39 protein-coding genes and 1 pseudogene are annotated in these 57671 nt (G+C 62.1%); 21 read left to right on the top strand and 19 right to left on the bottom strand.

Annotated elements, in window-relative coordinates; all coding sequences use genetic code 11:
• Nucleotides 1-310 precede the first annotated feature (310 nt).
• The 5 genes and pseudogenes from BV106_RS39220 to BV106_RS03240 all read right to left on the bottom strand — a co-directional run.
• A pseudogene (locus BV106_RS39220) lies at nucleotides 311-430 on the bottom strand (phosphopantetheine-binding protein); the annotation flags it as partial.
• 540 nt (nucleotides 431-970) lie between these two features.
• Nucleotides 971-2392: a DUF1501 domain-containing protein gene (locus BV106_RS03255; RefSeq protein WP_038160420.1), complete on the bottom strand. Its 1422-nt coding sequence runs from the start codon at nucleotides 2390-2392 to the stop codon at nucleotides 971-973.
• Nucleotides 2389-5196 (bottom strand): PSD1 and planctomycete cytochrome C domain-containing protein, encoded by a 2808-nt coding sequence (locus BV106_RS03250; protein WP_265595292.1) that lies wholly within the window; start codon nucleotides 5194-5196, stop codon nucleotides 2389-2391. The genes BV106_RS03255 and BV106_RS03250 overlap by 4 nt, the downstream gene beginning before the upstream one ends.
• A 53-nt stretch (nucleotides 5197-5249) precedes the next feature.
• Complete coding sequence (locus tag BV106_RS03245) at nucleotides 5250-6872, bottom strand: LamG-like jellyroll fold domain-containing protein (RefSeq protein ID WP_038160414.1); 1623 nt, start codon at nucleotides 6870-6872, stop codon at nucleotides 5250-5252.
• Between the two features lie 10 nt (nucleotides 6873-6882).
• Complete coding sequence (locus tag BV106_RS03240) at nucleotides 6883-7425, bottom strand: sigma-70 family RNA polymerase sigma factor (protein WP_038160412.1); 543 nt, start codon at nucleotides 7423-7425, stop codon at nucleotides 6883-6885.
• Between the two features lie 149 nt (nucleotides 7426-7574).
• Here BV106_RS03240 and BV106_RS03235 point away from each other — a divergent pair, with 149 nt between their 5' ends.
• Nucleotides 7575-8720: a M20 family metallopeptidase gene (locus tag BV106_RS03235; RefSeq protein WP_038160410.1), complete on the top strand. Its 1146-nt coding sequence runs from the start codon at nucleotides 7575-7577 to the stop codon at nucleotides 8718-8720.
• Between the two features lie 44 nt (nucleotides 8721-8764).
• A complete protein-coding gene (locus BV106_RS03230) occupies nucleotides 8765-9706 on the top strand; it encodes an amidohydrolase family protein (protein ID WP_051944913.1) in 942 nt (313 codons plus the stop codon).
• Nucleotides 9707-10305: 599 nt separating this feature from the next.
• Here BV106_RS03230 and BV106_RS03225 read toward each other — a convergent pair.
• The gene (locus tag BV106_RS03225) at nucleotides 10306-11439 is read right to left on the bottom strand and encodes an aminotransferase class V-fold PLP-dependent enzyme (RefSeq protein WP_038160408.1); all 1134 of its coding nucleotides are present in this window, start codon (nucleotides 11437-11439) and stop codon (nucleotides 10306-10308) included.
• Nucleotides 11440-11445: 6 nt separating this feature from the next.
• Nucleotides 11446-12693 carry an MFS transporter gene (locus BV106_RS03220; protein WP_038160404.1) on the bottom strand — a complete coding sequence of 416 codons (1248 nt, stop codon included), beginning with the start codon at nucleotides 12691-12693 and terminating at the stop codon, nucleotides 11446-11448.
• Between the two features lie 234 nt (nucleotides 12694-12927).
• Here BV106_RS03220 and BV106_RS03215 point away from each other — a divergent pair, with 234 nt between their 5' ends.
• The 4 genes from BV106_RS03215 (at nucleotide 12928) to BV106_RS03200 (ending at nucleotide 22489) form a co-directional block, all read left to right on the top strand.
• Complete coding sequence (locus BV106_RS03215; RefSeq protein WP_038160402.1) at nucleotides 12928-17496, top strand: hypothetical protein; 4569 nt, start codon at nucleotides 12928-12930, stop codon at nucleotides 17494-17496.
• A 101-nt stretch (nucleotides 17497-17597) separates the two neighbouring features.
• Nucleotides 17598-18878, top strand: coding sequence for a Gfo/Idh/MocA family oxidoreductase (locus tag BV106_RS03210; RefSeq protein ID WP_038160481.1), 1281 nt, complete (start codon nucleotides 17598-17600; stop codon nucleotides 18876-18878).
• Nucleotides 18866-19999 carry a GDSL-type esterase/lipase family protein gene (locus tag BV106_RS03205; RefSeq protein ID WP_038160399.1) on the top strand — a complete coding sequence of 378 codons (1134 nt, stop codon included), beginning with the start codon at nucleotides 18866-18868 and terminating at the stop codon, nucleotides 19997-19999. Before BV106_RS03210 ends, BV106_RS03205 begins: the two co-directional genes overlap by 13 nt.
• Before the next feature lie 60 nt (nucleotides 20000-20059).
• A complete protein-coding gene (locus BV106_RS03200; protein ID WP_038160396.1) occupies nucleotides 20060-22489 on the top strand; it encodes a nucleoside hydrolase-like domain-containing protein in 2430 nt (809 codons plus the stop codon).
• A gap of 225 nt (nucleotides 22490-22714) precedes the next feature.
• Here BV106_RS03200 and BV106_RS38065 read toward each other — a convergent pair whose 3' ends face one another.
• Nucleotides 22715-24388, bottom strand: coding sequence for an SMP-30/gluconolactonase/LRE family protein (locus tag BV106_RS38065; protein ID WP_265595291.1), 1674 nt, complete (start codon nucleotides 24386-24388; stop codon nucleotides 22715-22717).
• A 326-nt stretch (nucleotides 24389-24714) separates the two neighbouring features.
• Here BV106_RS38065 and BV106_RS34985 point away from each other — a divergent pair, with 326 nt between their 5' ends.
• From BV106_RS34985 to BV106_RS03175, 4 genes are all read left to right on the top strand, one after another.
• Nucleotides 24715-25233: a hypothetical protein gene (locus tag BV106_RS34985; protein WP_051944905.1), complete on the top strand. Its 519-nt coding sequence runs from the start codon at nucleotides 24715-24717 to the stop codon at nucleotides 25231-25233.
• The gene (locus BV106_RS03185) at nucleotides 25169-27025 is read left to right on the top strand and encodes a redoxin domain-containing protein (protein WP_265595290.1); all 1857 of its coding nucleotides are present in this window, start codon (nucleotides 25169-25171) and stop codon (nucleotides 27023-27025) included. Before BV106_RS34985 ends, BV106_RS03185 begins: the two co-directional genes overlap by 65 nt.
• 58 nt (nucleotides 27026-27083) lie before the next feature.
• Entirely contained in the window at nucleotides 27084-28640 is a 1557-nt protein-coding gene (locus BV106_RS03180; RefSeq protein WP_038160393.1) for a tyrosinase family protein, read from the top strand.
• A gap of 142 nt (nucleotides 28641-28782) precedes the next feature.
• Complete coding sequence (locus BV106_RS03175; protein WP_038160472.1) at nucleotides 28783-29139, top strand: hypothetical protein; 357 nt, start codon at nucleotides 28783-28785, stop codon at nucleotides 29137-29139.
• Between the two features lie 470 nt (nucleotides 29140-29609).
• Here the strand turns inward: BV106_RS03175 and BV106_RS03170 are convergent, their stop codons facing one another.
• Nucleotides 29610-30251: a response regulator transcription factor gene (locus tag BV106_RS03170; RefSeq protein ID WP_038160390.1), complete on the bottom strand. Its 642-nt coding sequence runs from the start codon at nucleotides 30249-30251 to the stop codon at nucleotides 29610-29612.
• 16 nt (nucleotides 30252-30267) lie between these two features.
• Entirely contained in the window at nucleotides 30268-32391 is a 2124-nt protein-coding gene (locus tag BV106_RS03165) for a histidine kinase (protein WP_265595289.1), read from the bottom strand.
• Nucleotides 32392-32530: 139 nt separating this feature from the next.
• Here BV106_RS03165 and BV106_RS03160 point away from each other — a divergent pair, with 139 nt between their 5' ends.
• The 6 genes from BV106_RS03160 to BV106_RS03135 all read left to right on the top strand — a co-directional run bounded on the left by BV106_RS03160 (nucleotide 32531) and on the right by BV106_RS03135 (nucleotide 42468).
• Nucleotides 32531-33430 carry a glycoside hydrolase family 16 protein gene (locus tag BV106_RS03160; protein WP_038160386.1) on the top strand — a complete coding sequence of 300 codons (900 nt, stop codon included), beginning with the start codon at nucleotides 32531-32533 and terminating at the stop codon, nucleotides 33428-33430.
• A 37-nt stretch (nucleotides 33431-33467) separates the two neighbouring features.
• Complete coding sequence (gene vccA, locus BV106_RS03155; protein ID WP_265595288.1) at nucleotides 33468-37286, top strand: Verru_Chthon cassette protein A; 3819 nt, start codon at nucleotides 33468-33470, stop codon at nucleotides 37284-37286.
• Nucleotides 37283-37882 (top strand): Verru_Chthon cassette protein B, encoded by a 600-nt coding sequence (gene vccB, locus BV106_RS03150; protein WP_038160380.1) that lies wholly within the window; start codon nucleotides 37283-37285, stop codon nucleotides 37880-37882. Before vccA ends, vccB begins: the two co-directional genes overlap by 4 nt.
• 9 nt (nucleotides 37883-37891) lie before the next feature.
• Nucleotides 37892-38989, top strand: coding sequence for a Verru_Chthon cassette protein C (vccC, locus tag BV106_RS03145; RefSeq protein ID WP_038160377.1), 1098 nt, complete (start codon nucleotides 37892-37894; stop codon nucleotides 38987-38989).
• A 2-nt stretch (nucleotides 38990-38991) separates the two neighbouring features.
• Nucleotides 38992-39639, top strand: coding sequence for a Verru_Chthon cassette protein D (gene vccD, locus BV106_RS34980; protein ID WP_265595287.1), 648 nt, complete (start codon nucleotides 38992-38994; stop codon nucleotides 39637-39639).
• 204 nt (nucleotides 39640-39843) lie between these two features.
• On the top strand, nucleotides 39844-42468 hold the full coding sequence (locus BV106_RS03135; RefSeq protein WP_081891487.1) for an autotransporter-associated beta strand repeat-containing protein: 2625 nt from the start codon (nucleotides 39844-39846) through the stop codon (nucleotides 42466-42468).
• A 65-nt stretch (nucleotides 42469-42533) separates the two neighbouring features.
• On the opposite strand, the gene BV106_RS03130 is transcribed toward BV106_RS03135, so the two are convergent.
• From BV106_RS03130 to BV106_RS03115, 4 genes are all read right to left on the bottom strand, one after another.
• Entirely contained in the window at nucleotides 42534-44906 is a 2373-nt protein-coding gene (locus tag BV106_RS03130; RefSeq protein WP_038160371.1) for a VCBS domain-containing protein, read from the bottom strand.
• Between the two features lie 125 nt (nucleotides 44907-45031).
• Nucleotides 45032-46510, bottom strand: coding sequence for a hypothetical protein (locus tag BV106_RS03125; protein WP_038160369.1), 1479 nt, complete (start codon nucleotides 46508-46510; stop codon nucleotides 45032-45034).
• Nucleotides 46511-46531: 21 nt separating this feature from the next.
• On the bottom strand, nucleotides 46532-47725 hold the full coding sequence (locus tag BV106_RS03120) for a sialidase family protein (protein WP_265595286.1): 1194 nt from the start codon (nucleotides 47723-47725) through the stop codon (nucleotides 46532-46534).
• A 38-nt stretch (nucleotides 47726-47763) separates the two neighbouring features.
• Nucleotides 47764-48909, bottom strand: coding sequence for a sialidase family protein (locus BV106_RS03115; RefSeq protein WP_038160367.1), 1146 nt, complete (start codon nucleotides 48907-48909; stop codon nucleotides 47764-47766).
• A 203-nt stretch (nucleotides 48910-49112) separates the two neighbouring features.
• Between BV106_RS03115 and BV106_RS03110 the strand changes: the two genes are divergently transcribed.
• The 4 genes from BV106_RS03110 to BV106_RS03095 are packed head-to-tail and all read left to right on the top strand — an operon-like array spanning nucleotide 49113 to nucleotide 52698.
• Nucleotides 49113-50111, top strand: coding sequence for a Gfo/Idh/MocA family oxidoreductase (locus BV106_RS03110; RefSeq protein WP_038160364.1), 999 nt, complete (start codon nucleotides 49113-49115; stop codon nucleotides 50109-50111).
• Nucleotides 50108-51070 (top strand): Gfo/Idh/MocA family oxidoreductase, encoded by a 963-nt coding sequence (locus tag BV106_RS03105; RefSeq protein ID WP_038160361.1) that lies wholly within the window; start codon nucleotides 50108-50110, stop codon nucleotides 51068-51070. The genes BV106_RS03110 and BV106_RS03105 overlap by 4 nt, the downstream gene beginning before the upstream one ends.
• Nucleotides 51071-51097: 27 nt before the next feature.
• Nucleotides 51098-51910, top strand: a complete 813-nt coding sequence (locus tag BV106_RS03100; RefSeq protein WP_038160358.1) for an aldolase/citrate lyase family protein — start codon at nucleotides 51098-51100, stop codon at nucleotides 51908-51910.
• 8 nt (nucleotides 51911-51918) lie between these two features.
• Nucleotides 51919-52698, top strand: a complete 780-nt coding sequence (locus BV106_RS03095; protein ID WP_038160461.1) for an SDR family oxidoreductase — start codon at nucleotides 51919-51921, stop codon at nucleotides 52696-52698.
• Between the two features lie 324 nt (nucleotides 52699-53022).
• On the opposite strand, the gene BV106_RS03090 is transcribed toward BV106_RS03095, so the two are convergent.
• From BV106_RS03090 to BV106_RS03075, 4 genes are read right to left on the bottom strand one after another with little or no spacing between them, the layout of a single operon-like run.
• Entirely contained in the window at nucleotides 53023-54015 is a 993-nt protein-coding gene (locus tag BV106_RS03090; RefSeq protein ID WP_038160355.1) for a kelch repeat-containing protein, read from the bottom strand.
• The gene (locus tag BV106_RS03085; protein WP_038160352.1) at nucleotides 54012-54584 is read right to left on the bottom strand and encodes a hypothetical protein; all 573 of its coding nucleotides are present in this window, start codon (nucleotides 54582-54584) and stop codon (nucleotides 54012-54014) included. Before BV106_RS03085 ends, BV106_RS03090 begins: the two co-directional genes overlap by 4 nt.
• Complete coding sequence (locus tag BV106_RS03080) at nucleotides 54581-55096, bottom strand: hypothetical protein (RefSeq protein WP_038160349.1); 516 nt, start codon at nucleotides 55094-55096, stop codon at nucleotides 54581-54583. The genes BV106_RS03085 and BV106_RS03080 overlap by 4 nt, the downstream gene beginning before the upstream one ends.
• The gene (locus BV106_RS03075) at nucleotides 55093-55884 is read right to left on the bottom strand and encodes an aldolase/citrate lyase family protein (RefSeq protein WP_038160347.1); all 792 of its coding nucleotides are present in this window, start codon (nucleotides 55882-55884) and stop codon (nucleotides 55093-55095) included. The genes BV106_RS03080 and BV106_RS03075 overlap by 4 nt, the downstream gene beginning before the upstream one ends.
• Nucleotides 55885-55996: 112 nt before the next feature.
• On the opposite strand from BV106_RS03075, the gene BV106_RS03070 reads away from it, so the two are divergent.
• Nucleotides 55997-57475, top strand: coding sequence for a sodium/solute symporter (locus BV106_RS03070; protein ID WP_038160343.1), 1479 nt, complete (start codon nucleotides 55997-55999; stop codon nucleotides 57473-57475).
• Here BV106_RS03070 and BV106_RS03065 read toward each other — a convergent pair.
• A partial coding sequence (locus BV106_RS03065; RefSeq protein WP_038160340.1) for an SDR family oxidoreductase occupies nucleotides 57447-57671 on the bottom strand: 225 nt, incomplete at its 5' end. The two genes, BV106_RS03070 and BV106_RS03065, sit on opposite strands and share 29 nt — an antisense overlap.

Below are 57671 nucleotides of genomic sequence, written 5' to 3'. Positions count from 1 at the left end.
AGCGATTCGGCCTCGATCCGCCGTCCCTCCGGGACGGGAGCATTTGTCACCCTGTTCCGGTGGTTCTCGGCCTGATGACAGGCCTTCACCACCGGCTACGGTCCAGCGTCCCTCCGGGACGAGCGGGGGATGTCAACGGGGCTGCCTTGTGGAATGCACGTTGCCTGTTGCCGATCTACACTGGCTCAAGGAATATCTCCGTCGCGTCAGCGTCTTGGAGTACGGTGGCTCGACACCGTTTTCTGGCCGTGATGCGATGCGGTGATGAGGTAGCAGTGAAGCGAAGCGGTGGCTTGTGTGGCGGTCGTCAATCGACGCCCAAGTCCCGGATGAAGTCGGTTTCAGGTGTGACTTGGTGCGGGGAGACGCCAAGTTGATCCACAATGATGTCCTTTAGTTTCAGCCAGACTTGGTCCGCATCCGTCTGGATGCCTTGATCCCGCAGGGCCCGGAGTACGAGATCACGGAGATCTCCCGCTGTCTTCGCGGTAGAGGCGTCCTGATCAGAAATGGCGATGCCGAACGCTTCCTCCACCGCCATGACGAGCTCAACGGATTCCATGCCCATGGTATGGAGTGGTGCAACGGCGTCCGGCAGTCAAGGCCGATCCGCCGTCCCTCCGGGACGGGGAGCATTTGTCGCTGCCTGTTCCGGTGGTTCCCGGTCTGATGGCAGGCCTTCACCACCGGCTACAATCCATCGTCCCTCCGGGACGAGCGGGAACTGTTAGCAGAGCTGCCTGATGGCAGGCACGTTGCCTGTTGCCGATCTACACCGTCTCGAGGGATGTCTCCAGTCGCGTCAGCGTCTTGGAGTACGGTGGCTCGACACCGTTTTCTGGCCGCGATGCGATGCGGAGATGAGGTAGCAGTGAAGCGAAGCAGTGGTTTGAGTGGCGCTCGTCAATCGACGCCCAAGCCCCGGATGAAGTCGGTTTCAGGTGTGATTTGGTACTGCAAGGGTGCGTCACTATGCAAACACCTCTTTCACCACATGGCCAAAGACGTCCGTGAGGCGGAAGTCGCGGCCGGCGTATTTGTAGGTGAGCTTCTCGTGGTCCATGCCCATGAGGGCGAGGATGGTGGCGTGGAAGTCGTGGATGTGGACTTTGTTCTCCTGGGCGAAGTAGCCGTAGTCATCGGTGGCGCCATAGGTGGAGCCGGCCTTCACGCCGCCACCGGCGAGCCACATGGTGAAACCTTCGGGGTTGTGATCGCGGCCATCGGTGCCCTGGGCGGTGGGGGTGCGGCCGAATTCACCGCCCCAGATGACGAGGGTGTCTTGCAGCAGACCGCGGGAGCGAAGGTCCTTCAGCAGGCCGGCGATGGGCTTGTCCACCTCTGCGGCGTTTTTGCTGTGCCCCTTGTAGAGATTCCCGTGCTGGTCCCACTGCACCTCGCTGTCGCTGTGGGTGACCTGGACGAAACGTACACCGCGTTCGATGAAACGACGCGCCATGAGGCACTGGCGGCCGAAGTTGGAGGTGACGGGGTTGTCCATCCCGTAGAGCTTCTTGGTCACCTCCGTTTCATTGTCCACGTCCTGGGCATCGGGCATGGCCATCTGCATGCGGAAGGCGAGCTCGAAGGAGTTGATACGACCCTCCAGGGCCTGGTTGGGGCCGGTGAGTTCCAGATGTTCATGGTTCATCTGGGCGAGCAGGTCGAGCTGCTGCCGTTGCAGGCTGGCGCTGAGCTGGGTGTTGCGGATGTGCTTGACCATGGCTTGGTCGGAAGGCACGGCGGCATTGCCGATGGGTGTGCCCTGGCACCAGGCGGGAAGGAACGCGGCCCCCCAGTTGTTGACGCCACCGTGGGCCAGCGTAGGACAGATGGTGATGAAGGCGGGCAGGTTGTCGTTCTCCGTGCCCAGCCCATAAGTGATCCATGAGCCCATGCTGGGGCGCACCTGGACATCACTGCCCGTGTGCAGCTTGAGCAGGGCGCCGCCGTGAGCGGGGTTGGTGCCGTGCAGGGAGCGGATGACGCAGAGTTCATCGGCACACTGGGCGACATGAGGGAACAACTCGCTGACGGGAAGCCCGCTTTGGCCGTATTGCTTGAACTTCCAGGGGGATTTCAAGAGTTTGCCTGTTTCCGCGAACTTGACGCGCGGCTGGGCAAAGGGGTAGGCCTTGCCATGGTCGCGGTCGAGCAGCGGTTTGGGGTCAAACGTGTCCACCGCGGAGGGGCCACCCTTCATAAACAGGAAGATGACCCGCTTGGCCCGGGCTGCATGGTGTGGCAGCTTGGCCGCCAGCGGGCTGACGGGTGCGGAGGCTCCCTGAGACTGCTGGGCGAGCAGGGAGGCGAGCGCCAGATGACCAAAGCCTGCGGCGCTGCGCTGCAGCATGGCCCGGCGGGAGAGGGGGGAGGCTGGGAAGGGGTTCATCGCAGGTACATGAATTCGTTGGCCGACATGAGGGTGTGGCAGAGCAACGTCCAGGCTTCGGGAGAGTCGCCTTCCTGACGGACGAAGGTGAGCGCGCGGGTGACGTCGTGGGACGAGGCCGGGCGGCCGTACAGGGCCACGTAAGCTTCTTGAACCCTGGCCTCGGGTGCGTCGCTGTCCGACAACAGCTTCGCGGAGAGTCTCTGCGCTGCCTGGGCGGCGAAGGGCGAGTTCATCATGATGAGCGCCTGCGGGGCCACCACGGTGGCATTGCGGCTGCCGGTGGGCATGGTGGGATCCGGGTAGTCGAACTGCTCCAGCAGATCGAAGAGGTGATTCCGGATGATGGGGATGTAGAGGGCGCGGCGCAGGGCGCGGTACTGCGTGGCGTCCTTGGAGGTGTGGTTGAAGACGAACTCCCGGTTGCGAAGCGGGACGGTCTTGCCACCGACCTGGGCGGAAAGGGAGCCACTGGCGGCGAGCATGGCATCGTGAATCTGCTCGGCCTCCAGACGCTGCACATGGGCGCGCCACAGCAGCTTGTTCTCCGGGTCCAGCATGGCGGGATCCACACCTGAGGAGGGCTGGCCTGCACTGGGGTGGGTGGAGGCCATCTGGTAGGCGCTGGACTTCATGAGCACACGGTGCATGTCCTTGATGCTCCAGCCGTTTTCGATGAAACAACGGGCCAGCCAGTCCAGCAGGGCGGGATGGGAGGGCTTGTCACCCAAGATGCCGAAGTTGTCCGTGGAACCGACGAGGCCGCGGCCGAAGTGCCAGCGCCAGAGGCGGTTGACCATGACTCGTGCAGTAAGGGGGTGCTCGCTGCCAGCCATCCAGCGGGCGAGCTCTAGACGGCCGCTTTGTTTGGCGGAAAGGATGGGCTTGGTGAAGGAGGTCCGCATGACCTCTGGGAAGCCGCGCTCCACCTCGGCTCCGAGGGTGAGATAGCTGCCGCGGATGTGAATGGGAAGGGTCTTGGTGATGGTACCATCGCGCACGCCCATGAGGGAGGGGGGATCGGGCGTCTTGTCCTCGAGAGACATGAGGTCGTCCTTCATGACCTCGGCGGTGGCGAGCATTTCACCGTCGAACGCATCGGCATCTTTGTCCGGGATGGCGAGCAGGCCAGCCACGTCATTAAGGGCGGCGTATGCTTCGGCCAGATCCGGCTCCACTGGAGCGGTCGCTTTGGGATCTTTGGCCTTGGCAGCGGTCAGAGCTGCCGCCGAGCGCGTGAATACATCGCCGTAGTATTTCCTGATTCCGTCCTGGTCACCAGCAGCAGCGAGTTCACGCCAACGGGCGTAGAAGGGATGCTCCGGCGCGCGGGTGAGGTACTGGCGGGCGGTGAGAAGGTAGCGGGGGCGAAGCTTGCGCTCTGCCGCAAGCGTCTGCACCTTCGCAAAGTCTGGGTCCTCCGGCAAAAGAGTGGCCGCCGCGAGGTAGTCCGGAGCGTTCGTTTGGAGCTCCTGCTTCAGCTTCGCGCGGGTCTCATTGGAGAACTTGGCAACCTTGGACCGCTGGGCGGCTACTTCTGCCTCATACTTCTTCTTGGCAGCAAGGTCATCCGGCGTGGCGAGCGAGTGCTCGTACCAGAACTTGATGGCTCCCAGCTTCTCGTCGGCCAGGCTCTTCGTGCTGCGGAAGATGGCGGCCAGGGCGTAGTAGTCCTTGTTGGTAATGGGGTCGAACTTGTGATCGTGGCAGCGGGCACAGCCCAGGGTCATGCCCAGGAAGGCCTTGCCCAGGGTGTCGAGCTGTTCATCGATGATATCCATCTCCAGCTTTCGCACATCCGGCTCGGCCAGCACGCGGGCCCCGAGGGCGAGGAAACCCAGAGCGGTCAGCCCCTCCCGACGCTCTTCTTCCGTGCGGGCAGGCAGGAGGTCGCCAGCGATCTGCTCAACCAGGAACTGATCATAGGGCTTGTCCTCGTTAAAGGCACGAACCACGTAGTCCCGGTAGCGCCAGGCATGGCCGTAGGCGACGTTCTCGTCCATGCCGTTGGAGTCGGCATAACGGGCCACATCAAGCCAGTGGCGGGCCCAGCGCTCCCCGTATTGAGGGGAGGCCAGCAGGCGCTCCACCACCTTGCTGAGGGCGTCGGCGGAGTTGTCGGCAAGGAAGGCGTCAATCTCCTGCGCCGTGGGCGGCAGGCCGGTGAGATCGAAAGTGGCGCGGCGGATCAGCGTCCGTTTGTCTGCGGCGGGTGCGGGTGAAACACCCTGCTTTTCCAGCTCCGCCAGGAGAAAGGCGTCGATGGGTGATTTGACCCAGGCCGTGTTTTGCACTGGCGGAGGTGTCGCCTCAGCTAGCGGGGTGAAGGACCAGAACTTGCGGCCTTCCTCCATGTTGATGCTGCGATTCACCCCACCGTGCGCTTGCGCGGCAGCAGCGGTTTTGCCCTCCCGGGGATCGGGTGCGCCCATGGCCACCCACTTCTCCAGATCCTGGATCTGGGCGGGCGTGAGGGCGTTTTTCGGCGGCATCTGCAGGTCTCGGTTCTTGTATCGAACCGCCTCGATGAGCTTGCTCTTCTCCAGATTCCCCGGCACCACGGAGGGTCCGGCATCGCCACCGATGAGCAAGGCTTCGCGGGAGTCCACTGCCAGCCCGCCTTTGGTCTTCCCGGCTTCGACAGAGTGGCAGTCGTAGCAGGCGCTCACCAGAACAGGGCGGATCTTCTTCTCGAAGAACTCAATGCCTTCCGCGGTGGGAGTGGCGGCCACCAGTGGGCTGGCGAGCAGGAGGCCTGCGAACCCGCTGCTGAGAACGGTGTGGAAGTGGAAGGGTCGGTTCATCAGGGGCATGGGAGGGGCCGGAGATGGGGTTTTAGGAAACACGATTGACTCACTCACTCTGCGAGGGCGCGGATCTCATCGGGACGCAGGGCGGCGGTGTAGAGGCTGAACTCGTCCATGCATCCGGCGAAGTTGCGCACCGGTTGCTGGCGTTTGTCCGGGGACGGGGTCCAGTTGCCGAGCTCCATGATGGTAGGCGCCAGTTCCGTGGGGGTCTGCACTGGATGCTTGGACAAGATCCCGCCGTTCAGATAGAACGTGACCTCGCCACCTGCCAGATCATAGACCACGGCCAGATGCACCCATTGGCCAAAGCGCTCCGGGGTGAATATCACCGGGGTGATATAGTCATCCGAGCGGACGTTGGGGCTCGTTCCCGAGCCCACGCCGAGGCACAGGGAGCCATCATGCAGAATCTGCCAGTGCATGTGACCCTCGTTGATGCCCTGACTCATGCAGAGGGAGCTCTGCCGGACGTTCAGCCCGTGGAGCTGCACCCAGGTGGCCATGGTGATCTGGCGGTGCGCGCCGGGCAGACCGAGCCGCACGCGATCACTGACACTGCGGAATTGCAGCGCCTTCTTCTCCGGCCAGCGCCCCTGGGTCCAGATGCAACCCACAATGGTGCCGGGGGCGACCTCCTGGCCGAGGGCGGCGGAGTTCTTGAGCGAGCGCGATCCCTGTGGGTCCTGGAAATCAAGCCTCAGCTTGAGACGTGGGTCGAGGTTCCACTGCCGCCCCTGCTCCTCCCAACGCACGAGTGACTGCCGCTGGGATTCGCTCATGCGGGCGTCCAGATCCCGGCTGAAAGCGAAGGCCTCATCACTGGCAGGCAGGGCCCGGGCGGGCGTGCTTTTCTCGAACCCGGCGGCTTCACCGGTGGTGAGCATGCGCACCTGAGCCTCGGGCTGGTGAAGCTCTACTTCGCCTTTGAACACGTGCACCTCGGGCGTGGCGCTGTTCAGATCCAGACCGAAGTCCGTGCCGAGATCCACGACATCGCCATTCGGCGTGCCGAGACGGAATCCGCGAGCCTGCGGCGGCACGTGGGCACTGAACCGGCCGCTGACACAATAGGCCTCGCCAGCAGAGACGAGTTTGATTTCGGCCGGACCTTCCACCACCAGCCGGGCTCCTTGGTAGAACTCCAACTCGGCGATGCCGGCCTTGAGTTTGAGCCAGCCCGGAGAGAGTGGAGCATTCAGTGCCGGGGAGGATTGGGCGTCCACCCACTCCAGGTTCACCCCGCGCGTCAGCAAGGCGACGCTGGTGGTGGTTGCCTCATTTTCATCCTCATCCGTGAGAGGGGCCGTCACCACTTTGGGTGTGGTGAGGTGGGCAGGTTGACGCATCACATTCACCACCATCACCAGGATGGCGAGCAACGCCGCCAGGGGCAAAAGCCAGGTCAACCGTGCCCGAACGAGGCGCGTTGGAGCGGTGGCCACGGTGGCGGTGAGGGCGGGCTCCTCTTCCACCCGTTGCAGTTCCTGCTGGGACCAGGAGAAGAGCGCCGACTCCACATCCTGGAAGGCATACCACTGGCGGCGGGCCTCGGCGGAGGTCTTCAGCATCTGGCTGAGCCGCTCGTGGTCCTCTGCGGTGATGTGGCCGTCTGCCTTCGCCATGAAGAGGCGGTGCAGTTCGGCAGAGTCGAAATTGAGGTCAGGATTCATGGTCTTCGGGTCACGCCTCAGGTGCGGTTTTCCGGTTCACGCAATCCGCCAGCAGACGGCGGAGGGTGTTGAGCTTGTTGTAGAGGGTCTGGGGGGCCCGGCCGAGGCGCTCCGCCAGCACGGCCAGGTCCACGTTCTTGAGATAAAATTCGCGCACGAGATCGCGCCCTTGGGGCTCCACCTCCTCAATGCAGCGCTCCAGGGCGGCCAGGCGCTGCTCGCGATGGTGGAGATCGGCGGGGCGTTCTTCCGCGAACCGCTGCAACAGCTCGTCGTCGAAGTGCAGCGGGGAGCGCAGGGCCATGCGCTGGAAGTTCTTGGCCTCGTAGAAGGCAAAGCTGCTCGCCCAGGCGAAGAAATCGGACCCTGGCGTGAAGTCGCCAAACTTCCGCCACAGGGTGAGGCTGGCGCGTTGCAGCACGTCCTCTGCATCCGCCCGGTTCCCCAGCATGACGAGCAGAAAGCCGAGCAGGCGCCCATGGGCACCGTTGAGCAGGGTGATGAACTGCTCGCTCAGCCCGGGATCGGGCGCTGGTTGGGGGGCGTCACTCATGCTATCTGCCAAGTAATGTGCAGGCTGAACGGCTTTTACCGAAGATTGATAAAAAAATGATTCTCTGCATGGGTTGATGGAAGTTGCCTGAAAAGAGCGGCGTAAGGAGTTGGCATTCCGGTCTCCTGCCCGGCTCTGTCCCAACTCCGATGAGCGACTCCTCCCTTCTTCTGACCCTTGCTGAGCTGGTCAGCATCAACAGCGTGAATTCCTCCTATGACGGAGGTCCGGGCGAAGCAGAACTGGCGGCGTATGTGCGGATGTTCTTTGATCATCGAGGCATCGAGACTTGGGAGCAAGAGGTGTTCCCGGGGCGGAACAACGTCATTGCCCGGCTGCCCGGCCGTGATCCCAGTCGCCGCATCGTGCTGGAGGCGCACATGGACACGGTTTCGGTCAAGGGCATGAGCATCCCGCCTTTTGAACCCCGGGTGGCGGAGGGGCGCATGTATGGCCGGGGCGCGTGCGACACCAAGGCGGGGCTGGCGACGATGATGCATGCGCTGGCGGATCTGAAGGCGGAAGGCATCACCCCGCCATGTGAAGTGTGGCTCGCTGCGGTGGTGGATGAAGAGTACTCGTACCGCGGGGTGGTGAAGCTCTGTGAGGCAATCACTGCCGCAGCGTCTATTGTGGCGGAACCCACGGAGCTGAGGGCAGTCATTGCGACCAAGGGCGTGCTGCGTTGGCGCATCGTGGTGCGGGGGAAATCCGCGCACAGTTCCAAGCCACATTTGGGTGTGAACGCCATCCACCACATGTCGCGGGTGGTGCTGGCCCTGGAGGAGATGCATGCGCGCTTTGCGGAGAATGCGCCGCATCCGCTACTTGGCACAGCCACGGGCAATGTGGGTGTGATCACAGGTGGCACGCAGGTGAACTTTGTGCCGGATCAATGCGCTATCGAGATCGACCGTCGGCTGCTTCCCGGAGAAAAGGTGGAGGAAGTGCTGGCCCGGTATGAGACGCTGCTGGGGGAACTCCGGCAGCAGCATTCGGGACTGGACGTGTTCATGGAAGCTCCGATGCTCACCGATGAAGCCCTGGAGACGCCGGAAAGCGAGGACGTGGTGCAGGTCGCATCCGGCGTGCTGGCGGAACTGGGGCTGAATGCGAGCCCCTGCGGCGTGTCGTTCAGTTGCGATGCGAGCAAGCTCGCGCGAGCCGGGGTGCCCACCATTGTCTTTGGGCCGGGCAGCATTGATCGCGCCCATGCCGCGGTGGAGTACGTGGAACTGGACCAGGTGCAGCTCGCCCTGGAGTTTCACAAACGCTTCCTGAAGTCTTTCGTCTGATCCCGTTTTTATTACCTGAAACCCTGTCGTCAACCTTCAACATCATGAGCTCATCTCCCATTCTCCCAACGTCCTCCACCCGGCGTCAGTTTCTTGTCACCTCCCTGGCTGCAGCCGGAGGCGTGCTCACCGCGGAGGCGGCCAGTCCTCCGGGAGACATTGATGCGCATGTCCACGTCTGGACGCCGGACACGGAGCACTACCCGATTGCCAAGGGCTTCACCAAGAAGAAGGACATGGTGCCGGCGAGTTTCACGCCGGAGCAGTTGTTTGCTCATACCGTGCCAAACGGCGTGGCGCGGGTGGTGCTCATTCAGATGAGCTTTTACAAGTACGACAACCGCTACATGCTGGACACCATGGCGCGTCACCCCGGCGTATTTAGCGGGGTGGGCATCCTGGATCATGATGCGCCGGATGCGAAAGCGACGCTGAAGGCGCTGGCGAAACAAGGTGTGCGCGGGCTGCGGTTGTACGCCAACAAGCCGGATGTGGAGGCGTGGTTGAGCTCTCCCAACATGCATGCCCTGTGGACCCAGGCGGCAGATCAAGGGGTGGCCATGTGTCTGCTGGCCAATCCGGATTCACTGCCGGCCATCAAGCAACTGGCGCAGAAGTTCCCCAAGACGCGGGTGGTGATTGATCACTTCGCCCGCGTCGGCATGAAGGGGCCAGTGCAGGAGGCAGACCTTGAGAACCTGTGCCGTCTGGCGGAACTGCCGCAGTGCTACGTGAAGACCTCGGCCTTCTATGCCCTGGGGGCGAAGAAGCCGCCCTACAAGGACCTAGCCCCGATGATCAAGCGTCTGCACGGCGTGTACGGGGCCAAGAGGCTCATGTGGGCCTCGGATTGTCCTTATCAGGTGGAAGAAGGGCAGAGTTATCAGGCAGCGATTGAGCTGGTGCGGAAGGGGCTGGACTTCCTGAGTGCGGATGACAAGAAGTGGATGCTGCGCGGCACGGCGCAGAAGGTGTTTTTCAGTTGAGATGGGGAATGGTCGCGATTGTGCGCGATGCACAGTCGCGTGTAGTTGCATTGAACCCGGAGGGTTCGCCATGAATAGCCATGGGTGAAACGAGCGTAGCGAGTGCAACCCATGGTATCGTGATCGTTGCATTCTACCGCGGAGCGGTAGGCCAAAGTGTCCAATGTAATGAGGACGTGTGGCGCGGGAAGGGCGTTGGGGGTTGGGGTGTGCGATGGGCCTACCGCTCCGCGGTAGATTGCCGCAGATCGTTTCCCCCGGGTAGTCCTCGCTCCGCTCGGCCGACCCGTGGCTATTCACGGCGAACCCTCCGGGTTCATGAGACAATGAAATGGGGTGGAAATGGGTGCAGCGCAGCGATCCGCCATCCCTCCGGGACGGGAGGTGTTGTTGGTGCATGTTCCGGTGGTTCCCGGCCTGATGACAGGCCTTCACCACCGGCTACTTTCCGCCGTCCCTCCGGGACGAGCTTCGGAGGGGGCAGTGAAAGGGCGATCATGTAGTTCCGTGTGCAAGACATGCTCCCACTTCAGCAACCCACGCCCCAACCTGTCCCCCTCAATTCTTTGGTCTTCTGTCTTCCAGTCTTTTGTCTCTCTTCACACCTTGCGCAAGATGGTCTCAAGCACGCGCAACAGGTTCCCCACATCTTCCTGGGTGTTGTACCCATGCACGGCGATCCGGATGCGCCCGGCCTGGTGCATGATATGGATGTGCTCATGCTCCAGGGCGGCGTGCAAGATGCTGCAGTCGGGGTGTTTGAAGGCGACGATACCAGAGGGATTGTCTGCTCGCCAGGGGCAGAGGGGTTGCAGGCCCCGTTCCTTCAGGCCAGCCTCCACCTCGGCAGTGAGCGGATCAGCATGGGCGACGATGTTCTCGATGCCCACGTCTTCCAGATAGCGGAGGGAGGCGTTCAGCGCATACAGGGAGACAAAGTTGGGCATGCCCACGGAGAAGCTCGCCGCGCCTGTCTTGGTATCGGCGCGTTCGAAGCGGTCGGCGTCGAATGCGTTGCGCAGGTGATACCATCCTCCGGCATGGGTGGTGAGCCGGTCGGCATTGCGCTGGGGGATGCCGATGATGCCGCCGCCATGGATGCCCAGAGTCCACTTGTGGGTGCTGGAAATAACAATATCCGCATCCACGCAATCCAGCATGACGCGGCCGAGGGCCTGGGTGACATCCACCGAGATCAGGGCCTGCGGGGCGAGGTTGCGCACGGCATCGCAGAAGGGACGCCAGGCCAGCCGGTGGCCGTTGTAGAAGCTCACCAGCGACACCTGGACGAGGCGCGTGCGTTCGTTGAGCAGGGGCACAAGATCCTCCACCTGCAACTCGCCATCTTTTGATTTCCAGAGTCGGGATTGCGGTGCCGCGATGGCGGTCAGCCACGGGGTGGCGCCGGCCGGGAAGTCCAGATCCGTGACCACCACTTCGTCGTTGGCGCTCAAGTTCAGAGCGGAGGCCAGGAGATTGTACGCCTCGGAACTGCACGAGCAGAAGGACACCTCGGAAGGTTCCAGCCCGATCATGCGCGCGGCGACTTCGCGACAGGCTTCCACCTGGGCGAAGTGGGCATCGCGCCCCTTCATGCCGCGCTCCTTGTCCCGCCAGTAAGTCTGGATGGCCTCGCCCACGCAAAGGGGCGGGATGCTCTCAGCGGCGGTGTTGAGGTAGGTGATGCCCTCCAGGGCGGGGAAATCACGACGACGGGTCGAATCGGTGAGCATGAGCGTTTACTTGGAAGTGGCGGGAGCTTTTCGCCAGAGAAATATCAAGGCCAGTACGCCCAGCCAGGGGGCCAGACCGGCGAGCACGAGGCCCGCATCATAGCTGCCGGTGCGGTCCACCACCATGCCGAAGAAGCGGTGCATGGGGGAGGTGACGGCCCAGACCCACATGCTGAGGATGCCTGTGAGACGACCAACGTGATCGGCAGACAGTTCCTGAACAAAGCTGTAGTAGCAGGGGAAGAGCGCCAGGGCTCCGGCACCGATGAGCAACAGCACCCCCAGCAACAGCCAGCCCTGACCCAGCCAGGGGATGAAGACGCTCAGCGAGGTGAGCAGGCAGGCTCCGAAGTACACCTTCCGCCGGGCGCCATGAGGATCCGCCAACCCACGCCGGACCAACCACAGGGAGAGCAGCCCGGCGAGGAAACAACCCACGTCGGTGGCGATGAAGTACGCGGAGTTGAAGTTGAGCGATGCTTCCTCGCTGTAACCGCGGCCGGTCTGCAGGAACTTCATGAGCCACACGCGGTAGATGTGCCAGACGGTCTGGGCACCGAGGATGAGGATGGCCACCGACCAGAAGGGGCCGCTGCGGAGCACGGTCCAGATGCTGGTGGCAGGCTTGGCGGAGGACTGGAGGGAAGCGGTGGATGGGGACACCTCTAGATCCCGTGGACGCAGCATGAGGAACCAGAGGGCGATCCAGGCAAAACCCACTGCACCCACGACGATGAAGGTGGTGCGCCAGGAGCCGGGTTGGTCCGTGAGCAGCAGCTTCATCACCTGCGGCGTGATCACCGCGCCGATGGAGGCCCCGCTCTGCAGGATGCTGTTCCCCATGGTGCGGTCTTTCTCATTGAGCACGGCGAAGGTGGTCTTCAGTGCACACGGCCAGTGCCCGGCCTCGAAGAATCCCAGCAGGGCCCGGCAGACGAGCAGGCTCTCATGGCCATTCACCCAGCCACTGGCCATGCCCATGAAAGACCATCCGCCCAAGACCATGGGGTAGAGCCAGTAGATGCGAAGCCGGTCCGCCAGGAAGCCAAAGACCAGGGAGCCGATGGCGAAGCCCCAGCCGAACACCACCTCCAGATCCCCATACTGGCCCTCGCTGAGGCCCATCTCCCTCGTGACCCGCACGGAGGCGACCGCTAGGGTGACGCGGTCCATGTAGTTGATGGTGGTGGCGAGCAGCAGCAGGCCGGTGATCCACCAGCGCCAGGAGGAGGAACGGGATGACAGTGAAGGCATGAGAGCGTCTTGAGGGGGGAGTCGGGGTGAAGAGAAGAAGGCGCGCCAAGCATATCGGCGGCCCCGGGGATCATGTTTCTCCGGCCCGGTCAGCCCGTCACAATACTATCAGGATTGCTGATTATCGTGGGGCGGCCTTTGGAATTGGCTGGTGAATTTTTTGCCATCCAGATAGTGTGATGAAGTCAATTGCCGCCGGGCTCGCACAAGGGCCGGTGGGTCGGTCTCCTTCGCATGAAAACGCTCCGTAGGATTGGTTTACTGGTGACGTCATGGGTTCTGCTGCACGCCGCAGGATTCTCCACCGCGAGTGGACAGGTGATCATTGTGAACAATCCACCGCCTGTACCCATGGGGGACTTCGATGGGATTCAGGCCAAGTTCAGGGCAAAGCAAATCCAAGAAGGTGCCCGGAAGGGCGCGGACGACCTCTGGGCGCTCACGGACTACCTGCTGCAACATGGCAATGCCCACATCATGTTGCGCATGTCAAAGACTCCCACCTCCTATCTCGCGCTTGCCCGCTGGCGGGACTTGGCGGGAGACACTGGCAGCGGGGAATCGATTCGGGTGGAGTTGGGGAAGCGACATGGCTCGGACAAGACACCCGCCACACAGATCAGGCTGGCCCTGGCTCGCGCGGTGATGGGCGATGAGAACTCCGCCGCGCCGGTGTTTCGGGAGTGGTTGAAGGATCACCCTACCGACTATCTGGTCACGCTGCAGCTTGTGGAAGTGCTCATGAAGCAGGAGCATGGGTTGATGGAGGCGAAGGAGTGTCTCAGCGGCATGCCTGGGGAAATCTGGAGGGAAGCGGTGCCAGACTGGGTGCAGGCCCTGTCCATCTACGGTGATCTGGAGGCTGCGACAGGGCTGGCGCGGCTCGCGGCGGCGTGGCTGAAAAGTGACCCTCCGCATTTGAGCATGTCCTGGACGATCCCTGTCCTGGACGACATGGTGAAGCAGCGGTGGGAACAGAGCCGTGGCTATCCCAGTCTGTTGAAGCTGCCCGATGGACGCCCCGCATCTGAGGTGGAGCCCGGTCACGAGCCTCTACCGGAACTCAGCCTGGCCCGGGAACTTGCGTATGAAGAATTGCGCGAAGCCATGCGCGATTGTCCGGTCACGGCGTCACATGTCATCCCGATCTATGCGCGGGAAAGCTATCTGGCCGGACGGGACACGATGATCTGGGCGCAGGAGGCGTTGGTTGCGCTGAAGACCCTGCGAAATCAGCCTGAGTTCGCGGAAAGCAGATTCTATCTGCTGATGGATGGTCCCTGGGAGGACTATGGCAGCGGCAACTACCAGTGCCCGAATGCGGGAGAACTGATCATCCACTCCGCCTTCAAGCTCGGAAGGAAAGAATGGTTTGAGCGTGAAGCCCTGCCGGTGCTCAAGCCCCTGTACAGCAGCTATGGGCCGTTGCTGGAGGCGCGGAGCAATCTCTATTTCTGCGAGCGCGGTGAATTCATCTCCTGCGCCACGACTTACCACGAGCTGCGCACGCGCAACACTTCGCCCCGACAGGAGCTGACATTGCAACATCTTCAGCCCATCCTTGAGGTGGTGCGTCAGCGGGGATTCGGTGCGGAGGAGGATCAGTTGGTCAAGGCAGCCTTGCACTGGGAGATGGGGCGTGACAGGAACTTCGAAACGAGTCGGCTCGAAGAGCACGCATTGAAACTGGAGGCAAAGCGGGGACGGGATGCGGTGAAAACGTTCATGAATGATCTGGTGGCTGCTGCTGCGGCCCACCGGGAAAGTTTGGATCCGGCCAAGGAGGTGTTGGACCGGCTGGCCGGTCATGAAGAGCTCTACTTCCCCCTGCTGGAAGCCTGCTATGAACAAGGACACGGCGGCAAACCGGCAGTTGACGCCGCGATCGAGAGAATCCGGAGCAATCCAGATGTCCGTGCGAATCCGGCGGGGTTGCTCGCGAGATCATCTTTCCTGAAACCTGCCGCGGATTTGCAGCCTTTTCTGAAACGCGATCAGAGCATCAGTGTGCTGGCTTATCTGGGAATCCTGATCAGAGACAGCCCCCGTGCGAAGGAGGTCACCAAGGAGCTGGTCGACCGCTTGGGCAATAGCTCGCCGTTTGGTCTGCGTCTGTTGCTGGCCTCGATCGATCAGGCTTATGCGGACCCTGTAAAGTACCTGTATCCCGCAGCGGAAGAGTTTGCGGCGTTGCCGGTGGAAAAGCGGCGTGCGCTGTGGCCTGCGATGAGCCGGGCTTTTCCGCTGCTTGAAAAGGACGGGCAGGGGCCGCGACCAGCCATCTTCGACGAGTTGAAGGCCGAGCGGCGGGCCGCATTTGTCAAAACTCTTGAAGAGGCTCCCGACTTGCAAAGTCTGCCCATGAGTCGGGAGGCATTTGAGCGCCAGCTCATGCGGGTGCTGCGTGAACTGGCCCCCTCGGAGCCTGAGCGGGCGCAGCGCCTTTTCGTCAAAGGGGTGGCGCTGGCGACGGCGTACCAGCAAGACCACGGGTGGTGGCACTCTACGGGGGATGGCTGGACGCTGCCGTGTGCCATGCTGGAAGAGCTGGCTTCGATTTCTCGCAATGATGCCAGATCGCTTGGGGGGAATGAATTTCGTGCTCTGGTGCTGGATCTCGCCACCCCCAAAGAGCAGCGTACCTATTTCCTGAAATCGGAGCCCTACAGCTTGCGCTGGCATCGTGGACTGGAGATGGCGTTTCTAGATGCCGGTGGGGCTGGAGATGTGAGAAAGGGGCTGCGTGGCATGGTCCAGATGCTGAAGCATCCGCATGCGTCTGCTACTGCGATGGTGGCGGCGCCCGCCTTCCGGGAGCTGTTTGTGCGCTCCTTTGCCCCGTGGCAAATCTCCGCGATGAAGCAGGAGGCGAAAGCGCTTGCCCAGGAGGATGCAGCATTGAGACCAGTGTGTGAGATGCTGCTCACGGAGGCGGTGCTGGCGGAACTGGACCACTATCAGCCCTGGGGGGCCGCGCCCGATGATCGTCGCATGGCGGAGATTCGCGGTGCGTGGGCACAGGCAGCACACTGGCTGGACGCTGAGGAGATCAACCCCATGCTGCGCCTGAGTTATGCGTGCCACCGGGCCCGGTCGGATGGGCGTTTCCTGAATCCCGGAGCAGTGCTGGGCGGAATGAAATTGCTGAACCAGGCTCTCCAGCAGGAGTGGCCGGTCAGTGGCAACAGTCTGGCCCCGCTGGTGCACGCTTTCCTGCGTCTGCCTCGCAATGAAGCATGGCAGGCGGTGGAGGTGACATTCCGGGCTGCGTGGCTGGAGCGATTGAAGCTGGATCGCAAAAGGGATTCCTCCCGGGACGGCGGGTTCTGGCCGCAGGAAATGATGCTCTCGGCATCGGTGGCGGTGTTCGCCGCCGCCAAGGACACAGCGGGTCTCAAGCGGATCTGGGAACTGGAGGGCAACTCCCGCCAGCACCCTGGGACCTTCGGGCAGGAGTTGGCCAGAGCGGGGCTGTTTGAAGAGGCTCTGCACTATGTCCGCCCTGCGGTGAACCAGGAAGACATGCCCTACAGTGCGGCATGGCCCCTGGATGAGACGGACGCGGAGACGATGCGCAAGATCGATGATCTCACCTCGGTAAGTGAAGCAGACCGCTTCGCATTGAAGTGCATGCTCGTCCGTCTTCGCAATCCGGTTTTTGGCGTTGGCCGGGCGGTGCCGGTGCCACTCTGGAATGAGAGGTCCGGCAGGCTGGCGCGTGATTTCATCAACCTCAAGGACGCGGATCGCGGGTGGCTGCGGCATTGCCTGTGGTCGGCGGATGCTGTGCAGGCCCTGGCTGCGTGGATGCAAGTCCAGAAGCAGCCCGACGAATGGGCGACGGGGCTGTGGGAGGGACGCGCCTCGTGGCAAGGGCCCGCGTTGGATCGCATGTACGCCCCGATCTGCCTTGCCCTCAACGCCGCTCTGGAAGGGGATGCCACCCCATGGGACCGGACGATGGAGGACCTTCGGAATGCCTGGGGCAAGGATGAATCCCGCGGTGCCAAGGTCTATCGCGAGGCGGGGCAGGCGGCCTGCTGGACCTCCATGAACCATGTGCTGGGCAAGGACCCCGGGGAGATCCGGCGGGTGCAACCGGTGCTGCGGGGTTATGTGAAATCACTGCCTTATCCCACCGGCAGCGGCATTGAAGGATGCTGCCTCACGCTGCAACTGGCGCTCTCGGCCCTCCTTGATGAGTCAGATGAGGTGATGAACGCGGTGTGGTCGGCCATGCCGGCGCGGAAACAGGAAACTTTCCAGGGCATGGATCTGAGCCTGGCCTGGCCCAATGCCCTGGCCGCAAGCTCGACGGCCAAGGGGCCTTCTGATGAAAAACGCCCGCTGGAAGTGCGGTTGCGCATCGTCACCAAGCTGGCCGCTCATCCCGCGTTGAGAGGCCATCTGAGACGCACGCCCAACGCCCTTCGCCAACTGATCAGCGTGGGGGTGCTGACACCTGAGGAAGTGCGCACCCATGCCGGGGAACTGGCGGCCTGTGCCCCGTGCGCCAGTTGGTTGAGGGAGCTCGCCAGCGTGCTGGACGAGACTGGGGCAGCGGAAACGGCCGTGGCGATACTGAAGGAGGGGGCAAGCAATTGTCCCGCCGCAGATGACCCTTGGGTGGCGCTCACGTTGGGGGCGTATGCTGCGGAACGAGGTCAGTGGAACGCGGCCCTGGAGCTTGCCAACCAGGTCGTGCCTGCAGCTCCAGACCTGACCGCAGAGGACTTGGACAACCGCCGCATCGAGGCGGGTCGGCAGGCGCTCATGGATCGGATTCGAAACAGTAGCAGGTAACATTTTCACCAGTATCCATCCCGAAAGGTGCATGAATCGGCGCAGGCGTGGCGCGTTTGGTTTTTACAGGGCAAATGCCCTCATTCATCGCTTCCGACGCCATGTCCTCCCTACGCTCGCCCTCCCGTCGTCACTTCTTGAAGTCATCGTTCCCTTTGATCTTGTCCTCCGCAGTACTGGGCAGGGCGGGTGCCGTGGGGCCCAACAGCAAGATCGGCCTGGCGTGTATCGGCACGGGTGGTCAGGGCATGGCCAATCTGCGTTCCTTCCTCACGGATGAGCGGGTGCAGGTGGTGGCGGCCTGTGATGTGGATGTGGCGCATCGGGAGGCGGCAGCCAAGCTGGCAAAACTGAGCGCAGGCGATCTCTACAACGACTACCGGGACGTGCTCAAGCTCTCCAAGGTGGATGCGGTGATGAATGCCACGCCGGATCACTGGCACGCGGGCGTGGCCATCGCGGCGGCCAAGGCGGGCAAGGATCTTTTCTCTGAGAAGCCGTTGGGTGCGAGCATCGCGGAGGGGCGCGCGATTTGTGATGCGGTGACGGAGCACAAGCGGGTGTTGCAATGCGGTACCTGGCGTCGCTCCGGGCTGAAGCCGCGCATGGCCTGTGAACTGGTGCGCAACGGTTATATCGGCGAACTCAAGGAGATCGAGGTGGGGGTGCCGGGCAAGTTCGCCATCCGGGGTGGTTTCACCGGTATGGAGGTCTCCCAGGCGGTCCCAGCAGGTTTCGACTACACGCTGTGGCAGGGGCCCTTGCCAGAGCGACCTTACACCTCGGCGCGCTGCCACTTCAACTTCCGGTGGATCAATGACTATGCGCCCGGCTACATCACGGACTGGGGTGCGCACTTCCTGGATGTGGCCCAATGGGGCGCGGGCATGGATGACACCACCCCTGTCGAGGTGGAGGCGCGGAACGTGAAGCGCCGTGCCCAGGGGCTCTATGATGCCCCGGAGGAATACGAGATCGTGTACCGCTATGCCAACGGGCTGAAGGTGCGGATGGTGAGCACGACGGATGCAGCCATGTACGGGGTGAAGTTTGTCGGCACCCAGGGTTGGATCTTCTCGGAGAATGAGACGCTCAAGGCCAGCTCTATCGACATCCTGCGCACGAAGCTGAAGGACTCTGATGTGCGGCTCTTTGAGTCGAAGAATCACCATCGTAATTTCATCGACGCCATGCTCTCGCGCGGCCAGACTGCCGCGCCAGCCCCCATCGCCCAGCGCACGGCCACGGTGTGCTACATGGGCAGCATCGCGGCTGCCCTGCAGAGATCGCTCAAGTTTGATCCAGCTGCGGAGAAGTTTGAAGGCGATGCAGAAGCCAATGCCCTGCTGGCCAAACCAGTTCGGGAGGGATGGACGGCGTGAGGAAGCGTGGTTTCATCGGCTCCCTGGTCAGCCTGGTGGTGGTGTTGCAGACGTTGTCCGCAGCAGAGTCGCTCCAGCTCACACTGCCACCGGTGTGGTACGGCACCCCGGGCGTGCCGGTGAGCCTTTATTATGACAACGTGGTGCTTACGGAGCATCCGGAAGCGTTGCGGTTCGAGGTGAAATGTGACCTGGGTCAGTCCGAGGCGCGCCGGTGGACAGTGACGCCGGAGGACAAGGACGTGGGCGAGCATGCGATGGAGGTGGTGGTGAGGGATGCTGCGGGCAAGGAACTGGAGCGGGGCCAGACGCGGCTTCGCGTGGCTCCACGTGACGCAGGGAAGGGTCGGGATTTGAAGATGCTGATCGTGGGCGACAGCCTCACCGCCGCCACCGCCTATCCGAATGAGATCGCCAGATTGCTGTCTCTGCCGGAGAATCCGGGCTGGAAGATGTACGGGCAACACCGACCGGCGTCGGCCCAGCCCGGCGTGGCCCATGAGGGCTATGGTGGCTGGACGTGGGCGGCGTTTCTCACCCGCTACGAGCCCAAGGAGGAACGCACGCCTGATGGCAAAGGCTGGAAGAAGCGGAGCAGCCCCTTTGTGTATCTCGATGGCCAGGGCAAGCCTGCTCTGGATGTGGCCCGCTATCTGAAGGAGCAGGGAGGCGAGGAGAAGCCGGATGTGGTGACCTTTCTGCTTGGCATCAATGATTGCTTCAGTGCCAAGCCGGAGAATCCGGACGCGACCATCGACACCATGTTCACCAACGCAGAGAAGCTCGTCGCGGCCTTTCGGGCGGCCTCACCCCGCACGGTGATTGCCATCGGGTTGACCACTGCGCCCAATTCTCGCGAGGGGGCATTCCTGGCCAACTACAAAGGCAAGTACCCGCGCTGGGGATGGAAACGCATCCAGCACCGGCTGGTGCAGCGGCAGTTGGCCCAGTTTGGCGGTCGGGAGAAGGACGGGATCTACGTCGTGTCCACGGAGCTAAATGTTGATCCCGTGGAGGGGTATCCGGCGGACAATGCGGTGCATCCCAATGCCGTGGGTTACGCCCAGATCGGCAGCAGCTTCTACGGCTGGCTCAAGCACTGGCTGTCTGGGGCTCAGTGATCGGCGAGGCAGACTGCGGATCTGGCTTTCAGCAACCTGAGGGGTGTGTATCATCGCGGGATGGCGCTCCCTCTGGCTCTTCGGTTGCTCTGCATTCAAGCCCTTCCCATGGCGTTGATGGGGCTCGGGGAGCCTGTGCAAGCGCAGGCACTGGATCTGCGTCCCCGGCTCATCGTTGAGACGGATGCCGGGGGAGATCCGGATGATGAACAGTCGCTGGTGCGGCTCCTGATGTACGCGAACGAGTTCGAGATCGAAGGCATCATTGCGAACCGCAAGGAGGCCCGGGAAGGGGAGAACAAGAACCCGGTGCGGGATGGTCTGGGGATTGTGCATGCGATGGTGCGCGCTTATGGCGAGAGTCATCCCCATCTCGTGGTGCATGATCCGCGTTTTCCTTCAGCGGAAGCACTGCTCAAGACCTGCGTGTCCGGCTATCAAGACACAGACGACGGAGTGAATTTGATCATCGCGGCCGTGGACAAGGATGACCGGAGGCCAGTGTGGTTCTCCAACTGGGGAACGGATCGGGGCAGTGCGGAGAGCTGTCTGAAGCGGGCGCTGGAGAAGGTGCTGAAGGAACGGGGACAAGAGGGGTATGCCAGGTTCAAGAACAAGCTGCGCCTGAGCTCAGCCGACCGGTTTGCGGAACATACCGCCACGTTGAAACCGGCCTTCCGCCGGTGGATCGATGCCAGCCAGCCTGAGCAGGAGGGGAAGAGATGGTATCATCAATTCTCCCGCATCATGGCCCGGGCCGGCGGCTTCGACATCCAGCGCGATGTCATCCAGAATCACGGTCCGCTGGGACGGCTTTACCCAACCAACACCAGCCTGCCGCAAAAGGAGGGGGACACCTCCCTGTTCCTGTACCTGGTGCCCAATGGGCTTTCCGATCCCAATGAGCCCGGCTGGGGTGGCTGGGGCGGGCGGTTGGGGCAGAACCCGAACCACCCGGACAAAGCGTACTTCTGGGCCAATGTGAAGGACACGTGGCAGGGCACGACCCATCGCGATCAGACTCTGGTCCGATGGGCGGCTGATCTGCAGAATGACTTCAAGGCCCGCATGGACTGGTGTGTGGCGGATGTTTATAACAAGGCCAACCATGCCCCCATCCCGGTCCTGAATGGGAACGAGGGCAAAGGCGTGATGCATCTGGTGGTGCGTGAAGGGGACAAGGTGGAGCTGAGCGCCACGGGCACCCGGGATCCCGATGGGCAACCCCTCCACATGGAATGGATGGTCTATCCTGAAGCCGGAACGTATCGCGGCGAGGTGGCGCTGTCAGTGACGGAAGGCGGGCAGACAAGTTTCAGCGCACCCAAGCCCGATCAGAGTGGGGCTTGCACGATCCATGTGGTGCTCAGAGTGCAGGATCAGGGGACGCCTCCCTTGTGTGCTTATCGTCGGGCAGTGATCGCGGTGGAGATTCCGCCTGCTCCTGCGGCCGGCGTGTTTCCGGGCAGTGAATGGGAGAGGGCGACGCCGGAGTCGCAGGGATTGCATGGGGAGCGGCTGACGGAGGCGGTGCGCTATCTGGAGAATTCCCTGGGCCAGGATGGGGTGCGGGAACTGGTCATCATCCGGCATGGGAAGATGGTCTGGAAAGGTGATGACATCGACAAGGTGCACGGCACGTGGTCGCTCACGAAGAGCTTCACCAGCACGGTGATGGGACTGCTGGTGGACGATGGCAAATGCACACCTGACACCCGTGTGGCTGAGGTGTTGCCGGAGATGGCCGCGCTCTATCCGGAGCTCACGCTGCGCCACCTTACCACCATGACCTCGGGCTATCGTGCGCAGGGGGATGAGACGACGGGCAGCTACAAGCACGGTCCGAGCAAGACACCGTTCATTCCGGGAGAGCCCCTCTTTCGCCCACCCGGCAGCCAGTTCGCCTACTGGGATTCGGCCATGAATCAGTTCGGCCATGTGCTCACCCGCATTGCCGGAGAGCCCATGGCGGAGGTTTTCAAGCGGCGCATTGCTGATCCCATCGGCATGCGTCCGGATCGCTGGAAGTGGGGGAACCTGGGACAAGAAGGCGGCATTCTGGTCAACTGCGGTTCAGGAAACCGCGGGCAGTCGGTGCAGATCAGCGCCGGTGATCTGGCCCGCTTTGGCTGGTTGATGCGGAACGCCGGGCGCTGGGGCGACCAGCAGTTGCTGAGCGAACGGTGGGTGAATGAGGCAACCAAGGTGCAGGTGCCAGTGGCATTGCCATGGGGGCATCCCGAAGGCAGTGCCGATGGACGGGGTTGCTACGGCTACAACTGGTGGGTCAATGGCGTGCAGGCGGACGGTTCTTTGAAGTTCCCCCATGCCTCGGTGGGCGTTTATTGTGCCGCCGGACACAACAACAACCGGTGTTTTGTCATCCCTCAATGGGACATGGTGATCGTCCGGTTGGGCCTGGATGGGGATTCGTCCGACATGGTGTGGAGTGATTTCCTAGGTCGCGTGGCCGAGGCGGTGGAGAGGTGATTTTGGAGGCGGCAGGTTCCGGCGCATAGCCATGGAGGTGATGATGGCGAATGGGTTGAGAGCAGATGTCCCCGGCCTTCACACCTGATCCTCATCTCCATCCTACCCAACGTTGACTCGCTTGAAGCTCGTCCAACGTTGGGCTGTGCTAAATATCCCTTTCAGGGATAGAGCTCCAAGCTTCTGATCGAGAAGTGATTGCATCGAACTCAGTTCCCCATCTTGTTAATCCTGTCTCTGGATGCGCGCCCACTCCAACCCCGGCTGGTCCACGCGGAACTGCACCACACGTCTCTGATCCGCATCGGTCACATACACGGTGCAGCCATCCGGACCACCGAAGCACAGGTTGGTGGGGCTTTTTCCCAGGACATCAATCTCCTGCAGCACTTCGCCCTGCGGGCTTAGCTTGACCACGGTGCCTTTGCCGTGGCGGGTGATGTAGAGATTCCCTGCCACATCGCAACGCATGCCGTCGAAGCCGTGGTCGGGGAATTCCTTGAGCAGGCGTTTCTCACTCAGGGTGCCGTCCGCTTGAATTGGGAAGGCCCAGACCTTGCGCTGCACGCTTTCGTTCACATACAGTGTTCTGCCATCGGGGCTGACGTCCAGGCCGTTGGTGGTGCCCATGTCACTGGCGACCTTGGAAACTTTGCCCTCGCGGCTGATGCGCCAGAGCTGTCCGGTGCCATCTTTCCAGGCGGGATCGCTGGCATAGAAGTCTCCTTCAGCGGTGATGGCGATATCGTTGGGCTGGTTCATGCCCGGTTCATTGGCCAAGACGGAGACGGCCTTGCTGGTGAGATCCACTTTGAGAACGTTGTGCTTCGTGTAGTCCGCGACAAAGAAGCTTTTCCCATCCCGGCTGAAGCGGATGCCGTTGCCGATGCTCCCTTCTGGTAGTTTCACGAAGACCTCGGCCTTGCCGTCCGGGCTCACTTTCCCAATCGTGCCCTGCTCCTGAAAGTTCACGGCATACAGGTTGCCCTGATGGTCGCAGGCCGGACCTTCGATGCCGTCGGTGAATCCGTTGATTTCAGTGAACGGCGTGGCTTTGAAGAGGCCACCGGTGGCGGTGGTGGCCACCGTTTGTTTCCTCTCCCGCATCAGCTTGGCCAGGTACTTGGCCGTTTCATCTGCGATCACCTGATAGCCCGCCTGGTTGGGGTGACGGTCGCCATACCATCCCGGCAAGTCGCCCAAGTGGGCATCAAGCTGGTTGTCCATCACCACCACGGATTTGCCATTGATGAAGGGCTTCACCAGTTCCTGAAACTTCTCCGGCACCTTCTCGATCGGGTAACGCCGGTAGTTCAGCATGTTGGGACCTTTCTTGAGCTCCTCGGCATAGCGCGGGTAGATGTCGAAGAGCGGCAATCCCTCAGCCTCGGACACCTTCTTGTTCAATTCATTGATCTGGGCCACCCGCCCTTCTTCCCCATAAGGGATCACCGTCATGACAATGATCACGGCTTCGGGATGATCCCGCTTCAGGCGCAGGATCAGCTCATGGTAGTCCTTCGCGAAGTTTTCCGCGAACCCCTGGCGTTTGGCCTGGTCGTTGATGCCATAGCGGATGAAGATGTAGTCCGCGCCGGGGATCTTGGCGATCTCCTTGTCGTAGCGGCCGGAGTCGAGCAGCCTCTGGACGTACTCGCCACTGAGGCCCAGGTTGATCACATTCACGGGTTCTAGGTCTTTCTCCGCGGCCAGCAGGATGCGGATCACGTCCTCAAAATGGGGACCCTGGGGGCGGAGCATCTTGGGGATCTTTGCTTCCGTGGTGCTGTCACCCACCAGCAGGATCTGGCGTTTGCCTTCGTGAAGGGCATGGGCCGGTGAAAGGCAGGAGAAGAGCAGCAGACCGACGGTGAGAGGGAGGCGGAGCAGGGGTTTCATGGCGAAGAAACGGCGCAACATGAAACCATGGGTCACTGTCAGCGTCGCCGCAGGCAATGCCGGGATGTGGTGAATATGTGACCAAAAACTTCGAGACTCTGAGCGCTAATGGCCCATAGAATTTATATTAAACATATTTCTTGCATTCGATTCGCGCTGAACTAATACATTCCCCTATAGAGAAATAGTTGATTTCGCTAAAAACGTGAGCCCGCGCCGCAGAGAGATGACTCCTCTCGCCTTCGTCGGTGGCCCACCCTTCATCGTCCTGGGGTGATACCCCTGGCTACGGCACCTCCGTGCCGTGGTCGCCAACATCCGACGCCATGAAAACCTGTCACACGGTCCTCCGTTATTGCGCCACAGCGCTGCTCCTGCCGCTCTCCATGGCGGCTCAAGATAACCCCCAACCACCGGTGATGGATGCCACCGCCCACCGACAAGCGGTGGAGGGAGCCCGCAAGCGACTCCAGAACGCCTGGCGGGAGTTCGGAGAGCGAAATGCCCGCGGGGAAATGGCCCCGGACATCTTTTCTCTGCGGGTGCAGCCCAAGATCCTCACCACCGGGGAGATGGAGGGCCTGATGAAGCAGGCCCAGGCGGCGACCTTCCCCGAGCCGGATGTGGTTCGATCCGTCAACGGCAAGCTCAACGTCACTCTGAACGTCTTCAAGGCCCGCAACCAGATCGGTTCGGACCCCGTGTACCTGCGGTCCTACAACGGGAAGCTGGTGGGGCCCACCCTGCGCTGCCGGCCGGGGGGACACTCTCTACATCACGGTGAGCAACAACCTCGATCCCGAACCCGGCATGGCGGATGTGATGAACACGCTGCATGGGTTTAACACCACGAACCTGCACACGCACGGACTGCACGTGTCTCCTTCTGGAATCAGTGACAACGTGTTGCTGGAGATTCCCCCACGCTCTGAGCAGAAGTACGAGATTGTCATCCCGAAAGACCATCCCGCAGGGACCTTCTGGTACCATGCTCACAAGCACGGCTCCACGGCGGCTAACGTGGGCAGCGGCATGTCCGGAGCCTTGATCATTGAAGGCGGGCTGGACACGGTGCCGGAGATCGCCCGCGTCCCGGATCGCGTCATGGTGCTGCAACAGATTCCGTACGTGAACAATGCGAGCAAGCCGGTGTGTCCCGCCATTTCCAAGGACACCAACCTCACGGTAGGGGTGATCGAGGCGGAATATGCGGACTGCAGTTTTGGACCCCGGACCTGGGACAAGCTCGGGCGCTACACCACGATCAACGGGGTAAAATTGCCCGTAATTCGCATGCAGCCCGGCTCGGTGGAACGGTGGCGTTTGATCGACAGCGCCATCCGGGAGGTGATCCAGCCGGAGCTCGTCCGCGTGGATCACAGCGGGCAGAGTGCCCCGTCGAAACTTAACTTTCACGAGATCGCCGTGGATGGACTCGCCCTCGGACGCGTCGCCACACGTTCCAAGCTGGAGCTCTGGCCCGGCTACCGCTCGGACGTGCTCATCCAGGCGCCGCCGGTGTCCGGCGTGCAGTATGTGCTGCGGGATGCACGTGTGCCCGGAGGTGGGGTGATCATTCCCGAGGAGCGACGCTATCTTGCGGTGGTGATCGTGGAAGGTCCTCCCAATCCCATGCCGCTGCCCACGGATGATGCGGTGAGGCGGTTCCGGCTGCCTTCTATCGATCCCAAGCGGGTCACGGCACGCCAGAGCGCTGCCTATGGCATCATCCCCAAAGGAGATGGGGTGGTCTTTACGATCGACCGGCAGCCGCTTGACTTCGACGAAGCGCGTCAGAACACCCTGGGTGAGGTGCAGGAGTGGACGGTTATTTCCAGGAACAACGTCGGGCCGGTGAGCCATCCGTTTCACATTCACGTGAACCCGTTCGAGATCTTCTCCATCCTGGATGAGCAGAGTGTGGAGCAGCTGGACCGGGACCCCAAAACCGGTGCGGTCCTGCCGGTGTGGCGGGACACTATCATCCTCAACGAAGGGTGGAAGGTGAGCTTCCGTACGGAGTACACCGACTTCGACGGTGTCTTTGTGCAGCACTGTCACATCCTCGATCACGAGGACGAAGGCATGATGGAGCTGGTGGAGATCTCCAAGCCGCCAGCGCCCATGCCCATGGCGGATGCGGGAGCGATGGAGCCCAAACGGCTGGGTTCGCCCTATCCCGCGCCTGCCTGGTCGCTGCCAGATGCCACCGGCAAGGTGCAGAAATCAGCGGACCTGCTCACCCGTCCCACCGTGCTCTTTTTCTATGAGGGCTTTGCCTGCCTGCGCTGCAACGAGCAGATGACCGCGCTGGTGGAGAAGGCTGAGGCCTTCCGCAAGCAGGGAGTGCAGGTCATCGGGATCAGCACCGACTCAGTAGCTGATCTGGGCAAGGCCCTGGATGGCTCTGCTTGTCCGTTCCCGCTGCTGGCGGATCCGGAGAAGCGCGTCTTCCGCTCTTATGGCTGCTACGCCGATGGGCCGCTGCATGGTCTCTTCGTGCTGGATGCGACCGGCCGGGTGCACTGGCAGAACGTGTCCATGACCCCTTACCTGGATGTGGATGCTCTCCTGCGTGAAGCAGGGCAGGTGGCTGCTCCGGCACGTTCCGGGGCGGTAGCCAGCCGCCAGCCCTGATCCCCTCTCCGGAGATTCCTTTTTTCAATCTGTTATAACCACGAACTCGATATTCCTCATGTCCCTTCCCAACACCTCCCGCCGTCACTTCCTTGTCACCGCCGGTGCGGCCGCCGCCACGGCCGGCTGGTCCTTTGGCCAGGAACCCGCCCAAGCCGCAGCGGCAAGATATCACCGACTCAATCTGCAAAACCCTGCGGCAGCGCCGTTTCTGGAGAGCTACAAGAAAGCCATCACCATCATGTTGCAGCTCCCGCCCTCGGATGCGCGCAACTGGTACCGGAACGCCTTCATACACACGCTGGACTGCCCGCATGGGAACTGGTGGTTCGTCGTGTGGCACCGCGGCTTCACAGGCTGGTTTGAGCGGACCGTGCGCGAACTGAGCGGAGATGCCAACTTCGCTTTCCCCTATTGGGACTGGACGGCACTGCCGCAGCTTCCGGACTCGTTCTTCAACGGTGTGCTGGATCCCAACAACCCGGCCTTCATCGCAAGTTACAACGAGTTCTTTGCGCAGCTCTCCAATCCCATGAGCGCGCTGTGGAACTCTTTCTCTCCGGCGCAGCTCCAGCAGATGCGGAACCGGGGATTCCGGTCGATCAACGATGTGTGGCAGGCGGTACGGGACAGCCCCATGTTCTTTCCTCGAGGCCGGGCCCGCACGCTGACGAGGCAGAACCCCGGCTTCGATGCCACCACGCGGAGAGCGGTCTCCATCGGCACGATCCGTAATGCCCTGGCTCCGACGGACTTCATCAGCTTTGGCAGTGGCAAGACCGCCAACCACAGCGGGAGCGCCACTCAGGGCATCCTGGAGAGCCAGCCGCACAACAACGTGCACAACAACATCGGCGGCTTCATGCAGGACCTGCTCTCACCCACCGATCCCGTGTTCTTCGCGCACCACTCCAACATTGACCGGCTCTGGGACGTGTGGACCCGCAAGCAACAGCGTCTTGGGCTGCCTACGCTGCCCACAGGGGCGGACCTGCCACCGTGGGCCAATGAGCCGTTCCTCTTCTTCATGGGGCCAGATGGCAAACCGGTGGCGAAGAACAAGGCGGGCGACTACGCCACGATCGGAGACTTCAACTATGACTACGAGCCCGGCTCTGGTGAGACGGTGATCCCGGCTGCCACTCGGCCTGGGGACATGAACAACAAGGTGTGGCTCGGCACCCTCGGGGCATCTGCCCTCAATCTCGGAGCCTCCGCCCGCGCTGAGGTGATGGTGCCGCAGGCCGTGCCAGAGGCGGCGATGAAGGAGGATGGCCCTGCCGTGTTTGCCAAGATCACCATCGAGCCGATGGCGGACACCAAGGGAGTGGAGTTCCACGTGCTGGTCAATGCGCCAGAAGGGGCCAAGCAGGTGGATCTGGATTCGCCCAGCTTTGCCGGGACCTTCAGCACCTTCGGCGCCCGACTCGGGGGCCATGAAAACCAGCCGCTAAGCTTCCTCATGCCGCTGACCGAGGCCGTGCAAAAGCTGCGGGAGGCCAACGAGCTCAAGCCGGACCAGCCGCTGCGGGTGCAGGTGGTGGCGGAAAGGAAAGGCGTGAATTTGACGCCTTTGGAGGCTAAGGTGTCAGAGATTTCCGTGGGCACCTTCTAAACGGGAGTTGTCTAGTAGATTGACCTCGTTGGCCGGTATGCGGATGCAAGCTTCATTTCTCTTGTCCTTGTTGGGGCTGGGGATGGTTTGTTTCCTCATCCCGGCCTGTGGGAAGACCGCTCCGGAAAGTCCTGCCCAAACTGTGAAAGAGCCTGCTCCAGATGGGAAAATGCTGCTCGCCCTCCCTCGGGATCGGGCGGCGGATGAGCAGGTGGCCGTGCGCATCACGGTCGGCACTTTGGCCAAGGGGGCCCGCATTGTCGTGAAGACCGCCGAGGGCGAGGTGGTCGGAGCGGTGGCCCCGTTCGGGGTGTTACCGGGCCGGAAGGCGGGCTCCTTCATGGTGCCCGTACCGCTGGCGGCGATGAAGGACGGCAAGGTGACGCTGCAACTGGAGGTGGAAGAGCCCGCCCAGGTGGGCAAGCCGCGAGCTCCGACGAAGACAGAGGTGGAGGCCGCGAACCTGGAGCTCATGCCGGTGAGCGGCACGCCGGAGTAGGGAAGAGGCCAGCGAGGGAGCCTCTGAATGACACCGGGCTTTCAGCCCTCAATTTCTATTTAATTCCCAGTACCTGGGGCGTTGCCCCAGGCTGGTATGAGGCCGGGCCTTCGGCCCTCATGATTCGCGCTGCAATGCGAGAATGCCTATCCAGGCTTTGCTTGGTCGTGTTGATGCCCTTTCCGGAGACAGCAACTTTGCTAACCAGACGTTTCCTCGTCGGGGAATGTGGCAATTGCATGCAAGTGCGTTCGCTGATCGGATTGCTTGAAACTGGGCAACTGAGGGCCAAAGGCCCGGATTCATGCCAGCCCAGGGGCAACGCCCTGGGTTCAGGATTCAAAAAAGATGTTTGAGGGCTGAAGGCCCAGATTCATTCAGGCACATGCGCCTTCTGAAATCCTTGCGTATCCCAACTGCTACTTCATCACCAGGATGAGGTCGAGCCCTCGGCCATCAGCTTCGACACCTCACGTCAGCCCGCGATACTTCGCCACGGCCTGGGCGCGGGAGCGTACGTGCAGCTTCTCGTAGATCCGCCGGAGGTGGCTGTTCACGGTGTGGGTGGAGATGCCGAGTTGGTCGGCGATCTCCTTGTAGAGGAAGCCTTTGGAAAGCAGGGCCAGGACCTCGCGTTCGCGGTCTGCCAGCACGTCCATCTCCGGATCGACCGCCGCTGTGGCTTCCGTGCCGCGGTGGAAGAAGCTGACGACCTGACGCGCCACCTGGGGAGACATGGGCGAGCCTCCGGCCTGGGCCTGCACGATGCCGGCCACGATCTCCCGCGGAGGCGTGCGCTTCAGGAGATAACCGCAGGCCCCGGCCTTCAGGGCATCGAAGATGAGCGGGCTCTCTTCATACATGGTGAGCATGAGGCAGAGCAGGCCAGGGGTTGTCTCCTTGATCCGGGAGACAAACTCGATGCCGCTCATGTGGGGCAGGTTGATATCCACCAGCACCAGATCTGGAGTCAGCTCCGGCAACTGCTGGAGGGCGGCCTCTCCGGTGGTGTAGTGGGCCTCACAGCGGACCTCAGAGCCCAGGCTGAAGTAGCGCTGCAGCGTCTGGGCAAACGGCAGGTCATCTTCGATCATGGCAATGCGCACAGGCATGGGCGGGGTGGGGCGGTCAGGGGTGGTGGAGGGGCACTTGCAGCGTCACCATGGTGCCTCCCTCCGGGCGGGATTGCACGCGGCAATTGCCGCCGATGGCGGCGAGGCGGGACGTCATGTTCTGGAGGCCGTCCTTCCCGGCCCCGGTCTGCATCTCTGGCAAACCTCGGCCGTTGTCTTCCAGGCGCACCTGGAAGTCGGGCTCATGGTAGCGGAGGATGATGGTCACCTGCGAAGCCTGGGCATGCTTGGCGACATTCTGCAGGGCCTCCTTGAAGGCGAGCAAAAGTTCATGGCGGTGGTGAGAGGCCACAGGCACCTCCGGCCACTCGGCTGGGACATCCTGCCGGAAGGTGATGCCCAGAGGGGCCAGGTATTCACTGGCGATGTGGCACAGATAGTTGGCGAGGCTGGGCAGCGTGTCGTTGCGCGGATTCACCGCCCATACGGCTTCATCCAGCTCAGAGATGGCGGCCCGGGCGGTGTCGCCCAGTTGCTGCAGTTTCTGACCCGCATCTCCTGGCAGGGGATGCTCCGCGGCGAAGATCTCATGCATGACCATGAGCTGGGTGAGGCGTGATCCCACCACATCATGCATGTCGCGGGCGATGCGGGCGCGCTCGTTGTCCAGCTCCTGCCGCTGCTCCAGCTCGGCCACCTTCATCGCCATGCGCCGGCGCGCGATGCGCCATGCCACGAGACTGGCCAATGCCACGCACAGCAGCAGCGCCAGGACTCGCACCAGCGGCCGTTGCCACAAAGGCAGTGGCACCATGAGAGGCACGGAAAGTTCAATGTCATTCCACTCCAGATCCGTGTGCCGCAGGCTCGCTTGGAAGAGGTACTTGCCCGGTGGCAGAGCGCGGGACTCGACCACGCCCGAGTTCGGCACCGGCAGCCATTCGTTGCTCACCCCGGCAATGCGCCAGCGTCGGCCCAGAATCAGGTTTCCTGGCAATGTCGGGTTATTGATGACGAAGCTGAGCCATGGGGCTCCCGCTGGAATGTCGAATGAACTTCCAGGCGGCAGTTTATCATTGCCGGCGGTGACATCCACGCCGGGAGAGACGAGGGATTCATAGACTTCCACCTCGGCCAGCTGCGGAGAGAAGGCGACCGGGCTCTGGCTGGAGAGGCGAAGATAGCGACCGCGGAACTCCCCTTTGCCCGAGACGGCCCGCACCACATCCGTCTGCCCGGGTTCGGGGTATGAACCATCTGCACGATGCAGGGCCGTCCATACCGGCTCCACCCCGGGCTCGGGGGACCGGTCATAGAGCTGGAGGAGGACTTTGGAAAGCCGCTCCGTTGCGCGTCCATCCGCCCGGTTCCGCAGGCAGATGTGGTCCAGTCTGGCCACACGGCGCAGGTCGAGCTGGAAGTAGAAGGCATCTCCCAGGTCCGGGGCGGGCGGGTGTGCCATGGTGCCGGAGAGCCCGTCAACGAGGTGCTCCGGACGCTGTCCCGATCCCAATGGGTGCGATGAAATGACGGGGCACCCCAGGGCGATGTTGGTGGTGCTGACCTCCTTGCGCTCGGCGCGGATCTCCGTGAGTAACGCTTCTCCAGCCACGCCCTGGCCGGGGTACACGTCCAGCCGCAGTCCGGTGACTCCCGGCGGGATGAGTGGTGTTTCCACAAGATACACCGGGGTTTGCAGCACCCCGGTCACCTGGAGCCGGCCGTCATCGCGGATGATCTCCCCTTCTGTGGAGTTGTACCATGTGGGGGCCACCTTCTCCCATCTCCCGGAAAGGGAAGGTGTGGCATCACGCGTGATCGAAAGGCTGAAGGCACGAAAAGCCGAGTCCGTATGCCCGGAGAGAAAAGAGAGCCAGATGCGCAACCGCCCGGCTGGCTGAACGGTATCGCAGGCAAAGACGGCGGAGTGCACGCGGTCGGTCTGCCCCGGCACCGCCCAGCCTTCCAGTCCTGCCTCGATGCCATCCACTGATTTGGACAGTTGAGCGGGACTGGTGCTCGTCGATGCCTCCATCGCCCGGAGCGTTACTTTGGCGCCAGACAGGCACATCGGCAGACCGACGAGACCAATGGCCAGACAGATCGCCATACCCCGGCGAATGCGGGAAAAGCGGACGGCAAACGGGAGACGACGCATCACGGTGATGTGGAGCATCATGACACAGGCGTTGCCAGCCGTCACCCCTCGTGTGGCCCTGTAGCGAGTTCTCGTCACAAGACGTGACCGTCCCTATACCCTACGCTTGGAGACGATGTCTTCAGTTGTCTGTCAGCCTATTCATGAATCAAAACGGAACATGCTGGTCGCCGGATGGGGCTGGGCTCTCGGCGGCGTGTTACTGGTCAGTGTCGCTGGTCTGTCTCTTCGTGAGCAAGAGGCAGAGAATGCGCAGCCGATAGATCCTGTGTCACCCTGGACGCTGGTCTGGCAGGATGAATTCGACGGCCAGGTGCTGGATGCTACGAAGTGGGCCGTGCGTGCCCCCGGTCTGAGGGAGAGCGCCATGATCAGTGCGGAGAATGTCTCCCTGGATGGTGCCGGCCATCTGCTGCTCACCACGACCGAGAAGGACGGGGTCATTCACACGGGCATGATTGGGTCCCAAGGCAAGTTCTCCCAGACGTATGGACGCTGGGAGGCCCGGATCAAGTTCCACGCCATGGAGGGGCATCACGGCGCCTTCTGGTTGCAGCCGGAGCGCCGCGAAATGGATGCTGGAAATAACCAACACCTCACCGGGGCGGAGATTGACATCATTGAATGGTTCGGCGCGGGGCGCAAAGATGGCGGCGCAGCTTCGAACCTGTACTGGCCTGGGGAGACCGGGCAGCACCTGCACGATGGCGGCCCGCTGGATCTGGCGCCCGTGCTGAAGGACGGCCGCAGTCTCAGCGATGACTTTCACGTGTATGCCGTGGAGTGGACGCCGGACGAGTATGTTTTCTTCATTGATGAGCATGAAGTCTTCCGCACCCGCGCGGGAGTCTCCCGGCAGCCCCAGTATGCCATCCTGAGTCTGCTCTGCGCCGATTGGGAAGCTCCCCGTCTGGATCGCTCAAAGCTGCCGGAGAGCATGATGGTGGACTATGTCAGGGTTTACCGGTTGCGGGCTGCGGCAGCGGTCGTAGGGCCGCCCCCGCAGGCGGGAGCGCCATCCTCTGTGGCGAATTCTCGCTACATCGCGTCCCGAGAATAACCCCTACCATGGCACGGTAAATTCACCCTCCCAGCCTGTGCAGCCATCATGCCCTGCCCCCTGGAAAAAAGCGTCCCGCCGAGGGATCGCGTTGATCATGGTGTTGATGGTGCTGGTGCTCATCACGGTGCTGGTGGTGGGTTTCCTCTCGCTGGTCACCACGGAGCGCCAGGCGTCGTCAGGTTATGCGGAGGGCAATCGTTCCCGCATGCTCTCGGACTCGGCGATCAATCTGGTCATTGGTCAGATCCGGCAGGCTACGGAGACGCTGAACACCGATCCGGCCAACCCTAAAACCTGGGCCTCCCAGCCTGGCATGATCCGGGTGTATGGCAGCACTGGCGGTGCCGCCAATGGACGCACCCCATTGAGCGCCGCCTACAAGCTCTACTCATCGGACCAGATGCGTGTCGCTACCTTTGGCGCATCCGAGGCCAACGCAGAGGTGCCGCCTGCCAACTGGTCCGCGCAGCGTGCCCTGTACACCGACCTGAATGAGCCGGTGGAGGTGCAGGGGCGCAAGCACTACCCGGTCCTTGAGCCTCCCGCAGTGGGGGAGGTGGAGGGTTACGAGGTGGTCAACGCTCCAGGCACCGGGGGCAGTGAGCCCGTCATGCCGGTGAAGTGGCTCTACCTGCTCCGTGATGGAACGGTGGCAGCTGCGACAGCCGTAGCGGGCTCGGATGCCAAAGTAACGGTCACGGGAGCCAGTGCTGACAATCCCGTGGTGGGACGGATGGCGTTCTGGACAGATGATGAGTCCTCCAAGGTCAACATCAACACCGCGAGTGAAGGTGTGTTCTGGGATATTCCACGGGCCAACACCGTGGCGGAGCGCCGTCTGGGCAACTATCTGCCGGCGCGGAACGAATTCCAGCGCTACCCCGGCCATCCGGCGACCACCAGCCTCAGCGTGGTTCTTGGAAAGTACTTCACATCAGGAGGTGGCTCGACCACTGGCAATACCACGGACGGAACCTCCCAGTATGGCCTCTACTACGATCTCGCCCCGCGCGTTGCCACCGGCGGCTCGCTGGATGGCTCACGCACGCCCACCGGCGCGATGGTTATCACCAAGGATCAGGACCGCCTCTATGCCACGGTGGATGAGTACTTCTTCAAGAATGCTGCGCTTGCCAATGGGCGGCGGGAGGTCAGCAGCGCGCGCTTGAACCCCGAGGTGCTGGCCAAGACCCAGTTCTTCCTCACCGCCCAGAGCCGGGCACCGGAGGTCACCCTCTTCAACACGCCCCGCATCAGCCTCTGGCCCCTGCAGACCGTCCAGTCCGCCGGGAGCACGACCGCCCGCAATGCGTATGACAAGCTCATCGCCTTCTGCACGAGCCTGGGCAGGGACAAGGCACTGCCCGCCACCTATCCCGCAGATCAGGCCACCGGTTATTCCTATGCCTTCCAGCGGAAGCAGGTCACCCATCTGGTGGCCGCCAACCCCTCCAGCCCTAGCTCTGCCAGTGCCACCGCCGACTGGGCCCAGGTGCCGCGTAATCAGGTGCTGTACAGCTACCTCCAACGACTGACTGATCGTGAGATCCCCGGCTTCGGCGGATCCTTCAATGCCAAGTATCCCAATGATCGCGACCAGATCCTGACGGAGTGCTTCGATTACACGAGGAGCCTGGTGAACGCCATCTCCACCCCGCAGAAGAACCTGGTGCCTCACTACTCTTATTCTCCGTACTACTACGACTTTGGGGTGATCGCCCCCATCAAGATCAACAACACCGCCGGCATGGGGCGCTTCTTCACCGTCGCCCAGGCCGCCCTCATCTTCTACCCCACCCGGGTGGACAGCACAAATAGCAGCGATATCAAAACGCTCGCGATGAGAGCGCGGTTGGTCATTCAGCCTTACTGCATCAGTCCCGGCCAGTCCGCCTTCAATCAGAAGTATCAGCTCCAGGTCTCGGACATCAAAGGGTTCAAGGCGGATGATGCCTCGTTGCAGATGTCTGATGTGACGGGCAACACGGGCCTGCTGAACGTCAACTTCAACGAGGGCTACTACACCGCGGACTCCTGGCTGGCGAACAAGACCGCCCTGCCATCCCCGGCGGGCCAGTTCTTCAAGTATCGGTCTGGCTTCGGCGGCGACCTCATCAGTGCAGGCACGGGGAATCACCAGTTCGATGTGTGGGCCTCAGTGGGGGATGTCAATGTGGCGGGAAAAACCACCTTCTCATTCGCGGGAGGCACGGCCACGGTGAAGGTGAATCTGCTGGATGGGACGAACATCCAGACACTCAAGATTCATTTCCCCAACCAGACCCTGCCGGTGCCGAAGCGGGTGGGGGCGGTGAACGACGCCGGGAAGGTGCCGGATCCTGACAATGCGAAGCTGCTCACCCTGAACTACCGGGAACGGTTCAATGCCAGCCTGCCTGCGGGTACGGCCCGGGTGAACACGGCGCAGATCCTCATGAACAACCTCGTGTACCCGGGAGACACGGTTTATGGAATAACAGTCAATCCGGGTGACAAGGCCCGCGGCGACATGCGGCTGGTGGCCATGCGCTCCACGGTGGATGCGGCGGACAAGGACTACTATGCGCCGCATCCCAGCTACAACGGAGCGAGCCTGCGCGTAGGGTTCGATCCCACACGCGGCCAGTTCCGCAAGGACTGGACCCAGAATTTCAAGAACGCGGAAACGGGCGGCCGCCTGGTGGAAGGGCTGGCCTATCCGGAGTCGGCCGTGCCCTTTGTGCCGGTCTCTCTCAACGGGGCAAAGAACCAATATGACGCCCCGGGGGACTGGGACACGGGCTATGACCTCCAGGAGGACGGACCCTATGTGAACAAGGCGGACGAAGGGGCCACGAATCGCGGCTACTTCAGCCGGGGGCTTTCGCTCGGATACGTGGCAAGTTTTGCAGACGGGGCCAATGGCAGTCAGGCCGCGGAGACGGACAACATCACGTACTCGCCCAACCGGCAGATTGCCTCTGCGGTGATGTTCGGCTCCCTGCCCACCGGGGTGAATGGCAAGACCGCCGGCAAGCCGGAACCCTGGCAGACGTTGCTCTTCACCCCACAGCCTGCGGCAGGCACCCAGCACTATGGTCTGCGCTTCCCGCAGGATCATCTGTGGCTGGACCTCTTCTGGATGCCCATTGTGGAGCCCTATGCCATCAGCGAGCCCTTCTCCACGGCCGGCAAGATCAACATGAACTATGAGATCATGCCCTTCCGGCATGTGAAACGCCGCACCGCCCTGCATGCCCTGCTCAAGGGTACCAGCATGACGGCCATTCCGGATACAGAGGTGGCCAACTACAAATCCCAAACTGGCACCACTTACGCAGCGAACTACCGGCTGGAGATCGATCCCGATCACCTCAACGGCACTCTCAAGGGGTTCGAGAACCGGTTCGCGTCTGGAGACATCTTCCGCTCTGCGACGGAGATCTGCGCCATCGCCCTCGTGCCCAGGACGAATGCCGGACCTCCCTCCTACCCGGCTGCCAGCTACAGTACCATGGAGACTTGGTGGGGGACTCATCGCCTCACTGGGGACAACTTGCGTGAAGCTCCCTACAACCAGCTCTACCCGCGCCTCACTACACGGTCGAACACCTACAACATCCATCTGCGCGTCCAGTCGCTCAAGAAGAGCCGCGCCGGAAACCCTGCGGAGTGGGATGAAGATCTCGACCTCGTGGGCAGCGAGTATCGCGGCTCCTGCCTGATCGAGCGCTATGTGGATCCGAACGATCCGGAGCTGCCGGACTTCGCTTCGCCCAACGACCTCAACGCCAATGGCACCGCGGACAACGAGGAGACTCTCGATCAATACTACCAGTACCGCATCATCCAACGTCGCCAGTTCTCTCCATGAACCCCATTGCCCCCCTCCCTCATGCCGCTGTTGATCAGGTTGCCAATCGCCGGTCGGGCGCGCGGCTGTTCCCCTTGATGGCCAAACGCCTCCGTCCTCAAGACTTGAGTCTTGTGTCTCCGCGAAGCGGTAGGGGCTTCAGCCTGGTGGAAGTGACCCTCGCCATGGCCATCGTGTCCTTTGGCGTGTTGTCCGTGGTCTCCACCATGCCCGGCGGCATGGAGATGCTGCGCAACTCCGTCAATGACACTGTGGAGTCCCGCATTGCCCAGGAGGTGCTGGCCAAGCTCCAGGGCAGTGACTGGTCGGACACGGCCAATCTCGCCAGCTATGACGGGAGTCTGTGCTACTTCGACGCTCAGGGGAACGAGCTGCACGCCACCGGTGGTGCCGCTCCAGACTGGACGGTTTTCACGGCCCGGATCGCCGTGTCCAACACCCCTCCCGCGCTGCCTGCCGCGACGGCGGCTCCCAGCGACTACCTCCGGCAGGTGCGCATTTGCATCACCGACCAGCCAGCGACCAGTGCAGACCGTTTCACCAATGCCCGCAAACACCGCCAGGTGTGCACGCTGGCGGCCAAGACCAGCCGGTAAGTAGTTGCCATGAACCCAGTGTCACCCTCTCCCTTCAGTTTCCGCAGGGCCGCCTTCACCCTGGTGGAGGTGCTGCTCAGCGTCACGGTGTTGAGCCTCATCATGACCCTGCTGGTCAACACCCTGGCCGTGACGCAGCGGGTGTACACGGGGGCGCAGTCCCGGGTGGAGCAGTTCCGGGAAGCCCGGGTGGCGTTTGAGTCCATCACCCGCCGGCTCAGTCAGGCCACTCTCAACACCTACTGGGACTACAACGACCCCAACGCCCCCACCCGGTATGTGCGCCAGTCGGAGCTTCATTTTATCTGCGGTCCCTCAGCCACGCTGCTCAACCAGTCCGGCCTGGGACCCAAGCTGGGGCATGCGGTCTTTTTTCAGGCTCCGATGGGAGTTGCTGACGACCATGCCTACCGTGAACTCAACAGCAGCCTTAATTCCTGGGGATTCTACCTGAGCTTTGAGGAAGACACCGTACTGGGCACGAAGCCATCATTCCTGGGCACCCGGCTCAATGCACGGCGTCGCTGCCGGTTGATGGAGTTCCGCCAGCCCACCGAGCGGTTCCAGGTGTACGCGCCGCCTGGCGGGGCACCCTCCGGATTCAAGGGCATGAACACGGCTCCTATAGCTGCCACCACAGCGTGGTACAACCATCCAGAACTGGTGCGGGACACCGGTGTCACACCGGCTTTGTTGCAAAGCCGCCCCCTGGCCGAGAACATCATCGCCCTGGTGTTCAGTCCCCGCAGTCCCGTGCCCTCGGGCACCAGCAGCGCAAAGGATTACGACATCGCACCGGACTATTCCTACGACTCCCGTCGTTTCCTCTCTGATCCAGCGTCCCCAGTTGCTTCCCTTTCCCGGCACCAGCTCCCTCCCACCGTGCAGGTGACCATGGTGGCTCTGGACGAGGCTTCCGCATCCCGCTACGAGAGGGAAGGCGGCTCCACGGCGGAGCTCGTGAATGCGGCTTGGTTTAAGGAAGCAACTAAATACGAAGCCGACCTGCTGGCCCTCACCGCACGTCTGTCCTCGCTGAAGCTGGACCACCAGGTCTTCACCACCACGGTGTCCATCCGCTCTGCCAAATGGAGCACCACCCGCTGATCATGCCCCTCTCTCGCACCCCCCGCCCTTCTGCCCGCCGCCCTTGCGGTTTCACCTTGATGGAACTGCTCATGGTGATGGTGATCATCTCCCTCTTGCTGGGCCTGGTGGCCCCGGTGGCCAATCAGGTTATCCAGAGCAACCGCCTCGGCTCCGCAGCCTCCAACCTCGCCAACCAGATCAACCTGGCGCGGATGACCGCCATCCGGCTCAACAATCCGGTGGAAGTGCGCTTCTTCTCCTGTGCGGATGCGCAGGCGCCTGGTTCCGCGGCGGGATACCGGGCTGCCCAGCTTTGGGTGGGAAGCTCCCCGTTTCAGCCGATGACCATCTTTGAAGACGGCGTGATCATCGCCACCGGCACCGCAGAGGCCTCGTGGTCCTCCCTGCTGAACCCCACCTACAACGCAGGGGCTGGGGCGGATCCACCGCCGGATTTCAGACTGGCCCGCGCCGTGCCTGGCTCTGCGCTCAAGGTTTCAACCTTCCAATTTCAACCGGACGGCTCGACCAATCTGGGCGGCAGCGGTCACTGGAGCCTGACACTGGCGCTCGAGTCCGACCTCGCGGGGGATGCCCTGCCGCCCAACTTTATCACCCTGATGGTGGACCCCGTGAACGGCAGCGTGCGCATGCTCCGGCCGGACTGACCATCAACCCCCATCTCCTCTTTCCAGCATCGCCCGGCAGCAGGCGGTGGACGGCGAAGTTATGTCTATGAAGTGCCGTAATGACGCCGGGTGTAGCGAATACTCGCTACAGGGCGCTGCTGGCAATCCCGACCGCCGTGGAGCAGAGGTGTGAGGCTGAATGGGGTTCAAGGAAAGTCAGCTCAAGTCAAACCATCAATCGCAATGACCCATCCCCTTCGACTACGCCCCGTCCCCGTGTTTCGTGCCGGCCTGCTGGCCCTCTCTGCTTTCGCCCTGTTTGGCTCATTGAAGACTGCCCATGCCCAATGGAGCGGCGCTGCAGGAAATGGCATCTACAATGACGTCAACAACTGGACGGGGGGCTCCATCAACGGAGCCTTCACGACGATAGCGCCTCCGGCCTCGCTGCTCTTCGATGCGGACATCACCACCAGCATCAACATCCAGATCGACACGGCCGGCACTGGCGCGACCCTCGCCGGCAGCGGCGGTACGCGTACCATCACGCTTAATGGCAATCTACAGGCCAGCGGCACTGGGGTGGATACCACCATCACGATCGCGAACTCGCTCATTCTGGATCTGAACGGGGCCACTCGCACTTTCGGGAACACCTCGACGACGGGTGTCTGGAACATCGACGCCAAGATCACAGGTAACGCAGGGGTCATCCTGGGCGGCGGTACCGGGACGGTGAACCTCAACAACAACGCCAACGATTTCACGGGCGGTGTGACCTTCAACCGGCGGGGCGGCAATTTCACGTCCATTGCAGATGCCGGGTTGGCCAGCGCCCTGGGAGCGGGTTCCTCCATCACGGTCAACGACGGGGTCAGTTTCGGGTCGCTCAACTATACAGGTGGAGCTGCCTCATCGAATCGCAGTTGGACCTGGAACAACGGCGGCAGTAGCTATGCGTTCAACCAGAACGGCACAGGCACCCTGACACTGACCGGGAACTGGAATTTCACGAGCGGCACCGCCATCACCTTTGGGATCAATGCCAGCACGGCGGATCTGGTTCTGGAAGGAGTGATCAATGGCAATGACAACTTCACGTTCGGAGGCGCAGCCGTAAAGTCGCTCAAAGGGGTGAATACCTTCTCCGGCACTGTCACACTGAATGCCGGGACGCTTGAGTTCAACTCGGTGGCGGACTCTGGCACGGCAAGTGCCCTGGGGCAGGGGACCACCATCAACGCCGGGAGTGCGGCGGTGGCGGTGACGCTGCGTTATTCTGGCACCGAGGTGGGCGGACACTCCACCAACCGGACCCTTAATCTCAGCGGTACGGCGGGATCGGTGGTGACGGTGGAGGCCAACGGCGCGGGCGCGCTGAAGTTCACGGCGGACTCCACCGCAACCGGAGTGGGTGCCAAGACGCTGACGCTGGGCGGTACCAGTGCCACTGGTGTGCTGAATGAGTTCCAGGGAGCGATTGTGAACGGCAGCGGCACGACGAGCGTGATCAAGATCGGCAACAACGACTGGACGATCTCAGGTTCCAACACTTACACAGGGCTGACTACCGTGAGCGGTGGTACCCTGACGGTGAAAGGGGATCAAAGTGCAGCAACCGGCGGCTATCTGCTCAATGCGAGCACGACCTCGACTTTGAGCTTCGCCAGCGGGGCGACCATCGACGTCATCGCGGGCAAGAGCATCTCGGTGGCGACGGGCGCCAGCGTCAGCCTTACCCTGAGTTCGGCGGCCGCGGTGACGAATGCGGGCTCTCTGAGCCTGGGGCGCGGCGCATTGTTGAGCATGACCGCAGGCACTTGGGCCCAGAGTGGTGCTCTCAGTGTGACGGGTAATGGTGGCTTCAACGGCCGGTTGTCAATCACTGGGGGCGTTTTCACCTACACAGGATCAAGTGCATCGATTGGGTTTGACGGCTCCACCGGATCCCTGGTCTCCGTCTCCGGGACGGGCGAGTTGCGCTTTCAAGGCACGGGCGATGTGGCGGTGGGACGCGGGGTGGTGAGCGCCAGCAGCAATGTAGCGGGTGAGATCACCGTGGGTGCGGGCGGCACGGTGGTGACCCAGCAGAAGTTTGTGCAGAATGTGGAGGAAGGGCGGATCAACCTCGCCGGCGGGACGGTCAAACTTTCCGCGAACCTGGCGGACTTTTCTGACAACCTGGCCCTGGTGCTCAGCACCACCACGGCGACCAAGTTTGACACCAATGGATTCACCGCCGCCGTTGATGATGTCATCTCTGGCACAGGCGCCGGTGGCCTGGACAAGCAGGGAACTGGCAACCTGAAACTGAGCGGAGCCAACACCTACACCGGTGGCACCAGAGTCTCTGGCGGCATGCTGACGGCCAATCACGTGAATGCCCTGGGCTCAGGAGCGGTGACGATCACTTCGGGCGTCAGTCTGAAGGTGGGCGATGGCGCAGCCGGGCAGCAACTGGTCTTTGGTTCCACTCTGGTGAATGAAGGTTCCATCCTCATGGACCTCTTCAGCACCAGCGGCAGCAGCGGGCTCGACACCGCCTCGTCAGATTATCTTGGTTTCAATGGAGCGTTCTCGGGTGATCTCGGGAATATCACGCTCACCAACCTCGCGGGATCCCAGGCCTTTGCGGTGGGCGCGAAGTTCTACCTGGTGGATTGGTCGGCAGTCACCGCTTTGGTCGGAGATCGCAGCGTTTCACTCAGTTACGACAGCAGCTTCACGGGGCTGGGCAGCGCCTATGCCTTTGACGAGTCCAGCTTCCTCACTGGTGGCTACATCACAGTCGCCGCGGTGCCGGAGCCCGGTCGGGCCATGCTGCTCCTCCTGGGCGGGTTGGGTTGCTTCCGTCGTCGGAGACGTTAGACGTCAGGAGCCGGATGCCTGTTGCGGCATCCGGCGGATGGGAGCTCCTGAAGCGGGCCGCTGGATCAAGGACGGGGAGGAGGGGGTGTTGTTTCCTCTGACGGACTGGCTCCTGGGGCGGGATCCACCAGATGTCCGTATCCCAGGCTTTGCAGCGCTTGCTGCACCTCCGCGGGATCATACTGGGGCTCTTCCGCCGACGGTTCGGGCTGGTCCAGCAAGAGGCCTTCGGAAGGCTCGCCTGAAGATGTGGCGGCATCGGAACTTTCTGACGATTGAGGCTCTGTTTCCCCGAGGAAATCTCCGTAGCTTTCGGGCTCCTGAGTGGCTCCGGGAGGCAGGGTGTCATCAAAAAGCAGGCCGAATGAGTCTGTCCCGGCATCTGGGGTCCCGGTATCGGCGGCGGAGTCATCGTACTCCGGCAGTGCTTGATGCGTGGAGATGGTGACAGCTCCCACGGAGGGGGCGCCGGCCGTGCCATGCACGGTGATGGCCACCATGGAGCCTTCGATGTGCCCCTGACCATCCTCTCCATGAACCTGGGCCACTACCACCTCGGTGTGGCCTGCGTCGAGGTGGGCGTAGAGTTCGGGGCTGGCGTGGAAGCTCCACGTGCCATCCACTCCCAGATGGAAGCCTGCGGGGAGCTCACCAATGTAGGAGAACTGGAAAAGGCCCGCCGCAGCATCGGGATGAACACCCAGAGATCCCTGAACGGATGAGCCGCCCTCCATGCCACTCATGACCATGGCGCTGAGCAAAGGCAGACTTGCAGTGCCATGCAGGGTGATGCTGATAGCCTTCGTGTCATGCACGTTGCCATGGTCATCGACAGCAGCCACGGGTACCGTGATGATGCGCACGGCCCCTTCATGCACATCCGTGTAGAAGGGGTGCGCAGAATCAAAAGACCACACGCCATCCGGCCGCAGAGCGAAACCCGGGACTAGGCTGGAAGTGCGATAGGAGAGATGCGCGGGACTGCCCGGCCCCTGCTGGATGCGATCATGCAGGACACAGCCGCCATGAGGAATGCCGTGCGCGGCGATGCCCGCGGCCACCGCCCCGTCTTCCCGACCAGTGATTCCTACCACCAGCTCACGAAGATCGGACTGGCCATCGGCAGTAAACGCCGTCACCGGGATGGCGTACACCTGGCGCTCACCGGACTGCAGATGCTGGTAGGCAGCATCGGTGGGATCAAGGAGATAACTCCCGTCGTGATTCAGAATGAGTCCGGGCACGTCCACGGAGGTGGCATACTGGAGCGCCCCTCCGGCGGCGGCACCGTCTGGGGGCACGAGCTGGCCAGTGACACGGCGGTCCCCTTCATAGGTGAAGACTTGGGTCACTGCCCCGATCATGGGGCCTGAGACGGTGCCCTGCACGGAAATGACCAGATGTTGGGTGGGGCCATGCGCTGCCATGGCGTGGGTGGCCAGCACCGGGATGCTCAGGATGACCGGGGGATCACCCGCATTCAGGTGTTGATACGCCACGTGGGTGGCGTCGAACGACCAGGTCCCGTCGCCATGAAGAATAAATCCTGCGACATGCCCCGTGGTACGGAAGGTGGGGCTGACAGTTGTGTCTTCCTTGAAAGCGGGTTCTGGTTCCCGATTTGGTACCGGTTCTGGTTCAGGCTCAGACTGGGCTGTTGCCGCGGGCTCGGGTGCAGTCTCTGGTTCCGGTGCAGGGAGAAGGGGAGCTTGAGATGCTGCCTCTGGCACCGCCGATCCCTCCGCTTTGGCGGCGGGTTCTTCTACCGCTGGGAAGGCGGGCAGCGGAGCCGCAGTCCTGCTCGGGGTGTCTGCGGCTGATGTGGCGGGGGCTTCTTTCTCCACTGCTGGCTCGCTTGCCGGGAGCTTCTCGGGTTGCGACGCGAGATTCTCCGGAAGCAGGGGGGGCGGCGCGATCACATTCTCAAGCACGAGCGGCTTCGGTGGATCGGGGGCCAGTGGGGGAGTGAACTTGGGAGGCTCCACGGAAACCGGTGGCAGCGGAGGGGGGGTGTAGTTCGGGGGCTCCGGGGCCAGGATCGGCGGCTTGAATGCGGGCCGGGAGGGGAGCAAAGAAGGTTCGTCGGTCGCTTTGGCTTCCTCAGCAGGTGCCGACGTCTCAGCCACCGAGGGTGTCTCCCCTGAGGCTGCGGGTGCATCAGGGGCCGGGGCTGCCGCCTCTCCAGTTGTCGTCGCTGGCGGTTCGACCGTTGGCCCGGCGTTGGCTCCAGAGGCTTCCGCTACCACTGGTGCAGAGGCTGGAGGAAGCGGCGGTGGGGTGCTGGCCGCAGAGGGTGTGCTTTCAGGCTCGGCAACTTCCGCAGGGGAGATGCTGGCAGCGGGAGACTGGACTCCGCCTTCATCCAATTTCGCCGGGCTGTCCGTGGGGGCGGGGGCCGGGGCAGGCTTTTTCTTTTTTTTGAATGGCCAGAAGTTCATGCGTCGAACTTCCAATCTAAGAGGAAGCTATCTCAACTAGATATCAATTTCGCTGCCCCGGCATCAAATTTTGATCCCAACTTCGAGAATCTGGAATTATTTGCGACGATATCGGTCGCTGCCGCTCATGGCTTGAACTGCAAGGCGTAGACGTCCGCGTCTTTCATCACAAGGCGCAATCGGATGGCCTTGCCCGCCAAAGCGGAGACATCAGCACCTGATTTCCAACGAACTTCACGCTCGAATGAGTTGCCGATAAGTTTATTGTTTTCAGCGAGCAAATAATTAGAGATAGGATTGCCAGAAGCATCTTGTATCTCCACCCGCACCGAACCGGCAGCCGAGGTGGCAAAGTTCAGGACCAGACGCGAGCCCGCGAAGATGAATGGGCGGGTGACCATCTCGCCTCCATCGTAGGTTGCATGGACGGAGGCGAAGCCATCCAGCCGCAGGCTGTAGCGGCGTAGGTGGGCCGTGGGTTGGGCGTAGTCCTGGTTCGCATACACGGACATCTCCTCCGGGCCAGTCTGCACCACGTTCAGGGCCGGGTAGCCAGTGCGGGAGACCCACTCAGAAAGGCGCGTGCTGGGGCGGATGAAACCTTCCTGGAACGTCTGGTCATACGTCTCTCCATCGCGGGAGGTGAGCAGGACGCTGTCGGAGACGTCCTTGGCGGTCTTGTAGTAGGACGGTTCGACCTTCAGGCTGGCAGCCTCGGCATCCGTGATGGCAGCCTTCTTGGCCAGGAAGCGGGCGGCGGTGGCCACGTAGAGATGAGGTGCGCGGAAATAAGGATGCGTCTGGCTGGTGTAGAGATGGTGCTCCTGCTGGGGCTGGAATTTCATCGGCACCGGATCGGTCCAGTTCACGAAGTCCTGGGACGTGCTCCGGGACATCGAGCGCAGGCCGGTGGGCCGCCACTCCTTGTCATTGACGGTGCCCTTCGTGAAAATGCGCATGACGCACACGTAGCAATTCTCCAGGGGTGACCAGAACGCGACATTTTGGGAGTCGAAGGCGCCCTTCGTCACGACCGGCCGGTTGTAGAGGTTCTTCCAGTGGATGCCGTCTTCCGAGGCATAGGCATGGAGGCCGCCAGTGGAGGCGTTGTTTCCAATAATCCCGCCCAGTGCCTTGAAGCGCTCTGCCGCCGGCACCCCCGGCCGGGTGTCCATGAAGGGGCTGAAGTTGTGGGTGATGCCCCGGTCCGTGAGAATCACGTTGTTGTCGCGGGAACCGCCCACCTCATGCAGTCCCAGCTTGGGCTTCACCCACTTCCGCCCGTCGTCGCTCGTGGCATAGCAGGTGACCTCCCGGTTGCCATCGGCCCCGCCCTCCTTGCCCCGGTAGTAGAGGTGGTACTTGCCACCCTCATGAATGACGGTGCAGTAGCCTGCGAACTGCCCTTCCCACGGCTGGTCGAAGCGGAGCACCTCCCCTTCATCATGGGGATGATGAAGCTGGAGGTTCACGCCTTTCATCGTCTCCACCAGAAAGCGGTCCACGAACAACTCGCGTCGTGAACCAATGTCAGGCACCTCCGGGGTGGAGGCCATCAGGGAGGACGTCAGCGCCAGCGCGCAAAGGAGGGAGGTGCTCTTCATGAGAGAGAGGGCGGTGGCGGATTAACTTTGCAGAGTCCACTTGGCCTGACGCAGGACGGCCCTCTTGGGTTCTTTCATCGACTCGTACCAGACCGAAAGGAAGGAGCCGTCTGCGAGCTCCACCGTGCTGGGATAGCCGAGGTCGCCACCGATGCCGTCTCCGGAGAGGATGCTGGCTTCGCCCCACGTCTTGCCGTTGTCCTTGCTGACGCGCACCTGATTGCCGAACGGCTTGCGGCGATGCCCGTAGGTCATGAGCAACCGGCCATCGCGTAGCTTCAGCAGATGAGAGGGCAATCCCCAGACGCCAATGGAATGAGGGGTGCTCCAGGTCTTGCCACCATCGCTGGACTCTGTCTGCAGGGTTTCACCCGCGTGTTGCTTGTTGTGATTGCGGATCTGCACGATGATCGTACCATCGGCTGCCTCCACGGCGTGCAGTTCGTGGTAACCATTGGGCACGGCATCGCCTTCGCGGGTGGGGAGATCAGACAACCACTGCCAGGTCAGGCCGTCGTCTTTCGACTCGCAGACGCCGATCTTCTTGTCATCCGACCAGAGCTGTTTGCCAGCATAGAGCAGACGCCCGTCTTTGAGCTGCGTGGGGCCGTGCGGACTGTTCACGATGGTCTTGATGGGCGTGGACCAGGTGATGCCACCGTCGGTGGAGCGCAGGCACCACTCTCCCAGGCCTGCCTGGCGTTGCTCAGGCGTGAGTTGATCGCGGGTGGCCTTCCAGAGGGCCAGTTTCTCGGCGGGCCAGTTCCCCGCCTTCTCTGCCTTGGCCAGACTCGGCTCATAGGCCAGGGAGGTGAAGGTGGTCACGATGAGCGTGCCTTTGGCCGTCTCCAGCACGCCGGCATCGCGATCATCGATAGCGCCGTCCAGCAAGACACGAGCCCGGGTCCAGGTCGCACCATCGTCCTTGGAGGACATGGCCACCACCTGGCCGAACGGGCAGACGTGCTCTTCGCGTCCGCCGGACCAGACCACCCAGAGCTCTCCGTTGGCGCGGCGGCCCACCGTCGGCCAGCCGTGATAAAACTCGGGCTGTTGGGAAATAACTTTTGTCTCAGTGATGTTGATGCCACCAGCGGTGGAGGCAGTGGCCGGTTTGGCCGGGTCTTCGGCTTTCAGGATCGTGCTGGCAGAAAGGCCGGCCGTGGTGGCGAGGAAGTGTCGGCGGGAGAAGGTGGGCATGGAGTTTGAGTTCATGGGTGAGGAATGGGGAAGGAGCGGGGGTGAAAGAGGGATCAAGATTCGCGAAGCCAGTCCAGCGTGATACGGCGGATGCGGAGACGGTTCAGACCGCCCACCGTCTTGTCACCAGCGCAATAGCCGAGCAGGACGGCATCTTTGGTGAAATGGATGGCGTTGTAGCAATACCAGCCGTCGGGGTTGTCCTCGATGAGCTTCACTTTGGGCCAGGTCTGGCCCGCATCTGAGGACACCGCGGCCACCAGCGGGGTGCGCTTGTTGGCGGGGAAGGGGAAGCGACCGGAGTGGTCGTTGAAGATGGCCAGCAGATCGGTGGTGCCAGGCAGAGTCTTGATGCTGGCAGGGGAGGTGGGGGACTTCAGGGAGGTGGGTTCAGGGGCGGTCCAGTTCTTTCCTCCATCCTTGGAGGTGAAGCCGTATTGGGCACCCTGGTCGGTGCGGCTCCAGGAGAAGAGGCTGCCATCGGCCAGCTCCACCACGCCGGGCTCCTGCAGACCGCTGCCGCTGCGCACGGGAATGGCCCACCAGTTGGCGGCCTCGTGCCAGGTGGCGCCTTCATCATCGGAGTACAGCCACAGCGTGATGGCCCGGGGGTCGAAGGACTTGGAGGAATGAGGATCGGTGTTGCGGGATCGATGAAACGCGAGCGGCGCGATCAGGCGGCCGGCCTTGGTCTGGATGACGCGGTCGTTGTTGAGCACGAAGTAACCCGGCGCCTCCAGCATGTTCTTCGGAGCAGACCAGGTCGCTCCGTCATCGGTGGAGACGCACATCTGGGGCCGGCAGTCCTGCCAGCTGTTTTTCAGGCAGTAGAAGAAGGCGAGCTTGCCGCTGGCGAGGCGCAGCAGGCTCACGCTCATGACATTCTTGCCGGCGTTGTTCTCCACGATGGTCGCTGGCTGGCTCCAGGTCCGCCCGTCGTCGTCAGAGTGGATGCCCACGATGCGGGCGGGGCTCTCATCGGCAGCGCCCCCGTAGAACTGGGTGTAGTAGAAGATGATGCGGCCGGAGGCCAACGTGGCAAAGGACCCCTCGGAATGCCGTGGCAGTTCCTTGGTGGGTTCGATATCGCGCACCACCACATTCTCCGCTGCGGCCATGGCAGGGCTGGTCAGGGTGATGGTGGTGAAGATCGCTGCCACGAGTGCGGGCAGATGGGTGCGAACAAGGCGAGCAGGCATGAGGCTTGATGACGGGTGGGGGTGAAGAGGGCTCTGGAGGTGATTGGCTCAGAGCGCTCCGGCCGCAGGAGGAGCGCGGCGAGGACTACGGGCAGTAGGCAACGGCTTTGTCGAACTCACCATCACATCATCCTGGTCACTTCGCCTGACCAGGGGAATCCTCTTTACCCCCATCTGCCCCGGGCATTGAGTGGTCGCCTCACATGCCATCCATACTCATCATCGGCTGCGGCAGCATTGGGGAACGGCACCTGCGCTGTTTCCAGCACACGGGGCGCTGCACCGTGGCGGCGGTGGAGACTCGCGAAGAGCTTCGCCAGGCGATGCAGCAGCGCTATGGGGTGGCGTGTCATTCGTCACTGGAGGCAGCCCTGGCCCTTGGCGGGTGGGATGCGGCCGTGATCTGCACCCCGGCACCGTTGCACCTGCCCATGATGCAGGTGCTGCTGGCGCGTGGTCTGCACGTGCTGGTGGAGAAGCCGCTGGCGGTGGATCTGGATGAAGTGCCTGCGGCACGCGCTGCTCTGGCGCAGTATCCGCGCTACGTGGCCGTGGCGTATGTGTACCACCTCATGCCGTGGGTGGCGGCGGCTCGGGATTTCATCGTTACCGGTGGACTGGGCACTGTGCTGCATGCCACGGTGACCGCCGGACAGCACTTTCCCACCTTCCGGCCTGCCTATCGCGAGATCTATTATGCCCGGCATGATCAGGGCGGTGGAGCGGTGCAGGATGCGCTGACCCATCTGGTGAATGCCATGGAGTGGCTCATCGGCCCCTGCACGCAGGTGTACTGCGATGGCGGCCACCAGATGCTGGAGGGCGTGACGGTGGAGGACACGGTGAACGTGGCCGCCCGCCACGGCATGGCCATGGTGAGTTATGCCATGAACCAGTTCCAGGCGCCCAACGAGACATTCATCCTCCTGCATGGGACGGAGGGCAGTCTCGCGATCGAGGGCCATCGTCAGCGTTGGGGTGTGCTCCGGCGGGGCGAGGCGGAGTGGACCTGGTACACGGTGTCTCCATTGGAACGGGATGAGCTTTTCATCCGGCAGGCGCATGCCTTTCTGGATGGCATGGAGGGGCAGCCCTCTCCGCTCTGCACCTTTGAAGAAGCCGTGCAAACCCTGCGCTTCAATCGGGCGGCCTTGCAATCGATGTCCGAGGGCGTGCCCGTGACCCTATCGCAAGCCTCATGACAAATTCGCCACCACCCCTACGCCTGGCCATGCTGGGCATGATCGAGGGCAACGGTCATCCGTACTCGTGGAGCGCCATCATCAATGGCTACGATCCCGTCGCGATGGCGCAGTGCCCCTACCCCACGATTCTGGATTATCTGGGCAAGCAGGACTTTGCGGGCATCGGCATCCCGGGGGCGCGGGTGACGCATGTCTGGACGGATGACCCTGCAGATGCGCCGAAGGTCGCAGCGGCGAGCCTGATTGAGCATGTCGTGTCCCGCCCTGAGGACGTGATCGGCCAGGTGGATGCGGTAGTCATCTCCACTGATGACGGAGATGATCACGTGGGCCGGGTGGCACCGTTTGTGGAGGCTGGTTTGCCAGTGTTCGTGGACAAGCCGATGGCGACCAATCTGGCGGACCTGAGGCAGTTCGTGCAATGGCAGCGCGCCGGGGCCGTCCTGCTCAGCAGCAGCGGCATGCGTTATGCCCCGGAACTTCAGCTGAGCGCAGAGCAGCGCCAGCAACTGGGGGAGTTGCGGTGGATCACCAGCTTCACCTGCAAGAGCTGGGAGCGGTATGGCATTCATGCGCTGGAAGCCATCTATCCTTTGCTGGGACCGGGCTTTGAGACAGTGCAAACCCAGCATCGCCAGGGCTCGGACATCGTGCATCTCACGCATCGCAGCGGGGTGCCGGTCACGCTCGGCGTCGTGCAGGATGCGGTGGGGAGCTTCGGAGCTGTGCATCTCTATGGCACCGGTGGCCAGTTGCCTTTCTTGTGCCGGGATTACTACAACGCCTTCCGCGCGCAGCTCGTAGCGTTCATCCAGATGCTGCAGACCGGGAAGCCGCCTTTCCCCTTCAGCCAGACGGTGGAGCTGATGGCCATTCTCGTCGCCGGCCGCCGCAGCCGGGAGCGGGATGGCCAGACCATTTCGCTCGCCAGCATCCTTCAGGAAACGCTTTCCTAGATTTTTGACTCCTCATACCGCCATCCCATGACCCTCCGACCCAGCCGCATCCTCCGGGAACTCCGCAACGGTGCCAATCCGTGCACGCTGAAGCTCAACCTCAATGACCCCCGCGTGATCGAGATGGCGGGACTCTCCGGGGCGTCCGGTGTCTGGATCTGCAATGAGCATGTGCCCAACGACTGGTCAAATCTGGAGCATCAGGTGCGGGCTGCCCGGCTGCATGACCTCGACAGCATCGTACGGGTCAGCAAGGGGGCGTACAGTGACTATGTGAAGGCCTTTGAGTTGGATGCCACCGCCATCATGGTGCCGCATGTCTCGACAGCAGAGGAGGCCCGCAAGCTGGTGGAAATGACCCGTTTCCAGCCCCTGGGCAGACGGCCGATTGACGGTGGCAATATCGACGGCGGCTTTTGCCAGGTGCCCATCAAGGAGTATCTGCACCACAGCAATACGGAGAAGATCCTCATTTTCCAGATCGAGTCCCCTGAGGCGCTGGCTCAGGTCGAGGAAATAGCCTCCGTGCCAGGCTATGATGTGCTGCTCTTTGGCCCGGGCGACTTCAGTCACTTGATCGGAAAGGCCGGGCAGATCCATGATCCGGAGGTGGTTGCGGCCCGGAAGCGGGTGGCTGCCGCAGGGCGCAAACACGGGAAACACCTCATGATGCCCGGCATGATCGGCCCACGACGTGAACTTGAAGAGGAAGGCTGGCGCATCTTCAATCTGGGGGCGGATGTGCTTTGTCTGGGCAGCGCGTTCAATCAACTGGTGGCAGAGTATCAGGGCACGCCTGCGGTGGCCCCTGCGGCCGTGTACAACTCCAGCGACAAATGACCCGCAACATGAGCACACTCAACAACTTCAGTCTGGAGGGCAAAGTGGTCCTTCTCACCGGAGGCGCGGGTCTGTTCGGTCGCGGTCTGGTGCGTGCCTTGGCGGAGGCTGGGGCCACCTTGATCCTCGCTTCGCGAGATGTGGCCAAGCTACAGGTGGTGGCAGAGGAGGAGCGCGCGGCAGGGGCTACGGTGCAGGCGGAGTATCTTGATCAGGGGGACGAGGCCTCTATCAATGCGTTGTTTGAGCGCATTCAGGTGGAGCACGGACCTTTGCATGGATTGGTGAACAATGCGGTGCTCCGTCCCATGAAGGGGGCGCAAGGGACCGTGGCCCAGTGGGAGGACTCCATGCGGGTGAATGCCACGGGACTGATGCTCATGCACCGGGTCTTCGGTGCCGCCATGGCCGAGGCCGGGCGAGGCAGCGTGGTGAACATCGGCTCCATCCAGGGCATGATCGGCCCCAGCTATGAGTTGTATGAAGGCACGGCCATCGGCGACATGCCGCCGGACTATTTCTTCCACAAAGGCGGGATGCTGAATCTCACGCGGTTTTACGCGGCCTTATTTGGGCCACGCGATGTGCGGGTGAATTGCGTTTCGCCCGGCGGGTTTTTCAATCATCAGCCCGAGGTGTTTGTGAAGCGGTATGCCGAGCATACCATGCTCAACCGCATGGCGGATGACAGTGATCTGGGCGGGGCAGTGGTGTTTTTGCTGAGTGATGCGTCGCGGTATGTGACCGGCGTGAATTTGCCGGTGGATGGCGGGTATACGGCGAAGTAACGGGAAAATTGTGGATAGTAATGCATCGAACCCGGAGGGTTCACCATGAGTAGCCATGGGTGAAACGAGCGTAGCGAGTGCAACCCATGGAAATCGAACGGGCAAAGTCTACCGCGGAGCGGTAGGCCTGAATGTCCAATTTACATTGGGCGCAAAATTGCGGGAAGGTGTCAGGAGTGGGCGACGCGATGGGCCTACCACTCCGTGGTAGCAGACGCGGACGTCTATCCACGGGTAGCCCTCGCTACGCTCGGTCGACCCGTGGCTACTCATGGTGAACCCTCCGGGTTCGATGAAGATATCTGAACGGCGGTAAATACACGGTTACTCGCCCTTCAACAACTCCGTCACCGGAATCCGGAAACATGCGGCGCTGCGATGCTTCTTCTGATCCTCGCCCCCCAAGGCGTACACTTGTCCATCGCCACCTTTCACCAGACACGTCAGCGCTTTGATGGGCAACGGCAACGCCTTGCGATATTGCTGGGTCCGCACGTCATAGATCCATGCTGCATCCAGGAATCCTTCTTCATCGGTGCCGTAACCGCCTGCAAGGTACACGTGCTGATCATCCAATGCCACGGCTGCCACCCCACGGGCGCTGACGGGGTATGGCGTCACTTTTGACCACGACTTGGAGGCGACATCATACACCGCCACTTCCGGAGAATTCTGCACCTGGCCCTTCTCCGCCGACATCCAGGCTCCCGTGAAGGCATAGAGCTTCCCGCCCAATCCCACTACTGCGGGCAGGCCAATCCCCATGCCTTCCCGGCGCAGCGCATTCTCCTCGGAAGGCTTGCCGTTCATAGAGACGGAGCGCAATGCTGTCGTCACCTGCTTCCAGTCATCGGGATCAGGCGTGCCGCCATAGGTCCACAACTTGCCTTCCACAAGCGCGCCACCGGCAAAGGCGACCTTCTGGTTCATGGTGCCAACGTGCGTCCACCCGAGGTCCTTGGTCAGCGCCAACACTTCCTTGCGCGCTTGCTTGCCATCGGTGCCGCCGGCAATCCAGAGTTGCTGACCATCGCTTGCCCCCGCACCATAGGCCAGGGGATGGGGCAGGTCGGGGCCGGCGGTCCATTGATTGGTCCCGGGATCATAGACCCAGGTCTTGTCCAGCCAACGCTTCACGCCTTCCGGCCAGTTGGTGCCGCCTGCGATGACCAGTTTGCCCTTCACCCAACCTGCGGCAAATCCGGCATTGGGTTCAGGAAGAGGCGCGATGGATTCCCAGGTCTCCGCAGATACGGGCTGCATGCTGGTGAGAACGATCTTGATGAGGGTGGTGAGAAGTTGACAGAGAGGTTTCATGACGAAGGAGGAAGGGGCGGGCATTTGTCGTCAGGGTCTGTGGCCCGACGGTAGAGATCATGGGGACTGGAAGGCGTCTGCCATCCGGGGCGGAGCCGCACATCGGTCGTTCCAGCGAGTTGGCCCGCTTCAGAAGGTCCCGCGGTGCTCTCTTCACGGCGGATCTCCCACCAGCACTGGCCGCAATGGTTGTGTTCGTGATCAACAACGAACCCGGCATCTTGCATCATGGGGCCGATCCAGCCCATGCAGTGGTCGCAATAGTCCCGGTACTGCACCAGTCCGTTGTGGATGAGGAATCCCTTGGACGGGCATTCATGCATGTCGATGCGGAACACTTCTTCATTGGCGTGAATGGCGTATCCCGCCGCCTCGTGATCCAGCGTGTGGCCCCAGTAGGCGCGCATGCCGGCAAAACCCTGCGAAAGGATCAGCTCCCGCGCATGCTGTTGGGAATCCCTGGAAATGCCTTCGACCCAATAGTCGCGGACGAGTTCGTGTCCACCTTCCGCCTCAAACCATGCAAAGGTCCACTCGTAGTGACCGCAGAAGTCGTAACAGCCAATCATGACAGGGAGGCGCGGGTGATGTCTTCCAGGTTCTGGGGTGGTGTGATCGCGTCAGTGGGCAGGAATCGCTGCGTGCAGCTCCCGTTACCACCTTGAACTCTCACAGTAAAACCGGCGGGGGCGGCCATGGCCTCACTCACGAAATAACAATGCTCACAGAAGCAGGTCACAATTTCCCGATTCTGACGGCGCAGATGAGCGATGGCCGGGCACACCTTTACCTCGAGCCGGACCTCACGATCACTCTGGACCACTTTCACATCACTGCCGGGTTCGGCATCAAAGAAGGCCCGCCAGTATTGGGCAATGCCTTCTGTGCCACCGGTCTGCCATCGCTGCGAAACCGGGGCATAGTAACGGCACCCCAGATCCGACCAGTAGCGCTGCAATCCATCCTGGCCCAGTCGGTTCAAGATGAAACGGAAGGTGGCATTGATGGCCAGGTAGAAGTCGGCAGCCCCTTGAGGTTTGGTGTCACGATACGGCAGTGCGACGGAAGGCTCTTCATTCATGACGGATCTCCTTTCCCCAGCAGTTCATCCAGCTTGAGTGAGCAGGCTTCCAGTTCCCGGTAGATGCCAAAGAATTCACTTCCCATCGCCACCAGTTGGGCTCCCATTTCCACGATGGTGCTGGCATCTTCCACGCTGCCCACCGGCATGCCCCAGGGCTTGCCCTGCTTGCGACAGGCAGCGGCCAGGACGGCCACTGCGTCTCGCAGGACAGGATCTTGCACCGATGGTTTGCAGCCGAGTCGGAGCGAGAGGTCCCCAGGACCAACAAAGAGCAGGTCCACACCTTCCACGGCGGCGATAGCTTCCACGTTCTGAATGGCAAGCGGGGTCTCGATCTGCACGACCAATGCAGTCTCCCGATTGGCCCGTGCGGGATAGTCATCGGGCTTGTGGATCCAGAAACCTGCATCCAGCCCCGAGCCATCGAGCCCACGATCTCCCAAGGGCGGGAACTTCGTGTGCATCACCAGTTCCCGGGCTTGTTCCGGAGTGTTCACATGCGGAATCATCAGGCCCGCAGCACCATCTTCGAGATAGCGTGATAGCGCTGCCTTTCCAGACAGTGAAGGCCGGAAGATGCAGTCGATTCCCGCATGATGATGCCTCAAGATCATCTCTCGAATGTCGCCTGCCTCCCAGGCACGATGCTCCGCATCCATCCACACGGCGTCATAGCCGAAGCGGGCGGCGAGTGCTGGGAAATAAATGACGGGAGATCCTGTGGAGCAGACGCGGGCCACTCCTCCGTTGCGGATCTTTGCAAGCAGTTTGGATGTCGTGATCATGACTATGGAGGATGAATAACGTGAAGGTTGAGTTGAGGCTTGTTACAAAAAAAATGATGCATTTATGATCACGCAGAAAGTCTGCACAAACCGTCCCCGTAGTATCCGGCACATGGCACGATTCACCCTGCTCGATTATGGTATCTTTGCTGCCTACCTTGCGGCATCGGTGTTCATCGGAATGTGGTTCTCCCGCGGCGAGAAGTCGCTCAAGGAATACTTCCTGGCCGGAGCGCACATGAACCGCTTCGTGGTCGCCATGACCATTCTGGCGGCGCTGTTCTCCGGCATCAGTTATCTGGCGGGTCCCAGTGAAGTGTACTCCAACGGCATTGCCTTCTCCCTGGTGCTGCTCTCCTTTTTCATCGCCACGCCGTTCACCTGCATCTGGATCCTGCCGCACTTTTACAACAGCCGCTATTTCACGGCCTATCACTTCCTGCAGGAGAGGTTCTCCCTTACCCTGCGCTTGCTGGCCTCCGGTCTCTTCATCCTGCGTGTTTCCCTCTGGCTGGCGGCTGCCACTTACGCGCCCGCCCTGGCGTTGAAGGAGGTCACCGGCATGCCGCTGTGGTTCACCATCATCTGCACCGGACTTGTATCCACCATCTACACCATGATGGGCGGCATGCGGGCCGTGATCTGGACGGACATCATGCAGCTGGGCGTGCTCTTTGGCGGACAATTGATCATTGTGCTGGTGGCAACTGGCAAGATTCCCGGCGGTCTGGCCGGCGTGTGGGACATTGCGCAAGCCGGTGGGAAGCTGGATGTGAGTCTTTCCCTTGATCCGCGGGAGCGAGTCACCCTGTGGGGTGTGATCATTGGCGGTGCTTTCCTGAACCTGGTGCAGATGGCCACGGACCAGGTCTCCGTGCAGCGCTATCTCACCGCCACTAGCCTGCGGGAGGCGCAGCGTTCCCTGTGGATCAAGCTCTGGATGATCCTTCCCGTGCTGGTGTTGTTCTACGGCACCGGGCTGGTGCTCTACGCCTTCTACCACCAGGCAGGGGATCCGCTGGCAGCTGGCCAGATCAGCCGTGCGGACCAGATTCTGCCGTACTTCGTGATCACCGAGCTTCCCGGGGGACTGCCCGGTCTGTTGATTGCCGCCATCTTTGCGGCCAGCATGTCCACGGTGTCCGCCGGGGTAAATTCCCTGACATCCGCCACAATGTGCGACTTTTACCAGACCCTGACCCAGCCCGGCAAGTTGAGTGAGCAGGCTTTGCTCTTCCGGGCCAAATTGTTCACGATGTTCTACGGGGTGTTGGTCACGGGTTTTGCCTTTGTCATTGCCCGTATGCAGAGCAATCTGGTGGAGTCGGTGAACAGCATCATTGGACTGGTGGGAGGGCCCATGCTGGGACTTTTCCTGTTGGGCATCTTCAGCCGTGGAGTGGACAGCCGTGGTGCCATCCTTGGGTGCGTGGCGGGATTTCTGGCTGCAGTCGGGGCGACATTCTACAAGACGGTTCCTCCGAGTGGGGGTGATCCGGTGCCAGTTTCCTTCCTCTGGTTCACCATGATCGGCTGTCTCGTCACCGTGGTGGCAGGACTGCTCACGCCTTCCCGATCTGAGCAACGGTGAGGCCGCCATCCACCACGATGATCTCGCCGGTGATGTAGCGGGCGGCCTCAGAGCAGAGGAAGACCACGGCACCGGCGCAGTCCTCAGGCGCGCCCACATGTCCGAGCAGGATCTTGTTCTCATAGTGTGTGAGCAGTTCTTTGGCTTGGGGCAGCATCCACTCCTGGGTGAGCGGGGTGCGGATCAGTCCTGGCGC

Origin of the sequence: Verrucomicrobium sp. BvORR106 (assembly GCF_000739655.1) — a bacterium.
Lineage (GTDB): Bacteria > Verrucomicrobiota > Verrucomicrobiia > Verrucomicrobiales > Verrucomicrobiaceae > Verrucomicrobium.
The sequence above is the reverse complement of the archived record's forward strand: the minus strand, read 5'-3'. Positions and strand labels throughout refer to the sequence as shown.

Bases quoted from the DNA above. Each gene is read 5' to 3' on its own strand.
- BV106_RS03220 (WP_038160404.1), bottom strand. From the start codon at position 12,693: ATGCCTTCACTGTCATCCCGTTCCTCCTCCTGGCGCTGGTGGATCACC.
- BV106_RS03235 (WP_038160410.1), top strand. From the start codon at position 7,575: ATGAGCGACTCCTCCCTTCTTCTGACCCTTGCTGAGCTGGTCAGCATC.
- BV106_RS03135 (WP_081891487.1), top strand. From the start codon at position 39,844: ATGACCCATCCCCTTCGACTACGCCCCGTCCCCGTGTTTCGTGCCGGC.
- BV106_RS03120 (WP_265595286.1), bottom strand. From the start codon at position 47,725: ATGAACTCAAACTCCATGCCCACCTTCTCCCGCCGACACTTCCTCGCC.
- BV106_RS03070 (WP_038160343.1), top strand. From the start codon at position 55,997: ATGGCACGATTCACCCTGCTCGATTATGGTATCTTTGCTGCCTACCTT.
- BV106_RS03215 (WP_038160402.1), top strand. From the start codon at position 12,928: ATGAAAACGCTCCGTAGGATTGGTTTACTGGTGACGTCATGGGTTCTG.
- BV106_RS03225 (WP_038160408.1), bottom strand. From the start codon at position 11,439: ATGCTCACCGATTCGACCCGTCGTCGTGATTTCCCCGCCCTGGAGGGC.
- vccC (WP_038160377.1), top strand. From the start codon at position 37,892: ATGAACCCAGTGTCACCCTCTCCCTTCAGTTTCCGCAGGGCCGCCTTC.
- BV106_RS03115 (WP_038160367.1), bottom strand. From the start codon at position 48,909: ATGCCTGCTCGCCTTGTTCGCACCCATCTGCCCGCACTCGTGGCAGCG.
- BV106_RS03110 (WP_038160364.1), top strand. From the start codon at position 49,113: ATGCCATCCATACTCATCATCGGCTGCGGCAGCATTGGGGAACGGCAC.
- BV106_RS03075 (WP_038160347.1), bottom strand. From the start codon at position 55,884: ATGATCACGACATCCAAACTGCTTGCAAAGATCCGCAACGGAGGAGTG.
- BV106_RS03205 (WP_038160399.1), top strand. From the start codon at position 18,866: ATGGACGGCGTGAGGAAGCGTGGTTTCATCGGCTCCCTGGTCAGCCTG.
- BV106_RS03085 (WP_038160352.1), bottom strand. From the start codon at position 54,584: ATGATTGGCTGTTACGACTTCTGCGGTCACTACGAGTGGACCTTTGCA.
- BV106_RS03105 (WP_038160361.1), top strand. From the start codon at position 50,108: ATGACAAATTCGCCACCACCCCTACGCCTGGCCATGCTGGGCATGATC.
- BV106_RS03245 (WP_038160414.1), bottom strand. From the start codon at position 6,872: ATGAATCCTGACCTCAATTTCGACTCTGCCGAACTGCACCGCCTCTTC.
- BV106_RS03165 (WP_265595289.1), bottom strand. From the start codon at position 32,391: ATGATGCTCCACATCACCGTGATGCGTCGTCTCCCGTTTGCCGTCCGC.
- BV106_RS03180 (WP_038160393.1), top strand. From the start codon at position 27,084: ATGTCCCTTCCCAACACCTCCCGCCGTCACTTCCTTGTCACCGCCGGT.
- BV106_RS03080 (WP_038160349.1), bottom strand. From the start codon at position 55,096: ATGAATGAAGAGCCTTCCGTCGCACTGCCGTATCGTGACACCAAACCT.
- BV106_RS03230 (WP_051944913.1), top strand. From the start codon at position 8,765: ATGAGCTCATCTCCCATTCTCCCAACGTCCTCCACCCGGCGTCAGTTT.
- BV106_RS03240 (WP_038160412.1), bottom strand. From the start codon at position 7,425: ATGAGTGACGCCCCCCAACCAGCGCCCGATCCCGGGCTGAGCGAGCAG.
- vccB (WP_038160380.1), top strand. From the start codon at position 37,283: ATGAACCCCATTGCCCCCCTCCCTCATGCCGCTGTTGATCAGGTTGCC.
- BV106_RS03125 (WP_038160369.1), bottom strand. From the start codon at position 46,510: ATGAAGAGCACCTCCCTCCTTTGCGCGCTGGCGCTGACGTCCTCCCTG.
- BV106_RS03130 (WP_038160371.1), bottom strand. From the start codon at position 44,906: ATGAACTTCTGGCCATTCAAAAAAAAGAAAAAGCCTGCCCCGGCCCCC.
- BV106_RS03095 (WP_038160461.1), top strand. From the start codon at position 51,919: ATGAGCACACTCAACAACTTCAGTCTGGAGGGCAAAGTGGTCCTTCTC.
- BV106_RS03255 (WP_038160420.1), bottom strand. From the start codon at position 2,392: ATGAACCCCTTCCCAGCCTCCCCCCTCTCCCGCCGGGCCATGCTGCAG.
- BV106_RS03170 (WP_038160390.1), bottom strand. From the start codon at position 30,251: ATGCCTGTGCGCATTGCCATGATCGAAGATGACCTGCCGTTTGCCCAG.
- vccD (WP_265595287.1), top strand. From the start codon at position 38,992: ATGCCCCTCTCTCGCACCCCCCGCCCTTCTGCCCGCCGCCCTTGCGGT.
- BV106_RS03210 (WP_038160481.1), top strand. From the start codon at position 17,598: ATGTCCTCCCTACGCTCGCCCTCCCGTCGTCACTTCTTGAAGTCATCG.
- BV106_RS03100 (WP_038160358.1), top strand. From the start codon at position 51,098: ATGACCCTCCGACCCAGCCGCATCCTCCGGGAACTCCGCAACGGTGCC.
- BV106_RS38065 (WP_265595291.1), bottom strand. From the start codon at position 24,388: ATGAAACCCCTGCTCCGCCTCCCTCTCACCGTCGGTCTGCTGCTCTTC.
- BV106_RS34985 (WP_051944905.1), top strand. From the start codon at position 24,715: ATGAAAACCTGTCACACGGTCCTCCGTTATTGCGCCACAGCGCTGCTC.
- BV106_RS03160 (WP_038160386.1), top strand. From the start codon at position 32,531: ATGCTGGTCGCCGGATGGGGCTGGGCTCTCGGCGGCGTGTTACTGGTC.
- BV106_RS03090 (WP_038160355.1), bottom strand. From the start codon at position 54,015: ATGAAACCTCTCTGTCAACTTCTCACCACCCTCATCAAGATCGTTCTC.
- BV106_RS03200 (WP_038160396.1), top strand. From the start codon at position 20,060: ATGGCGCTCCCTCTGGCTCTTCGGTTGCTCTGCATTCAAGCCCTTCCC.
- BV106_RS03250 (WP_265595292.1), bottom strand. From the start codon at position 5,196: ATGAACCGACCCTTCCACTTCCACACCGTTCTCAGCAGCGGGTTCGCA.